Source organism: Streptomyces sp. NPDC098781 (assembly GCF_044759995.1).
Taxonomy (GTDB): domain Bacteria; phylum Actinomycetota; class Actinomycetes; order Streptomycetales; family Streptomycetaceae; genus Streptomyces.
This window is the reverse complement of sequence record NZ_JBIWAK010000001.1, coordinates 485384-541663: the sequence shown is the minus strand read 5'-3', so window position 1 is coordinate 541663 and position 56280 is coordinate 485384. Positions and strand designations below refer to the sequence as shown.

Genomic DNA, 56280 nt, shown 5'->3' with positions numbered 1-56280 from the left:
TGATCGTCGCGATCATGAACGCGAACAGCGGTCCGCGGAAGCGGAATCGCAGCCGCGCGAAGGCGTATGCGGCGAGGGAACAGCTGATCACGTTGCCGAGGACCGCGCCGCCCGCGATCAGCAGCGAGTTGGTCAGCAGCCGCCAGATCGAGACGTCGTTGACGCCGTCCAGGGCCGTGGAGTAGTTCGACCACTCAAGGTGCCGCGGCAGCAGGTCGAGGCTCGCGATGACCTCGTCGGCCGGCTTGAGCGAGGTGGCCAGCAGCCAGGCCAGGGGGTAGAGCATCACGAGCAGCGCGGCCAGACAGCCGAGGTGCAGGGCGATCCTGCCCCAACGAACCGGCCTACGGGTCTCGGTGGTGGATACGGCGGTCATCGGTCCCCCTCGGAGGCGTAGAAGACCCAGGAGCGAGAGGTGCGGAACAGCACCGCCGTGACGGCGCCGATCACGATCAGCAACACCCAGGCCATGGCGGAGGCGTAGCCCATGTGGGAGGCGACGAAGCCGCGGTCGTACAGGTAGAGGGTGTAGACGAGGGTCGAGTCGGCGGGGCCGCCCTTGCCCGCGCTCAGCGCGAAGGCGGGGGTGAAGACCTGGAAGGCCTGGATGGTCTGGAGCACGAGGTTGAAGAACAGCACCGGGGACAGCATGGGCACGGTGACGGACCGGAACTGCCGCCACTTCCCTGCCCCGTCGACCGCCGCAGCCTCGTACAACTCCCCCGGGATCTGCTGGAGGCCGGCGAGGAAGATGACCATCGGTGCCCCGAACTGCCACACCGTCAGCAGCGCCACGGCGAGCAGCGACCAGCCGGGGCGGTTGACCCAGCCGCCGGTGCCGAGGAGGTTGTCCACCGTGCCGCCGTCGTTGAAGATCGCCCGCCAGACGAGGGCGATGGACATCGACGCGCCGAGCAACGAGGGGGCGTAGAAGGCCGAACGGTAGAAGCTCTTGCCGCGTTTCATGGACTTCAGGGCGAGCGCCACGCCCAGGGCGAGGGCCAGTTGCAGGGGTACGGCGATGACGACGTACGTCAGGGTGGTCATCACCGAGCGCCAGTAGCGCGGGTCCTCGGTGAACATCTGCACGTAGTTGCGCAGGCCCACCCAGCGCGGCGGGTTGAACAGGTCGTAGTCGGTGAAGGACAGGTACAGCGACACGGCCATCGGCAGCAGGGTGAGGACGATCGCGCCGAGCACCCATGGGGAGAGGAACACCCAGGCGGGGCCCTGGCGTTCGCGCCTCGGGCGGCGTTTTGAGGTCGCGGCGGCCGCGGGCTTCGCCCGGGTGGGGATCGTGGTGGTGGTCATGACCGCAGCTCCGCCTTCGCCTCGGTGACGTAGTTCTCGGCCGCCGCACGGGGCGACATGCGCTCGTACGACACCTGGTCGTAGTCGCGCTGGAAGGTGGTCTGGAGGGCGTTGTCACCCGAGGGCGGGGCCTGCGGCGGGTCCTCCAAGGTGCCCTCCAGGGAGGCCTGGTAGGCGGCGATCGTCTTGTCGAAGTCCTCGAGCTGCGGCTCGATCTCCGCACGGACGGAGTCGTTGACGGGGATGCCGCGGGTGGCGCCGAGGACCTTCGCCGCCCCGGGGTCGTTGATGAGGAAGTCGACGAGCTGGGCGGCCTCCTCGGGGTGACCGGTGTTGGCCCCGACTCCGAGGAACATCGACGGCTTGAAGTACTGGCCGGGCGTGCCGTCCTCTCCGGAGGGCATCGGCGCGAGCGCGACACCGCTGGGTATGAGGGCGAGGAACCCGCTGGCCGGTGCGTCCCAATTGGAGTCGCTCACGGCCTCGCCGCGCCCCAGCGGGGTGTTCTCGACGGAGCCGTCCAGCTGGGTGGTCTGCTCGGCCGGCGAGACGACGCCCTCGCGCCGCAACTCGTCGGTGAAGGTCCACCAGCGGGTCAGATCGCCGGCGGTGAAGCCGAGCCCGCCGTCCTCGGTGTAGAGGGACTTGCCCTGGCCGCGCAGCCAGACCTCGAAGCAGTCCTCGCTCTGGCCGGGGTCGGTGGCGCCGGGCTTGCCGGTCTTCTTCGCCAGGGCGCGCAGGGTGTCGGCCCATTCGCTCCAGGTCCAGCTCTTTCCCGGGAGCGGCACGCCGGACGCCTTCCACGCCTCGACGTCGTAGGCGACCGTCTCGGTGCCCCGGCCCTGGGGGATCGCGTACTGCGTGCCGTCCAGCCGGCCGGTGGCGAGCAGCCCTCTGTCGATCTCGTCGGTGCGCAGTACGGTCTTCTGCTCGCCGAGGTCGAGCAGGACCCCACCGGAGGCGTACTGGTCGATCTGCCGGTAGTCGAGCTGCATCACATCGGGGGTGTCGCCGCCCGAGGCCTGGACGGCGAGCTTCTGCTTGTAGGCGTCGTAGGCCGAGAACGACGTCTGCACCTGGATGTCCGGGTGCTCTTTCTCGAACAGGGCGAGGGCCTGCTCGGTGCGCTCCGCGCGGTCGGGGTTGCCCCACCACGTGTAGCGCAGCACGACCTTGCCGCCGCCGACCGACTCCCCGGATCCTCCGCAGCCGGCCAGCATCGCGCAGAGCGCGAGTGCGGCGGCCGAAGCGCAGAACCCCTTTGTCCTGTGTCCGGGCATGCCGAGGTCACCTCTCCTCTCCTCGGTGTTCTGTGTTGGCCCCCCTGTGAACGCCCCCCGGCGAAAAGGCGGTTACTCGCCGCCGTACGGCAGCGTCGTCCCCGGCAGGTTGTACTCGTCCCGGCGACCGCACATCCCGAACCCGCCGAGCCGGGTGGCCCCGGCCTCGTACGCGGTCGCCTCGTCGAGATACGCGGGTTCGCCCGCCTCCAGCGCGTCGAGCTGGGCGCCGGTGCGTTCGGCGGCGGCGAGCGCACCGGCCCGCCACAGCTCCCGCCAGTTCGGCACCTTGGCGCGTACGAGCCGGGCGGCGGCGCGCTGGAACTCCAGGTACGGGCCCTTGTCCCCGGCGACGAGCGACTCGCGCAGGGCTAGGTAGCCCTCGACCGCGAGGTCCCTGCGGCGCCGCGCGGCGGCCTCCGTCTCCGGGCCGGTGCCGGACGGCAGCGTGGCCGCCGCCGCGTACCGCTCCGGGTCGGCGAGCACCTCGGGCGGGAACGTGAAGACGGCGTCACCGGCTTCGGGCAGGCCGCTGTTCTGCATCAGCACGGTGATGCGCAGACCGCCGCCCTGGACCATACGGTGCACGGTGCCCGGCGTGAACCAGGCGACGGAGCCCGGCTCCAGCGGGATGTCCCGGTATCCGTCGGGGCTCAGCGTCTGTACGGCGCCCCGGCCGCCGGTGACGACGTACGCCTCGGTGCACACCAGGTGCAGATGCGGGCTGCCGCCGCACACCCCGTCGGCGGCCTCCCAGTCGTAGGCGCTGAGGTGGGACAGGCCGACGGCGCCCGGCAGCGGGTGCGGAAGGGCCGGCTTCACCACGGAATTCCCTCCAGGTGGGACGCGACCTGTTCCCGGTCCCAGGCCCCGTCGGCGAACACGACCCGGTAGCGGTAGGCGAAGGCCTCGCCCGGCGGCAGCTCGAACTCCTCGAAGAAGGCCCAGGAGAACGCCACCGTCGGGATCGGCTCGGCGCGCACGAACCAGTGGGACTCGTGGCGGGCGTTCAGGTTCTCGGGCGCGTGCGCGAAGACCAGGGTGGAGTGTCCGTCGATGGCGTCGTGCTCGGTGGTGTAGGCGAGCCACGGTCCCTGACTGCCCATCAGTTTCTCGGCGTCCGCGTCGGATTCCGGCGCGAAGGCGGTTCCGCCGGTGAAGTCGCGCGGGCCGCGCCACTGGAGTCCGGTGTACCCGGCCATCTCCCGGCCCTCGGTCGTCGGGGACCCGAACCGCAGCGGCTCGGCACGGAGGTTGGTCAGCCGGATCGACCAGTCCAGGGCCCAGGCGCCGGCGGCCTCGTCCACCGAGTGCACGGCCAGTCCGCGCGTTTCACGCGCCCATTCCTCGCCGCCGTTCTCGACCCAGGTCAGCTCCTCGGTGAAGGCGAGCCGGTCGTCGTCGACCGTGAACTCGGTGAAGCCGTCGTGCCGCATGGAGCCGACCCGGTCGGGCAGGGCGAGGTAACCCTGGCCGTGCACATAGCAGTTGCCGCCCCAGAAGTTCTGCCCGGACAGATGGCTCGCCGTCATCTGTAGACCCTTGTGCCAGCGGTGGTCACTGGGCCGGTAGCCGGTCACGGTGTGCCCGGCGAGGGTGCGCACCGGATGGGCGTAGGGCTTGCGGGACTCGAAGGCGTCCGGGTCGGGGCGGTACACGTAGCGAAGGATCTCGGTGCCGTTCGCCGCCGTCACCGCGATGTGGTCGCCGTGCGCGTGGGTGACGCGGATGCTCATGCGCGCTCCTTGGGGGCCCAGTGGGGGTGGTCTCCGTGCATGGCCCGGTAGTAGGGGTCGCCGGGCCCGATCTCACCCGCGTGCACCGGGTGCCCGGTGAAGGCGGACTTGTACAGGGCGGCTGCGAAGTCGAGGGTGGCGCGTGCGTCGGGGCCGCTGCCGGGCGGCCGGACACCGTTGTCGTAGGCGTCGAGGAGGGCGCCGAGCTGCGCCGTGTGCGAGCTGGGCACGTCGGTGGCGGGGGTGCGCCAGGCGGTCGCGCGCTCGGAGGGGACGTGGGGGGCGGGGGTGTAGACCCAGTCGTCGTTGCGGTGGCCGTACAGGTGGGTCAGTTCGACCGTGGCGTCCGCGCAGTCGACGCGGATACGGCTCACCTCGTGCGGCGACAGCACGCTGTTGACGACGGTGGCGAGGGCGCCGTTGTCGAACCGGACGAGCGCCGTGGAGACGTCCTCGCTCTCGGTGTCGTGGACCAGGCGCGCGGCCATGGCGCGGATCTCCGTCCACGAGCCGAGCAGGTTGAGCAGCAGGTCGAACTGGTGGATGCCGTGCCCCATGGTCGGCCCGCCGCCCTCGCTGGCCCACTTCCCACGCCACGGCACCGCGTAGTACGCGGCGTCGCGGTGCCAGGTCGTCTGGCAGTGCGCGACCAGCGGGGCGCCCAGCTCACCGCTCGCGATCAGCTCACGGGCGTGCACGGCGCCGGAGCCGTACCGGTGCTGGAAGACCACCGACGCGTACGCCCCCGACGCCTCCTCGGCGGCCGCGATGTCGTCGTACTCGGCGAGGGACAGACACAGCGGCTTCTCGCACAGCACCCAGGCGCCCGCCTTGAGCGCGGCGACGGTCTGCTCCCGGTGCAGGGACGGCGGCGTGCCGATGAGGACCAGATCGGGGCGTACGGCGTCCAGCATGTCGCCCGTCGAGGTGTACCCGGCGACCTCCTCACCGGCGAGCTGCCGGAAGGCGTCCAGCCGAGCCCGGTCCACATCGACGGCGGCGACCAGCTCCACCCGGTCGGCATGGGATCTCAGGGCGGGGAGATGACTGCCGCTGACGATGGCACCGGTGCCGATCACGGCGACGCGGCGACGGGCGGGGCTTGGGGGCATCTGTTCTCCTCGGACGGCCGGCGGACAGCCCGCTTTTCAGAAAGCGCTTGCACTTCGAGGGCGACCCTAGGCGGGTACGGAATGTAAGGACAACCCCTGTGCGGTGAGATCCACAAAGCCCGACCCGTTCGGCTCGCCCCACCTCCCGCACGGTCCCCTCCCCGGCGCCCCCTCAAACGGGCGAAGATCGAAAGTGCTTTCCGAACCGTCCCGGCGCCTTGGCCGCGCCTCAACTCTGGCTCGATCAGAGGGCGTTGACAGCTCCCGGGATCCACGTCACGGTGATGACTCGTCGTGCTCGGGAGGTCACCGATGGCAGCAGCCGGCACCGATGCCGAGTTGGTAGCGCGCGTACGGGCCCTGCGACCACTCATACGCGAGCACGCGCCGCGCACCGAACAGCGGCGGCGGGTGTCGCCCGAGGTGGCCGCGGCGCTGACCGACGCCGGGATCCACCGGATGAACGTCCCCCGGCGCTACGGCGGCTACCAGAGCGGGCTGCGCACACAGGTCGACGCGGTGGCCGAGATCGCCGCGGCGTGCGGCTCGACCGCGTTCAAGACGGTGATCCAGGCCGGGTGCTCCTACATCGCGGCGCTCCTCCCCGACGAGGCGCAGGACGAGATCTTCACCGGCCCCGACGTCAAGGTCGGCGGCACCCTGGTGCCCGACGCGACGGCGGTCCGGGCCGACGGCGGCTACCTCGTCAACGGCACTTCGGGCTTCGCCACGGGCTGCCACGACGCCGACTGGCATCTGCTGACCGTGCGGGTGGAGTCGGAGTCCGGGGACGGCCCGCCCGAGCTGCTGTGGACGGCCGTGCCGATGGCCGAGCTGGAGATCCTCGACGACTGGTACGTCTCCGGCCTCGCGGGCACCGGCAGCGACAGCGTCGTCGCACGGGACGTGTTCGTGCCCGCGCACCGCGCGCTCCCCGTCGGCCCGTTGCTGGCGGGCGAGTTCCCGTCGAAGTCGAGCGCGGACGACCCGTTCTACCGGATGCCCGTGCTGCTGATGTTCTGTGCGTGGACGGCGCCCAACGCCCTCGGCCTCGCCCGGTCCGCCCTGGCCGAGTTCACCGAGCGCAGCCACCGGCGGGGCATCACCTACACCTTCCACGCACGGCAGAGCGAGGCGGCGGTCACCCATCTGCAACTGGCCGAGGCCGCGATGAAGCTCTCCTGCGCCGAACTGCTGACCGCCGACTTCCTCTCCGCCATCGCGTCACGGGCCGAGTCCGGTGAGCCGTATCCGCCCGAGGAACGGGCCAGGATCCGCGCGCAGAACGGCCATGTGGCCCGGCTCTGCAAGGAGGCCGTCGACCTGCTCGGCTCCGCCTCCGGGGCGTCGTCCCTCCAGCTGGACGTGCCGATCCAGCGGGCGGTGCGCGACCTCAACGCCCTGTGTCTGCATTCGTTCGTGAACCCGGCCACCAACCTGGAGATCTACGGCCGGGTCCTGTCCGGCGTCGACCCGGGCACGCCGTTCCTGTAGGTCACCGCGTCACCCCTTGTCCAGGAAGCGCCGCAGCCGGGTCAGCGGCCAGGTGTTGATCACGTCGTCCTTGGTGAGCCAGCCGCGTTGTGCCGTGCCCACGCCGTAGCGCAGGTTGGCCAGGTGGATCACGGCGTGGGCGTCGCTGTCCACGGCGAACTTCACGCCGTGCCGCCTGGCCCGCAGGATGTCCTCGTCGCGCAGGTCCAGCCGGTCCGGGTGGGAGTTGATCTCCAGGGCGGTGCCGGTGCGGGCGCAGGCGGCGAAGACCGCGTCGAGGTCGACGTCGATGCCGGGGCGCTTGCCGATGAGGCGGGTGGTGGGGTGGCCGATGATGTGGACGTGCGGGTTCTCGCAGGCCCGGACGAAGCGCCGGGTCAGCGCCTCGCGCCCCTGGTTGAAGTGCGAGTGCACCGAGGCCACGCACAGGTCGAAGCCGGCGAGGAACTCCGCCGGCCAGTCCACCTCGCCGTCGGGGCCGATGTTCAGCTCCGCGCCGTGCAGCACCCGCATACCGCCGCGCTTCCCGCGCTTGCCGTACTCCCGGTCGAGCTCACGGACCCGTTCGCGCTGGGCCAGGATCCGTTCGTCGGTCATGCGCTGCATGGCCATGTCCGGGCCGTGGTCAGTGACCGCGTAGTAGGCATGGCCGCGCTCCGCCGCGGCGGCGACCATCTCCTCCAGCGGGGCGAGTCCGTCGGTGAGGTCGGTGTGGGTGTGCAGATCACCCCGGATGTCGCTCTCCTGGACGAGATCGGGCAGCTCGCCCCGCAGCCCGGCCTCGATCTCACCCCGGTCCTCCCGCAGGGTGGGCGGGATCCAGGGCAGGCCGAGACGGGCGTACACCTCCTCCTCGGTCTCGGAGACGATCTTCTTGCCGCTCTCCGTGTCGAACAGGCCGTACTCGGAGAGCTTGAGCTTCTGGTGGACGGCCATCTCGCGGGTGCGGATGTTGTGCGCCTTGGACCCGGTGAAGTACTGCATCGCCGCGCCCCAGGAATCCGGGGGCACCACCCGCAGGTCGACCTGGAGGCCCTTGCCGGTACGGACCGACGTCTTCTTCTCGCCGCGCGCGATGACCTCCGAGACGTCCGGCAGTTCGGTGAAGGCCCGCATGACCGGCTCCGCCTTGCTCGCCGCGACCAGGATGTCGATGTCGCCGATCGTCTCGCGCCCGCGGCGCAGCGATCCGGCGTAGGCGCAGCGCTTGACGCCGGCCACCTGGGACATCTCGGCGACGATGTCCTCGGCGAGGCTCATCGCGACGTCGATGAGGACCCGGTCGCCGGAGGACTGGAGCAGGCCGATGCCGTGCAGGATGTTCTCCTCGGTCTTCGGCCCGAAGCCCTTCAGGTCGCGCAGCCGCTCCTCCTGGATGGCGTCGGCGAGTTCCTCGGTCGTGGAGATGCCGAGCTCCTCGTAGAGGACCATCGCCTTCTTCGGCCCGAGCGTGGGAATGGCCGTGAGCTGCCGGACCCCGGCGGGGATCTTCGCGCGCAGTTCCTCCACGGCGGAGATGCTGCCGTCGGCGAAGTACTCGACGACCTTCTCGGCGATCGACTTGCCGACGTTCGGGATCTCCTTCAGACCCTTGACGTCGAGCGTGGACACATCGGCATGGTGGCCGCCGATCGCCCGGGCGGCCTTCTCATAGGTGCGCGTCCTGAACGCGTCTCCTCCGGTGATCGAGATCAGATCCGCGTACTCCTGGAGCAACGCGGCGACCTCGTCGTTCGACCGAGCCACGCCTCCAGAGTGGCACGGCAGGGCCTGCCGGACGACCCTGAGGGCTCCGCCCGGGCGAGAACCGACCGGTGCTGCCCTGCGCCTGATCCGTGGCTCACGGACGAGGAACGCAACTCGGTGGCGTCCACGGCGGGGGTCGGGAAGGCTTGCGCGCATGGTTTCTGTGGTGCAGAACGTGGCGATCGACTGTGCGGATGCTTACGAGCTGGCGCGCTTCTGGAGCAGGGTGACCGGGCGGCCCCAGGATCCCGAGGACAGACCGGGAGACCGGGAGACTCAGGTGCTGCTCGCGGAGGGCCCGGTGCTGTACTTCAACCAGGTGCCCGAGCCCAAGAAGATCAAGAACCGCATCCATCTGTGTCTGCGCCCCGAGACCTCGCGCGAGCAGGAGGTGGAACGGCTGCTCGGACTCGGCGCCACCTTCGTCACCGACCGCCGCGAACCCGACGGCTCCGGCTGGGCGGTCCTCGCCGACCCCGAGGGCAACGAATTCTGCGTGCTGCGCAGCGAGTCGGATCGCGCCGCGACGAATTCCTGAAGCCCTGAGGGCCGGCGGACGGCGGCAGGCAGGTCGGCCATCGTCCGCCGGTTCGATACCCGTCCTAGGGCCCCAGAGGCGCCGGCGGACTCGTCGTCGGGTCGGGTTCCGGTATCTGCGTGCGCAGGGGTGGGTGTGCCGGGGTCGCCCGTTCCTTGGTCAGGGCGCTCGCGATGCGACGTGCCGTCAGGGGGTCGGCCGGCAGGGTGTGGGAGGCGAACCAGCGGGCCGCGGCGGGGGCGGGCGACGGCTCCACGAACTCGGCGCCCGCGTAGTCGTCGAGCGGCGGGTCGTAGATGTAACCCGCGACCACGCCATGGCTGACGAGCCGCTCCACCAGGGCGTCGCGGTCGTGGACCAGGAGGGGGACGCGGAAGAGGGCGGGCGGGCCCTCGTGTGCGGTGCTCTCGCGCAGGGCCGGGGTGGCCCAGGTGGTGCCCGACAGCAGGGAGACGCCGGCCCGGCGCCGGGCGAGGTCGCCGTCGAGGAGCGCCATCCGCAGCTCCAGTTGCCCGCGTACCAGCGCCCCGTGGCGGGAGCGGAAGCCGTGCAGGTCGACCCGGACCCAGGGCTCGTACGCGGCCAGGCTGGGCGCGTGACGGGCGCTGCCGGCGAGGCGCGGGGCGTGCAGGGCCATGCGGAAGTCGTCGCGTTCGAGGAGGCCGAGGCGCTGCATCGTGCGCCATACGGGGCGTACCAGGTGGAGGGTGCGTACGGCGGACCGGGCCAGCGGGCGCAGCGTGGTGGAGAGGTCGGCGCGCAGCCGGCGCGGGGTGAGCAGGTCGTCGCGCAGCAGCTCCAGCTCGCGCCGGGTGCGCGCGTCGTCGACGGCGAGGAAGCCGCCGGCCATCGCGGCGACGTGCTTGGACAGGCTGAACGCCGCGGCCGTCCCGAAGGTGCCGACCGGCTGCCCGTCGACGTGCGTGCCGATGGCGTGGGCCACGTCCTCGATCAGCGGGATCCCCAACTGCTCGCAGCGACGGCGCAGTTCGGTCACCCGGTCCGGCAGGCCGTACAGGTTGGTGGTGAGGACGGCGTCCACGTTGCGCCAGGTGGACTCCGGCACGGCGGCGGGGTCGATGTTGCCGTCCCATTGGGACACCGGAGCTTGCACGGGGCGCAGTCCGGCGGCGAGGACGACGAAGAGGATCACGTCGTCGTTCACCGGGGACATCAGCACCCGGGCGCCCGGCCGGCACCAGCGGCGCAGCGCCAGATAGAGGGCCAGTCGGGCCGAGGGCGTGTAGACGCATTCGCGTCCGATGCGCCGTGTCATCATCGCGGCGAGCCGCGATCCGTACGGCATGGTCACCTCTTCCGTGGAAGGGTCCGGCGAAGGGTTGCCCGAGGCGGGCGGTGCGCGCTCGCGGACGTCGTTCGGGACCGCGGCGCCGCGGACTGCGGGACCGCGACGGGGTAGGGATGCGACGCCGGCGCGGGCGTACGACGAGAGCGGGTGCCCGCTCAGCGGGCGCGGGCTCCCACGTCCGGGGCCTGGGCCGGGTTCGAGGTGCGCAGATTGCCGACGGTCTTCAGCAGCCGGTCGGCGGGCTCACGCAGCCGGGGGTGGGCCAGGACCGTGTTGCGCAGGCCACGCACGGGTCTGCGCCACATCCGGTGGGCCGCCGCCACCGGGTGCGGACGCACCGCGAACCCCTCGGCCACCCGTAGCTCACGGGTCTTGAGCCAGTCCTTGTACTCCTTCTCGCCGCGCCCGAAGTCCATGAGTGTCACACCGTCCCGGCCCGCGGCGTCCGCGAGCCGCAGATGCATCATCAGACCGGGCGAGTAGTAGCCGAACTCCGGGTCGTAGGCGGTGAACCAGGCCGCGAACACCGTGCGCGACCGAGGCCCGAAGTGCGCGGCGACCGGCCGGTCACCGGCGTACACGACGGACAGGATTCCGGTGAAGTGCTCTTCGCGGACCTGGAAGAGGTGCTCGACGAGGTCGACGATCCAGGGTCTGGAGAAGCGGTCCATCCGGCCGGTTCTGCGGTACTGGGCGGACTTCCACCGCATCAGGGTGCGCAGCATGCGGGGGTCGCGCTCGTCGTACACGAACCGCAACTCGCCCGCGTCGCGGCCCAGGCGGCGCTCCTTCTTCAGCGTCGTCTTGGCCAGCCCCGGGTACGTGGCGCGCAGCCACTCCGGGTAACTGCCCTCGCCGGGCTTCAGATCCAGCACGGGCGAGGCGAACGTGCCCGTGACGTACGGTCCGAACGGCTGCTGTTCCTCGACGAGGTGATCGAACTCGAAGACGGACAGCCCGCAGGCCCTGAGCAGTTCGCGGGTGTCCCAGCTGACTCCCGGGCGGTGCACCAGGGCCTGGCAGTCGGACAGGCCCAGGCCGATGGCCCGGCCGACGCCGTACGCGTTGCGTTCGTACGGGAAGAAGCCGACCGGCTGTCCGCCCTGGTGCAGGACCGCGACCTGCGCCCCTTTGCGGTACCGGCCGACCCCGAGCGTGAACTCCGGTGCCAGGAAAGGGTTGGCGTAGTCAGGCGACTCGTCCATGGCCCGGTGCCAGGCCCGGCGCAGCGACTCGCTCAGTTCCTCGGGTCTGTGAATCGTGATGGCGCTCGTGGACCGCATGGCGATCGTTCCCCCCAAAATTCCCCCCAAGAGGCGCCTTTCGGCGCCTCGCCACCGTGTCCCCCATTGTCGAACTTTGTGGCGAGGCTCAAACGTCGCGAAACAGTACGCACACTGTCAAGGCGCCGGAAGGATCCTTTAGCTGCGCTTGGTCCGGGGAGGTGCGCCGGCGAAGTCGCCGGGCGGGATCAGCGGATGGCGACCACGACATGGCTGTCGCCGTACTGCCAGACGACGCCGACATGCCCGAACCCCGCCCGGCGCAGCAGTCGTTCGTGCGCGGGGACGGTGAGTCGGGCCGCGCTGTCGGTCCCGGTGGCGGACCGCCCGTGCCGGCGTCGGCGCTCGGCCAGCAGGTCGGTCAGCTCGGGGTCCCGTGCCACGGCAGTCCACCAGGAGTCCCAGTCCTCGTCCGCGAAGGCGTGTCCGCGTTCGGCGTGGCGGCGGCCGACGCACCCGGCGAGGTCGGCGAGCGCGGCGTCCTCGGGCGGGAAGTGGTCGCCGTTGACGAGGAGGCCGCCGGGCCGCAGCAGCCCGGCGAGTTGCCGGTAGGTGCGGTACAGCGTGTCCGGGGCCAGGTAGTGCAGTGCCGTCGTCGACACGGCCGCGTCCAGGGGTCGGCCGAGACTCAGGGCGTCGGTCCAGCCGTCCTCACCGATCACCGCGTCCACATAGCGTGCCGCGTCGGCGTGGTGGGTGCGGGCCAGCTCCAGCAGCACCGGGTCCATGTCCACGCCCACGATGTCGGCGCCCGGCAGCCGCCGGGCCAGCCGGGCCGCCAGGGAGCCGGGGCCGCAGCCGAGGTCGACGACGAGCGGCCTGCCCGGTCGGCCCGTCACGGCCTGCTCGACCACATCCGCGATCACCGTGAAACGCTCCTCGCGGTCCACGGCGTACCGCTGTTGCTGGCGCTCCCAGCGCTCCACCCACCGCTCCGCCGTCGCCAGGCTCAGCCCCATCCGGTCGTGCCACCTCGCCGTCCCGCACCTGTCTCACACCGCCGTCATCGACCCTACAGGTGGAAACGGTTCCCATTAGCTCTGATGGCGGTACGTCACCCGAGCGTGGTGAGCACCGCCAGGAGCCGGTCCACCTCCTCGACGGTGTTGTGGACGTGCAGGCTCACCCGCACCGACCCGGCGCTCTCCCCCGCACTGCCCTGGCAGTGCTGGTCGGAGCGGACCATGAAGCCGTGGCTGAAGAGGATGAAGCCGAGGTCCCCGGATTCGACGGCGTGGTGGCGGAAGGTGACGATGCCCTGGCGTCGCTGGACGTCCGAGTCGGCTGCCAGGCTGGTCTGGCAGCCGAGGATCTCGTAGGCGTCGAGGTGGCGCAGGCCCTCGGTGAGCCGGGCGGCGAGGGCCACCGTCCACCGTTCGATCCGGTCGGTGCCGGCCGCCTCCAGCCAGTCCAGGGCGGTGGTGAGGGAGGCGATGCCCACGGTGTTGGGGGTGCCCGCCCAACCACCCGGCGCGAACGTGGGTCCGCGTGCCTGGCGCGCCCAGACGGCTCCCGTGCCGGGCAGTGCCATGGCCTTGTGGCCGGAGAAGACGACGAAGTCGACGTCCAGGTCGGCCACCGAGACCGGGAGATGGCCGACGCTCTGGGCGGCGTCCAGGCAGATGACCGCGTCCGGGCCGACGGCGCGGCGGATGCGGTGGAGGTTCATGTCGCCGCCGTAGACGTGGTGGACGTGGCAGGCGGCGACGAACCGGGTGCGCGGCCCGGCGAGTTCGGTGAGCGCGCTGTGGTCGTAGTCGCCGGAGGCTTGTTGGTACGGCATGGGCCGGACGCGGATGTGGACGCCCTGCCGGGCCAGTTGGTCCTGGGTCTCCAGCCAGGGCGCGATGTTGGCCTCGTGGTCCGCGACGGGGACGACGATCTCGTCCCCGTCGGTGAGGAACCGGGGCAGCCAGTCCCGGGCGACGGTGCGCAGTCCCTCGGTGGTCCCACTGGTGAAGTGCACGGCCGAGCCTTCCGGCGCGGGGTCGCCCAGGAACCGCTTCACCCGGTCGCGGGCCTGCTCGACCAGGGCCGTGGTCCGGTTGGCCCAGGGGTAGGTGCCGCGTCCGGCGTTGGCGTTGGTCGTGGTGAGGTAGGCGTGCGCGGCGTCGAGGACGGCCTGCGGTTTCTGGGCGGTGGCCGCGCTGTCCAGGTAGGCCAGGTCCGGGTGCGCGGTGATGATCGGGAACTGGGCGCGCAAGCGGCGCTGCCACTCCCCCAACTCCTCGATCACGTTCTGGCCTTGGGTGTCGGTCCTGGGTACGGTCATGGGCTCAGTCCCGTACCAGGGGTGCGCCGGCGTCCCGCCAGGCGATGATGCCCCCGGTCAGGCTGCGTACGTCCGGATGCCCCATCCGGGTCAGCAGGGCGGCGTAGCGGGCGGACTTCTCACCGACGGGGCAGGCCAGCAGGACCGGGCGGCTGTGGCTGAACGGCAGTCCGTCGCGCAGGAGTTCCTCGAAGAGCTCGTCGACGATGTTGACCGAGCCGTCGATGTGCAGGGCCGCGTAGGCGTGGGGGCCGCGCAGGTCGACGACGAGTGGCTGCCCGGTGGCGATCCAGGCCTGGGCCTCGCTCACGCCGACGGCGGGTGCCGTGCGTATCTCGACGTCCGTCAGGTCGGCCGGGGAGTTGCCGCGGGGCGGGCGGCCGAAGAGGTCGGGGCGGCGCTGACGGACGTAGCCGAGATAGCTCTCGACTCGGTCGCAGACGATGAACACGGCTGACTGTCGCTCCGTCAGTTCCTCGTCGCGGGAGCGCAGTTGGCGGAGCGCGCCGAAGTACGCCGCTCCTCCGGTGGGTCCGGCCAGGATGCCGCATCGGCGGTTCAGGGTCAGCATCCCCTCGATCGCCTGGTCGGCGCTCACCGAGTCGATGACGTCGTAGGTGCCGGGATCGAACAGGCCCACCTCGTGCGCCTCGTCGATGGTGCGGATGCCGGGGACGAAGTCGGACTTGGCGGCGACCAGGCCGACGACCCTTACGGCCGGGTCGTGTTCGCGCAGGGCGCGGGCGACGCCGGTGGACGAGCCGGCGGTGCCCACACAGGCGATGAACCAGTCCGGGGCCCGGCCGTCCAGGTCCTTGACGATCTCGGGGCCGGTGCCGGTGAAGTGGGCCTCGGTGTTGCGCGGGTTGAAGTACTGGTCGGTGTGCAGAAAGGCGCTGCCCGGCTCGGAGAGCGTGCGGTGGAAGAGAGTGAGCGGGTCGTCGGTGGCCGACGGGTCCAGGCACTCGCTCTGGCCGGGCAGTTCCTCGATCTCCGCGCCGAGCAGCAGAAGCAGATCCTTGATCTCCGGGATCCGCATCCGGTTGGTGACGCTCTTGAAGGTCAGCCCGTGCATGCCCGCGAGGACGGCCAGGGCCTTGGCGGTGTTGCCGCTCGACAGCTCGACGACCTGGCCGGCCCCCTCACCCGACGCGGAGGCCGCGGCCTCGAGATACGGTCCGGCCATGTTCCAGGCGGCCCGGTCCTTCACCGAACCGAAGGGGTTGAGCAGCTCCAGCTTGGCGTACAGGTCGATGTGCCTCAGGCCGTGCACGGACGGGTCGATGCGCACCAGCGGTGTGTTGCCGATGGCCTCGGTGATGCTGTCGTACCTCACTGCGCTCCCCCCACGGGTGTGGTCGGCCAGTACTGGTCGTCCAGGCACCAGCGCCATCGCTCGCCTTCCTGCCAGGCGGCGACCTTGCGCGCGGCGGGCTGGTGCTGGGCACGGGTGGCGTGGAAGTCCATGCAGTAGCCGGCCGTGTTGGCGAAGGCCAACAGATCGCCGGGTGCGGGGCGGTGGGGCAGGAAGACCGTGCGCCGGGTGATCAGGTCGGACTCCAGGCACAGGCTGCCGAAGAGATGCGCGGCGACCGGTCCGGCGCCGTCGGTGGTCTCCTGCTCGCGTGGCACGGCGACGGGATCCATCAGCACCCCGTGGTCCTCGAGCGCCACGTCGTCGGCCTTCGCCGCCAGCCTGATGTGAAGGGGACCGCCGTCCTCCGGCTCACGCACCTCCAGCACCTTCGTCAGGGTCACTCCGCACTGGTCGAGCAGCGCCCGACCGGGTTCGGTGTGCAGGTCGTAGAGGTGCTCCAGGAGAAGCGCGGCCAGGGGGCGGCCGCCGAGGGACGCGGCCGGGTGCGCGAGCAGTTCGTCGAGGTAGCGGGCGCCGGCGACCGGCCGGTGGGCGGGGTACAGACCGAGGGTGCCGCGCAGGGTGCCGGCCTCGTTGCGCAGTCCGTAGCCGTGGCCGCCGTAGGTCAGGGGCGGGCGCATGCCCAGGACGGCTTCGGTGAGTCCGGTGGTGTACCGCTCCCATTGGCCGCCGTCGGCGAGGTAGTCGACACCGAAGCCGCCGCCGACGTCCAGGGCCCGGGGCCTGAGCCCGCGGCTCCGGCACTCCTCCAGTACCCGCAGACAGCCCTCCAGCGCGATGGCCTTCTCGGTCAGGCTCGTCGTGTCCAAGTGGTACGCCACGCCGATCAGGTCGAGCACGTCGGCGTGCCGTTCGACGGCGTCCAGCAGCGGGGCCGACTCGCCCACGGCGGTGCCGAAGCGGCTCCGCCGGGTCAGCACGCGCACGCCGGACGCCTCGAACCCCGACAGCCGGAGCAGGACTCGGGACCGGGGCAGGTCGTGTTTGCGCACCAGGGTGGCGAGTTGCTCCAGCTCACCCCGCGTGTCGAGGCTGACGGTGACCGATGTGCGCGCCGCCAGCCAGAGGAAGTCCGGGTTCTTCGGCCCGGTCGCCGTGATCCGGTCCGGGGTGAGCCCCGCGCCCAGGGCGTGCTGGAGCTCCCCGAGCGAGGCCACGTCCACACCCGCGTCGGTGGCGGCGAGCCTGCGCAGCAGGGCGCTGGAACGGTTCGCCTTGTGGGCGAGGAAGACCTGCCCGGCGAGATGGTGGGTGTCGTAGACGGACCGGAACTGCCGCAGATTGTCGGCGAGTTGGTCGGGGACGACCACGTGCAGCGGTGAGCCGAGCGCGTCCGTGAGGGTGTGCAGCAGGTCCGGGGAGTGCAGCAAGGAGCGCAGCCGTGACTCCAGCCGCGGTGCGAGATACAAGGGCTGCCCGCCCATGCCCGGCCCTCCCCCGCCCTTCGGGCCCGACGCTCCGGGCGCTGTCGACCACTCCCCGCGGTTGCCGTATAGCTCCTTTCCCGGCTCCCCGCGGTTTACGCCCCGTACCTGCACTGCTGGGCGGTACGTCAACAGGTGGGCCGAAAATCACCGGTGCCCGCCGTCCGGACGACCGCTCGGCCCGGGCACCCTCATTGCGTGGTGGGAGCACACCGGTCCGTGGTAGGCACTGAAGATGACGCGATCCACGGATGGGGGCGCTGTGTTCGGCAGGTGGGTGACGGTGGTGGCCCTGACGGGGCTGCTGGGACTGGTCGGCTGCACTTCCGACGGGGGCGCGGCGGGGGCGGAGGCGTCGGAGGTGACGACCGGCACCTCGACCGTCGCGTCCCCCTCGGCAACCCCGTCCTCGGCGGCCCCGCCGTCATCCCCCTCGTCGGCGCCTTCGGCGTCCGGCACGCCGACCCCGGTCCCCGTCACCGGACCGGATCAGCGACTGGTCACGATGGTGGTCACGGGCGGCTTCGCCGGGGTGAACAAGGAGGTGGCCCTGCGGGGCGACGGCACCGTGCACACCAGCGACAAGGGGGAACGCGCCGTCCACCGCACCAGTGCGGCGGAGTTCACCGAACTGCGCACCCTGCTCGGCGATCCGGCGCTGGACGAGGTCTCCGACCTCACGCGGAACATGGAGGCCGCGGACCTGTTCCAGTACACGCTGCGCTTCGACGGCCGTACGGTCATGACCGACCGCTCCGTCGAGGAGCCGGCCCTCGACCGGCTCATCGACGCCCTGAGCGCCTGGCTTCCGGGACGCTGACCCGGCCGCCCGCGCTCAGCCCTCCTGCATGACGACATCGACCATCCAGGTGATGCCGAAGCGGTCGGTGCACATCCCGAAGACGTCGCCCCACATCTGCTTCTCGAACGGCACGCTCACCTGGCCGCCGGCGGACAGCTTCTCCCAGTAGCCGCGCAGCTCGGCGTCGTCGTCGCCGCTCAGGCTCACCGAGATGTTGTTGCCGGGGTTGTGGTCGTCCGACGGGGTGTCGGCGGCCATCAGCGTGAAGCCGTTCGGGGCCTCCAGCATGCCGTGCATGATCTTGTCGGCCATGGGGGAGTCCTGCTGCCCGAACTCGGCGTAGGTGTTGACCTTCAGGGTGCCGCCGAAGACCTCCTTGTAGAACTCAAGTGCCTGGCGGGCATCGCCGGCGAAGCTGATGTAGGGGTTGAGACGCGAGGCCATGATTCCTCCAGAGACGGGGCCGGAAGCCGACAGCAAGGAAGGTAGCGCGGGCCACTGACAATGGCCCGCGCACACGGCCACATGGCGCACAGCACCGCTACAGGGTGCGCTCCAGACGGTCCGCCACCAGCTTCACGAACCTCGCCGGGTCCTTGGGCTGGCCGCCCTCGGCGAGCACCGCCAGCGTGTGCAGCAGTTCGGCGGACTCGACGAGCCCCGAGCGGTCCTCGCGCTCCTTGAACGCCTGGTTCAGGCCCTTCACCAGCAGATGATCGGGGTTGAGCTCCAGGATGCGCTTGGTGCGCGGCACCTCCTGGCCCATCGCCCGGTACATGTTCTCCAGGGCCGGCGTCAGATCGTGCGCGTCCGAGACGACACAGGCCGGGGAGACGGTGAGCCGCGTCGACAGGCGCACCTCCTTGATGTCCTCGTCCAGCCGCTCCCCCATCCAGCCGAGCAGCCCGGCGTACTCCTCGGCCTGCTTGGCCCGCTCCCCGTCGGCGTTGTCGTCGCCCTCGGCGTCGAGGTCGATCTCGCCCTTGGCGACGGACCGCAGCTTCTTGCCCTCGTACTCGCCGACGGTGTCGACCCACACCTCGTCGACGGCGTCGGTGAGCAGCAGGACCTCGATGCCCTTGTCGCGGAACGCCTCCATGTGCGGGGAGTTCTCGATGCTCTGCCGGTTCTCGCCGGTGATGTAGTAGATGTCGTCCTGGCCGTCCTTCATCCGCTCCACGTACCGCGCGAGCGTGGTCGGCTCGTCGTCGGAGTGGGTGGTCGCGAAGGAGGCGACGGCGAGGATGGCCTCGCTGTTCTCGGAGTCGGTGACCAGGCCCTCCTTGACGGCGGTGCCGAACTCCCGCCAGAACGTGGCATAGCGCTCGGCGTCCCTGGCCATCATGTCCTTGACCGTGGACAGCACCTTCTTGGTCAGCCGGCGCTGCATCATCCGGATGTGCCGGTCCTGCTGGAGGATCTCGCGCGAGACGTTGAGCGAGAGGTCGGCCGCGTCGACGACGCCCTTGACGAAGCGCAGGTACGGCGGCAGCAGCGCCTCGCAGTCGTCCATGATGAAGACGCGCTTCACATAGAGCTGGACGCCGCGCCTGAACTCGCGGGTGAACAGGTCGTGCGGGGCGTGCGAGGGGATGAACAGCAGGGACTGGTACTCGAAGGTGCCCTCGGCCTGGAGCCGGATCGTCTCCAGCGGCTCGCGCCAGTCGTGGCTGATGTGCTTGTACAGCTCGTGGTACTCGTCGTCGGACACCTCGTCACGCGACCGCGCCCACAGGGCCTTCATCGAGTTCAGCGTCTCGGGCTCGGGCGCGCTGTCGCCGCCCTCGTCCGAGGAGGCCGCCTCCGGGACCATCCGGATCGGCCAGGTGATGAAGTCCGAGTACCGCTTGACGATCTCCCTGATCTTCCAGGGCGAGGTGTAGTCGTGGAGCTGGTTCTCGGGGTCGGCGGGCTTGAGGTGGAGCGTGACCGAGGTGCCCTGCGGCGCGTCCTCGACCGTCTCCAGCGTGTACGTGGCCTCGCCGCGCGAGGTCCAGCGGGTGCCCTGGGTCTCACCGGCCCGCCTGGTCACCAGCGTCATCTCGTCCGCCGCCATGAAGCCGGAGTAGAAGCCGACGCCGAACTGTCCGATGAGCCCCTCGGCCCCGGCCTCGTCCTGGGCCTCGCGCAGCTCCTTCAGGAAGGTCGCCGTACCGGAGTTGGCGATGGTGCCGATGAGCTTGCCGACCTCCTCGTACGACATCCCGATGCCGTTGTCCCGGACCGTGAGGGTACGGGCCTCCTTGTCGATGTCGATCTCGATGTGCAGGTCGGACACATCGGCGTCGAGCGAGTCGTCCCGCAGCTTCTCCAGACGCAGCTTGTCGAGCGCGTCGGAGGCGTTGGAGACGAGCTCGCGCAGGAAGACATCCTTGTTCGAGTAGACCGAGTGGATCATCAGCTGGAGCAACTGACGGGCCTCTACCTGAAACTCAAACGTCTCGGTCGGCATGGTTAGCGACTACCTCACAGGTTCATCACCGGAATGGTCGCAGTCACTCTAAGACACGAGGTCAGCGCGGAGGGCACCGATCCGGATCCGCGGCACCCTGAGACATCACAGGCTGTCCCGCTCCCCGTTCGATGCCATGGTCGAAGGGCATCGAGGCTCCCGACGCGATCGAACGGAGGGGCCGATGCCCACAGCACGCCCTCTCACCTCGCGGCGCAGGGCGGCGGCCGTCACGGGGGCGGCCGCCGCCCTGCTCACCGGGGCCGGGCTGCTCTCCGCGCCGGCGGCCGAGGCCGCGCCGCGCCCGTACCCCGGCGCCGGACCGGGCGACCCGGCGCGCTGCGCCCAGGTCATCGGCATCGACCCGGGCTCGGCCCTGGTGATGCGCACCGAACCCCGCTACGGCGCCTCGGAGGTGGCCCGCCACGGCAACGGGCAGTGGCTGGAGCTCTCCTGCTGGACGACGGGCGACCCGGACGCCCACGGGCACGGCTACGGGGTACTGGATGCTCGTGTCCACGCCCAGGTCCTGGGGTTACGTCAACGACTGGTACCTGGACACCGGCGGCCCGAACACCTGGCAGTCCCAGCTCCCACAGTGCCGCTGACGACGACGAACAGGCGAACCCGACCGCACGGATCCGGCCCTGCGGCTGCGCCCGCTCACGCTCACCGGTGCCGTGCTCACCGTCGCCGCGTCGGCCGTGCTGACCGGAGCGGGTCCCGACTTCGGGGCGCTGTACCGCGGGGCAGTGCATACCGCCAGATGGGGACCGGCGTCGATGCCGGTGACGTAGGCGCACTGGGCGGGTCGACAACGGCATCGGCCACGGGTACGTCAACGACCGGTACCTGGACACCGGCGGCCCGAACACCTGGAAGTCCCAGCTCCCGCAATGCTGAGGCGGCGTCGGCGGCTCAGTCCAGGTGGGCGAAGACCACCAGGTTGGCGGTGTAGTCCCTGACCTGGCGGTCGTAGTCGCCCGCGCAGGTGATGAGCCGGACCTGGGCGCGGGGGGTGTCGGCGTACACGCGCTCGCTGGGGAAGGTGTCCTTGTCGAAGGTCTCCACGCTGTCGACCACGAAGGACGCCTTGCGCCCGTCGGCACGCGCGACCTGGAACCGGTCCCCCTTCTGGAGCTCGCTGAGGTTCGCGAACACCGCGGGGGACGTGGCCGTGTCCACATGCCCGGCGATGATCGACGTACCGGGCTCACCGGGGGACGCGCCCTTGGCGTACCAGCCGACGAGGTTGGTGTCGCCGGCCGGTGGCGGCTGCAATCGGCCCGCGCCGCCGATGGCGAGATCGACGAAGGGCGCGTCGACCGAGATCTTGGGGATGTGCAGACGGAGCGGCCGGGACCGGGACAGATGCTTGCCCACGGGCCGTCCGTCCGGCGAGGTGGACGTGTCCGACCCGTGCGGGTCGGCCCCGGATGAGGCGTGCGGCTCGACCACCGGCGGCAGGTACGGCGCGCGGCCCGCTTCGGAGGACCGGTCCTCGCCGCCCAGGGTGACCGCCAGCACCACGACGGTCACCGCGCTCCAGAACAGCGCCACGGCCACGCGCCTTATCCGCCGCGAGGTGTGGGAACGGGTGTCGGAGGGGGCCGGGTCGGTTTCGGGGGACGGGGGACAGCCGGCGGCCATCGGACACCACCTCACTGGGGCGCGGCAGGGGACACAAGGCGTGGGAGGAGGGGCGGCGGGGCCGCCGCGACGCGCGGTGCACGCGCGGCGGCCACCGCGGCTATGTCGTCGGGCATGGTCAGGCCACGGATCCGGAGGCCTTCTTGCGACGCAGCGCGTAGATGCCGGTGCCGGCGACCGCCAGCGCGGCCAGTCCACCGGCGGTCACGCCGGAGGAGGCGAGGCCGCCGCCACCCGTGTGCATACCGCCGTGCGGCTTGTCGTGCCCGGAGCGCCAGGACTCCTCGTCGTCACCGCCGTGGTCACCGCCCCACGACTCCTCGTTGTCGCCCTTCCACGAGTCCTTGCCGTGGTCCTCCTTCCAGGGCTCCTCGTCGCCGTCCTTGCTCCGGTAGCTGTCCGGGTCGTGCTTCGGGTCCTTGGCACCGCCCCAGTCGTCGTCGTTGGTCACGGCGGCCAGCGCTCCGCCACCCGTGTGTACCCCGCCACGAGGCCCGTCGTGCTTGCCCTCCTCCTCGTGCTCCTTGCTGTAGGACTGGTCGTGGTCCTCGGACTTTCCGTGCTCCTCGGACTTGCCGTGGTCCTCCGACTTACCGTGCTCCTCGGACTTGCCGTGCTCTTCGGACTTGCCGTGGTCCTCCGACTTGCCGTGCTCCTCGGACTTGCCGTGGCCCTCGGGCTCGTCGTGCTCCTTGCTGTGGGAGCTGTCTCCCTGGTCCCAGTCACCCATGGTGACGGCGTAGGCGGCGGGCGAGATCGCCAGCGCGGCCGTGGCTGTCGCGGTGGCGAGCAGCATGCGGACAGAGCGCATAGGTAAATCCTTCCGTCACGGCCTGGGCGGCTGACGCTTCGTCACCACTGGGGCCAGACCTTGACGTGATCCACCGTCAGTCATGTCTTTCGCACGCACCATTCGAAGCGATCACACGGGTTACGACCACACCCTGACGGCCCTATGTCGAGCCGCCCCGCCGTTCGGGCAGCCGGATTCACCCGGAGAGGTTTGGGTCGCTCTCAGGCGGTGAGACGCGTGGGATGTCCCACCCGACCGTCACCACCCCCGCCCGCAGACCCGCCGCACCGCCGTCACCTGCGCCTTCCCCGCAGCGGGACGCGTTTTTCGACAACGCCAAGTACGCGGCGATCGTGCTGGTGGCCATGGGCCATGCGTGGGAGCCGCTGCGGGACGGCAGCCGGGCCGTGAGCGCCGTGTACATGCTCGTGTACGCCTTCCACATGCCGGCGTTCATCATCGTCTCCGGCTATTTCTCCCGCAGCTTCGACGGCCGGCCGGAGCGGCTGAAAAGGCTGGTCAGCGGCCTGGTCGTGCCCTATGTCGTCTTCGAGACGGCGTACACCCTCTTCACCCGCTGGACGGACCAGGAGCCGGACCGGCCGATCAGCCTGCTGGACCCGCTGTATCTGACGTGGTTCCTCGCGGCGCTGTTCCTGTGGCGGCTGACCGCCCCGCTGTGGCAGCGGGTGCGCCTGCCGGTGCCGCTCGCGCTCGGCGTGGCGATGCTGGCGACTCTCTCGCCGTCCATCGGCAACGACCTCGACCTCCAGCGGGCCCTTCAGTTCCTGCCGTACTTCGTGCTGGGTCTGTCGCTGCGGCCGGAGCACTTCCGGCTGGTCCGGCGTCGGGCGGCGCGGATCGCGGCGGTGCCCGTGTTCGCGGGCGCCTTCGCGGTGGCGTACTGGGCCGTGCCCCGGATGACCGGCGCCTGGTTCTACCACCGGGACAGCGCGGACGAGCTGGGGGCGCCCGAGTGGTACGGGGTGCTGATGACGCCGGTCCTGTTCGGCTGCTCGCTGCTGCTGGTGGCCTGCTTCCTGGCCTGGGTGCCGGGGCGGCGGATGTGGTGCACGGTGCTCGGCGCGGGCACGCTGTACGGCTATCTGCTGCACGGGTTCCTCGCGCAGGGCGCCAAGTACGGCGGCTGGTACGAGCCCGCCTGGGTGCGGGGGCCGCTCGGCGCGGTCGTCGTCACCCTGGTGGCGGCCACGGCAGTGACGCTGCTGTGCACCCCGCCCGTCCGGCGCGCCCTGCGCTTCGTGGTGGAGCCCGACCTGGGGTGGCTGTTCCGGCGGGAGACACCGGAACCGGCCCGGGACCGGGACCGGGTCGCCGCGAAGTGACCGGCCCGGCTAGGGCTCGCCCACCAGCCCGGCGATGTGCGCGATGACGGTGTCGAGGATGTCGTTCCAGGCGGCCTCGTCGCCGAGCACGAGGTAGTTGAGGGTGAGGCCGTCGGTCATGGCGGCCAGATAGCGGGCCAGGACGGGCGCGGGTACGCGCAGCTTGAGCCCCATGGTCCGCCCGAGCTGGTCGATGAGGTCGGCGTAGGTCTCGGCGTACAGCTGGTACTGCCGTCGCGCCAGATGCTCGAACCCCGGCTGGCGCAGGGCGTACTGCGCCAGCTCATAGGTGAGCATGTGCTCGTCGGGGTGGGCGCGGACGTGGTCCCAGTACGCCTGGAAGCCGGCCCGTACGGTCTCCTCCAGGGTGTCCCTGGGAAGCAGGGCCTCCTTCACCAGCGTCACGTAGTGCCCGGTGATGGTGGTGATGACGGACTCGATCAGCTCCTGCTTGGAGTCGAAGCAGTAGTGGAAGACGCTGAGCGAGACGCCCGCCTCGGCGGCGATGGACCGGGTGGTCGTCCTGGGGACGCCGTCCCGGGCCATCGCCCTGATCGCCGCTTCGGTGAGCTGTCGCCGTCGCTCGGCGGACGGCAACCGTGCCATGGAGCCCCTCTCGTGGGTGTCAGCTGCTGTGGACGCCGACCTCGTAGAGGGAGTAGCCCCAGTCCGTGCCGCGCTCCAGCCCCTGGATCCGCACATACCGGGCCGGCGTGGCGGCGAATCCGGCCGTGTCCAGGCCGCCGTCGCCCGCGGTCGTGGACCAGGCGGTCCGCCAGTTCACTCCGTCGGCGGAGAGCTCGACGCGGTACGCCTTGCCGTACGCGCGCTCCCAGTCGAGGGTGACCCGTTTGACCAGCTTCGTGGATCCGAGGTCGACCTTGAACCACTGGTTGTCGTTCCAGTCGCTGGCCCAGCGGGTGCCGCCGTCGCCGTCGACGGCCCGGCCCGGCTGGTAGCTGGTGAACAGGCTCCACTCCGAGGAGCTGGCGGAGGTGGCCGCGCCACCGGCGAGGTTCACTCCGGCCTGGTGGTTCTCCGAGGCCGACCAGGTGTCGAGGTAGGACTCGGCGCCCCGGAAGAGGTCGTCGACCACGTCCTGGCCGCCGACGCGGCGGATGTCCTCGATCCAGTCCGGGACGAGGCCGTAGTGGGCCGCGCCGTCGGTGTTGAGGTCCCAGGTGCGCTGTCCGGTGGTCTGCCGGTCGATGACCGAGCCGCCGTCGACGCTCTTGAAGGGGTACGTCACCTTGTTCGGGGCGTCCGCGCCGCGCGGTCCGGGCCAGCCGCCGACGCCGTTCATGTCGGTGCCGTAGCCGTAGCCCACGCCGTACTTGTCGCGCAGGGCCTCGGTGCGCTTCGCCTCCGAGATGAAGCCCTCGGAGCCGTGCATGTACTGGGCGATGAAGCCGCCGAGGCCGTAGACCCGCTCGGTCCAGTCCATGTCCATCCAGCTGTGCGAGGACAGGACGCCGGGGTAGGACGCGGACTCGAAGATGTCGAGCGCCCGGCCGGCGGCCTTGACGCTCATGTGGTCGATCTCCAGCATCATCCCGCGGTTCATCATGCCCCGTACGGCGTACTCGCCGAGCCCGGTGAGCCCTCGGACGTTGCACTGCGCGTCCGCGTTGTACGAGGGGACCTCGACGCCCGCCGGGAGCTTCTTCTCGGCCGCGGCCGCGGTGGCGTTGCCGATCGGGTTGTCGTGCTGCGGGCCCTTGCAGGTCTCGGTCTTCCAGAAGGTGCCGGTGGACAGGAACTGGCCGACGTTGATGGCCGTTCCGAGCCCGCCCGAGTCGAAGCGGACGCCGCACAGCGCGTTGTCGAACTTGTGGCACAGGAACATGCTGCGCACGCCCAGCGAGTACAGCTCGTCCAGGCCCTTGTCGATGTCCTCCTTGCTGCACTGCGCGATGTCGAGGATCTGCTTGCAGCCGAAGGGCTCGGAGGTCTCCACGCCGAGGATGACCGCCAGCTTGCCCTGCTCGATGACCTGGCGGGCCTGCGCGCTGTCGGTGACGACCCGGAACCAGCCCTTGCCGGTGCCGCCGTACATCTTGTCGACGAAGGCCTGCATGTCGTACGTCAGCTTGGCCTGGAGCCGGATCGAGGTCATCTCGTCGCAGCTGCGGTCCTTGAAGAAGTACACGGAGCAGATCACGCCGTTGGTGACGAGGTCGTTGACCAGGACCCGCTGGCCGCCGCGCCAGGCGCGCTCCACCCAGGCGTAGTAGTTCTGCTGGTGGGTGAGCGAGTCGTGGGCGGGCCAGTCCTTGAAGGTGGGCCAGCCGTTCGGGTCGTGCTTGCCGTCACCGCCGTTGGTGATGAAGTCGAAGATCGCGAGCGAGCCGTCGGGGTAGTGCTCGGGGCAGTCCTTGAGGGCGTCGGCGACACCCTGGTCGGAGAACGGCTTTCCGCAGATCAGACGGCCACCGAAGGCCTCATTGGAGAAGATGTGGTCGTGCGCGTCGACGAAGCCGCGCACCTCGCCGGCGGCGTTGGTGCCCTTGAAGGGCTCGCCCGTGACGTTGACCTGCGAGTCCGGGGCGGGCCGTGCGCTCGGGTCCCACCAGTCGGGGCCGGCCGCCGAACTCGGGGTCGGTCCGAGAGCGATGGACAGCACTAGCAGCAGGAGCGAGACAACGGTGATGTTCTTGCGTCTGCGGTACGGGCGTCCGGCACTGGTCACAGCCCTCGTCCCTCGGTCGGCGGGATGGCGAGGCCGGATTGTCATGACCTCGCTATATGTGCGACAGAGGATCGCCACTACTGCTTTACGAGTCAAGAGTCCGGGACGGATGACCTGATGACGGGGTGTCGGTTCAACCGGCGTGGGTGACGCGGATCTTGGACTGGCCGTGCGGGAGTTCCTCCCAGTCCGTCATGAAGCGTGCCCGCAGGCCGTGTTCCTCGGCCAGCGCGACGAGGGTCTCGGTGCGGTAGTAGAAGTCCTCCCGCAGGACCTGGTGTTCCTCGCCCTCGGTGCGGTCGAAGGTGAAGTCGAACCAGCCGCCGGGCGCCATGACCCGGCCGACGTTGGCCAGGCACTCCTCGATGACCGTCAGCGGTGAGTGCGAGAAGACGCTGTGGGCGTGCACCACGTCGAAGTGCGCCTCGGGCAGGAAGCGCAGGGTGAGGTCGCGCACCGGGGTCAGTGCGGGGAGCCGTCCTTGGAGGCCCATCTCCGTGACGGTGTCCTGCGCGGCGAAGAGGATGTCGGGCGAGATGTCGATGCCGTAGTAGTGGCCGGGCTCCAGGTGACGGATGAACCGCCAGCCCCCGCGCAGGTTGCCGCAGCCGATCTCCAGCATCCGGTGCTCGGGGCGCAGGCCGTGGCCGAGCAGGTAGTCGAACTGCATCGCGCCGAGCGCCAGCCAGCGCTCCCGGTTGTGACTGCCGACCGCCGCGTCCGGGTCGGCCCGGGCGTCGGAGCGCATCACGGCACGGTAGTAGGCGATGTGGTCGGGGTGGCGGCGGCGCAGCCACAGGTCACGAGCGGACCGGGCCAGGTGACGGGGTACGCGGTCGGGGTGGCGCAGGGCGTAGGCGAGGCGGTGGCCGAATGCCGTGCGGTTCACGGTGGGGTTCTTGGCCGGCATGGGGATCGTGCCTCCCTCGGGACGCGACGCGCTACCACCGAGCATGCTCAGTGGGGTGCCGGGGCGCCACAGGGGCGGGTCTCCCGCGTGCTCGCCGTGGGCGACCGGGGTATCTTCCGGGCGCGCAGTCTGGACCAATGGCGGGCCCGTCCTCCATGATGACGGCGCCATGACAACAGAGCCCTCGGGATGGTCACCGTGCTCGGATCCATGGCGAGAGCCGCTCTCGCCGCCGTACTCCTGCTGGTCCCGCTGACGTCCCTCCCCGAGGTCGAGGCCGCGGCCGAGCCGGGTGCCGCTTCCCCGTCGATCGAGATGCCCGCGGCCGAGGACTGGACGCCGCCCCTGAGCACCCGCGGCCGCTGGATCGTCGACGCCGACGGTGACCGCTTCCGGCTGCGTTCCGGCAACTGGCACGGCGCCAGCGGCACTTGGAACGGCTCGGGCAGCACGGAGGACGACGCCAACCACCACGCCGGCGAGAACTCCGGCCGGATTCCGCTCGGCCTCGACCGCGCCCCCATGGCCGAGATCATCGCCGGTTTCCGGGAGATCGGGATCAACAGCATCCGTCTGCCCTTCTCCAACGAGATGATCCACGACAGCGTTCCCGTCACGGACGACGCCGTCGCGGCCAACCCGGCTCTGCGCGGTAGGACCCCGCTCCAGGTCTACGACGTGGTCGTACGCGAACTCACCGCCGCAGGACTCGCCGTGATCCTCAACAACCACACCAACACCACCCGTTGGTGCTGCGGAGTCGACGGCAATGAGCGCTGGAACACCGGCCAGTCCGCCGGGACCTGGGAGAACGACTGGCTGTTCATGGCCCGCCGGTACCGGGACAACAAGCGGGTCGTCGGCGCCGACCTCTACAACGAGGTCCGCCGCAACATCTGGGACGACCCCAACTGGGGCCTGGGCGACGACCACGACTGGTTCGCCGCCTCGCAGCGCGTCGGCGACCGCATCCAGACGGAGGCCAACCCCGATCTGCTGATCATCGTCGAGGGCATCAACTGGACCGGAATCCCCGTCGACGGCTTCGCCCACGAACGCCCCACCCTGGAGCCCGTACGCCGTCTCTCGCACACCCTCGTCGACTCCGGGAAGCTCGTGTACTCCGCCCACTTCTACGACTACACGGGCCCGAACCACAGTGGGGCGACCGGAACGGGCGAGACCACCGACCCCCGCTACCGCGACCTGAGCCCCACCGAACTGATCGACGTCCTGAACCGCCAGGCCTTCTACGTCACCGCCGAACAGGACCAGCACTTCACCGCCCCCGTGTGGATCAGCGAGTTCGGCGTCGGGGGCCGCGACGAGACCGGCCAGAAGCAGCGGGCCTGGTTCGAGAACTTCGTGGCCCAACTGATCCGCACCGACGCCGACTTCGCCTACTGGCCGCTCGTCGGCTGGCACGAGGACCGCAAGGGCAACGGCTGGGCGCTGCTGCACTGGGACTCCCAGGGCCGGCGCATGGGTCTCTACGACGGTGACGACTGGCGGGCCGCCGCCTGGACGCGGCTCATCGACGCCGCCGGCCGCACCGGGCCGGTGGCGCCGGTCGCCGAGTGGTCCATGCTCAGCCCCGATCACGGCGACTTCGTCCAGTCGCGGCGGATGCGCGCCCTGCCCGACTGGAACTCCGGCGCCCGCAAGGCCGTCTGCCCCGACGGACAGCGGCTGCTCGGCCTCGCCCACACCGGCAACCGGGGACTGTGCTCCGACGTCACGGCCCGTGCCCTGTGGGACCCGGCCGGCGGACACGAGGTGGTCGTGGACGAGCGGCATGTCCGTCCGGGCGGCGACTGGGCGTCCGGGTACAGCAAACTCCAGTGCGCCGACGGACAGTTCCTCATCGGCTACAGCGTCCGCGGCTCGGCCGTCTCCGCCGCCCTGTGCGCCACCGCCCCCGCCGGGCGGCTCGGCGCGAGCGGCCGTACGGTCTGGTTCGACCGGGGCGACAACCGGGGGACGGCCGCGAAGGGCGGTGACTTCGCGCAGGGGCACTACAAGGGTCAGTGCGCGGACGACGAGTACGCGGCCGGGATCGCGTACACCGGCCGGGTGGGCTCGTCCCGCACCCCTGACGCGCTGTACTGCCGAAAGCTGGGCTGAGCCGCCCCGGAGGCCCGACACGACCACGGACGGACCCGAGCAGGCCGCGGCACGATCGCATCGGGGATGCTGGAACCCGGATGCCGATCATTTGTGCTGTCGCCGTACTCGCCGCCGCGAACCTGCTGAACAACTGGCTCGCGCGCGGCCCCGTCCTGTACGTGGTCGTCTGCGTCACGGCAACGGCCGTCCTGCTGCTGATCGCCCGCTGGGACGGGCTCACCCTGACCGAACTGGGGCTCGACGCGGTGGCGGTGCGGCGGGGGCTGCGGTGGGCTCCCGTGCTGGTCGGAATCGTCCTGGTGGTCCTGCTGGCCCTCCTCGCGGTGCCGGCCGGGCGGGAGCTGCTCCGGGACTCCAGGGCGGCCGACCTGACGCCGGCGGGGATGCTGTGGGGGGCGTTGGTGCGCGTGCCGTTCGGGACCGTGCTGCTGGAGGAGACCGCTTTCCGCGGGGTGTTGTGGGCCATGGTCCGGCGGCGGTGCGGCACAGCGTGGGCCACCGGCGTGTCGTCGGTGCTGTTCGGGCTGTGGCACGTCACCGCCTCGCGCGGGATCAACCGCTCCAACGCCGCGCTCGGCTCCGTCTTCGGCGACGGACCGGGCGGCGTGGCCCCGACCGTGGCCGCGGCCGTCGTGGCCACGGCCCTGGCCGGGGTCGTCCTGTGCGAGCTGCGCCGCCGCTCCGGCAGCCTACTGGCGCCGATGGCCCTGCACTGGGCGGTCAACGGCCTCAGCTACGTGCTGGCCTGGGCGGCGGCCCGCTGGTGGCTCGACGGCTGAACGAGGGCCGCGCGGTCAGAAGTTGATCATGTGACCGGCGAGGCCGTGCAGGGCCTCCTTGACCGCCTCGCCGAGCGTGGGGTGCGCGTGGACATTGCGGGCGGCCTCGTGCACGGTCAGGTCCCACTGCTGGGCCAGGGTCAGCTCGGGCAGCAGTTCGGTGACCTCCGGACCGATCAGGTGGCCGCCGAGGAGTTCGCCGTACTTGGCGTCGCTGATCAGCTTCACGAAGCCGGTCGCGTCGCCCAGGCCGTGCGACTTGCCGTTCGCGGTGAAGGGGAACTTCGCGACCTGCACGTCGAAGCCCCGCTCCCGGGCCTGTGCCTCGGTCCAGCCGAAGCTGGCGATCTGCGGCTGGCAGAAGGTGGCGCGCGGGATCATCACGTAGTCCAGCTCCATCGTCTCCGCGTCCGCGATGGTCTCGGCGGCGACGATGCCCATCGCCTCCGCGGCGTGCGCGAGCATCAGCTTCGCCGTCACGTCGCCGATGGCGAAGATGTGCGGGACGGAGGTGCGGCCACGGCCGTCGATGTCGATCGCGCCGCGCTCGGTGACGGCCACACCGGTCTTGTCCAGGCCGTAGCCCTCGATGTTCGGCTGGAAGCCGATGGCCTGGAGCACCTTCTCGGCCTCCAGCACCTGCTGGGCGCCGTCCTTGCCGGTGACCGTGACCCGCACCTGCTCACCGGACTCGTCGACGGCGTCGACCCGGGTGGACGTCATGACGTCGATGCCCAGCCGGCGGTACTGCTTGGCGAGTTCGGCGGAGACCTCCTCGTCCTCCAGCGGGGCCATCCGGTCCAGGAACTCGACGATCGTGACCTTCACGCCGTAGTTGTGCAGCACGTAGGCGAACTCGACGCCGATCGCGCCGGCGCCCGCGATGATGATCGAGCGCGGCAGCTCCTCGGCCAGGATCTGCTCCTCGAAGGTCACCACGCGCGCACTGCGCCGGGTGCCGGGGAGCAGCTTGGGCGTGGCGCCGGTGGCGATGATGCAGTGGTCGAAGCCGATGGTGCGGGTGTCCCCGTCGTAGCCGGCCACCTGGAGGGTGTGCGGGTCGAGGAAGGTGCCGCGGCCGTCGATCTCGGTGATCTTGTTCTTCTTCATCAGGTAGTGGACGCCCTTGACCCGGCCGTCGGCGACCTTGCGGCTGCGGCGGAACGCCTCGCCGTAGTCGAAGGAGACCTGACCGTCCACCTTGATGCCGAAGGTCTTCGCCTCGCGGGTGAAGATGTGCGCCAGTTCGGCGTTGCGCAGCAGTGCCTTGCTGGGGATGCAGCCCACGTTCAGACAGACACCGCCCCAGTACTTCTCCTCCACGACCGCCACGCGCTTGCCCAGCTGGGCCGCCCGGATGGCGGCGACGTAGCCGCCGGGGCCCGCGCCGAGGACAACGACGTCGAAGCGCTCGTCCTGCTCGACCATGGAGAGTTCCTTCCTGAGTACGACGTCCTGCTCTGCCGGTGCCGGACCCCGTGGTGGACGCGGTCCGGCTTCTTCCAGCATGACCGCATCCACGAAGTTGTGTGGCGATGCGGGAGAGTGACGACGATCTCAGGTGGCGCCTGCCGCGGCCGTCCGGCCGGTTTCCGGCGTTGTCAGCCGAGGCAGAGGAGGTTGAGCACGCACAGGTGCGCCGGCGAGGTCCCTTCCGGGGCCGGGCTCGTCGGCGCCGGGGACGTCGGGGACTGCGAGCCGTCCGTCGGCTCCGGGGCCGGGGTCTGCTGCTCGGCCCCCTCGCCGCCGGAGTTCTGACCGCCGGGCGCCGGGGTGACGGTCTGTGTCTGCGGGACCTTGGTCGCCGTGGGAGCCGGTGTGGAGGCGACGTCCGGTCGGGTGAACTGCCGGGTGGTGCGGGGGGTGCCGACGGGCTCGCGGGCGGCGTTCGTCGGGGCCGGGTGCGAGGTGGGCGTGTCGGTGCGCGTGCTCCCCCGGGTGTCCGGCGGCGTGGACGCCGGGCGGGTCAGCTCGGTCTCCTGCTGTTCCGGGAGCGCGAGCCCCACGTTCGGCCGTTCCGGCGCGGTGGCCGCCTGGGCCTTGTCGCCGGACTGCTCGTTGAACGCCGAGACGGTCAGGCCGCCGCCGACCAGGGCCACGGCCGTGGCGACCACGGCACGGCGCTGGTTCTTCTTCCAGCGGGCGCGCTGCCGGCGCCGGGCCGCCCGGCCCTCCGGGGCGGCGGCCACACCGTCCACGTCCTCGGAGGGAGCGAGGTCCTCGGCCCCGTCCGGCTCGGCCTGCGGCGCGGGCTCGGCACGGAAGTAGTCGTCGTACCAGGTGTCGACAGCGGGTGTCCGTGCCGCCGGACCGGGCGTGGCCGAGACGGTGCGTCCTCCCATCGCGGAGGGAGCGATGTCCGGGGCGTAGGCGCCGCACCCGGGGCACACGAGGGCCCCGTTGAGATGCCGACGGCACGAGGAGCAATAGTCCATCTGCGGTCTTTCCTGGGTTGACTGCGCCATCGGCCCTGTTCGGGCGCGGCCTGGTCACGTTCGTATGCGGGGTCGAACGGCCAGAACGCTAACGATCCTTTCGACGGGCTGTGTGCAGCCTGAGTGATACTCCTGCGCAGATGTGCCAGGAAGTGTGTGTGCCCCGTGACCCGCTCAGAGCTCGCAGCACCCCTCGCGACGCATGGAACGACTCACCTCCAGCCACCCCTCGTCGACATGCCGCTCGCCGGCGGTTTCGAAGGCGTCGACCAGGTCCTCCTGCTCGAAGAGCACCCCGCCCCGCAGGACCGCCACCGTGCGGATCAGCGTGTCGAAGTCCGTGAACGGATCCCCGTCCACAACGGTGAGATCGCCGAGCTTGCCCTCCTCCACGGTGCCCAGATCGGCGTCGGCACCGAAGACGCGCGCGGGCAGCAGGGTCGCGGTGCGCAGCACCTCGGCCGGTGACAGGCAGGCGCGATGCAGGGCGCGCAGGGCCAGGTGCAGATGCAGACCGACCGGGACGATCGGCTGGTCGGTGCCGAGCGCCACCAGGCCGCCGCCCGCGAGGATCCGCCGGTAGACGTCCATCTCCCGGTTCAGTGTGGCCAGTTGGGCGTCGGAGGGCGGCTTTCCGGCCCCCTCCCGGACGAGTGCGGTGTCCCACGGCGGCATGAGCACCGTGACCCGCGGGTCGTCCGCGAGCGCGGGGTCGGCGCCGAGGAGGGCGATGGCCGTGAACGGGGTCGCGACCAGGTGGAAGTCGGTGCCCGTGTAGATCTCCTCGACGTCCTGGTAGGAGCGGCCGGTCGCGGAGGTCGCGTGCCCGAACTCCAGTCGCTGGGTGGCCTGGAGATGGGTGGTGAGGTCCTGGCCGAGCTGGACACCCGGGCTGCACAGATGGCCGCCGCTGCGCACGCCGAGCCTGCGGTGCCCGAAGTCGGCGGCCTCCTTCATCACCCAGCCCGGGGCGCGTACGTACGTCTTCACGAAGTCCCAGTCCAGCGCCTCGGCGCGGGCCAGCGAGCGGCGCAGTCCCTCGCGGGTGCGGTGGGCGCGGCCCATGCTGTAGGCGACGCGGGCTCCGTCGAGCAGTTCTCCGGTGGCCAGCAGCCGGGGCCCGGCGAGGACGCCGGCGGCGACCGCCTCCCGGATGCGGGCCTGCTCGTAGGCGAAGCCGCCCAGCGAGACGGCGGTCGTGATGCCGTAGGAGAGCTGGAGGGCGGTCTGCCGGCCGCCGTACGTGCTCTGCCAGGGGTGGGTGTGCGCGTCCCACAGGCCCGGGACGACGGTGCGGTCGCCGGCGTCGACACGACGTGCGGCGGGGCGGCCACCGCGATGCGGGGCGATCTCGGCGATCCGGCCGTCGCGGATGACGACATCGATGTCCTCGCGGACCTCCGAACCGGTGCCGTCCCACAGCCGGCCGGCGTGTACGACCGTGTCGTCCCGGTGCGGTCTGCGGTAGTCCAGCGGGACGCGGACGGTACGGACCCTGCCGCTGCCGATGTCGATCAGGCGCAGGGTGCCCGCGGAGAGGTACAGCAGGGTGTGGGCGTCGGCGGACCAGGAGGGGTGGTCGGCGGGCTCGCCGGTCAGCCGGCGTGGCTCGCCGTCCGGAGTGCCGTCGGCGCGGACCGGCAGCAGCCACAGAGCCGACTCGCTGACCACCGCCATCCAGCGGCCGTCCGGAGACCAGACGGGGCCGGAGTCGTAGCGGTCGGAGAGCGAGGTGTGCGGGGCGAGGGCGTGCAGGGCGGCGGTCCCGGTGGCCGTGTCGAGGACGCGGATGAGGTTGTAGCCCTCCCGGAAGCGCTGGTTGAGGCGGTTGCGGTCGCACAGGGCCACATACCGGCCGTCGGGCGACCAGCTGGGGCGGCCGGGCAGCCCGCCCGAGCCCAGCGGCGCGGCGAGGACCCGTTCGGTACCGTCGGGCAGGTCCCGCACCACGAGGTTGCCGGACATGTCCAGGCAGGCCAGGCGCGTCCCGTCCCGCGAGAGCGCGGGGAACACCCGTCCGCCGTCCGCCAGCACTCTCTCCTCGCCGGAGGCCAGGTCGCGGCGCCGTACGGCGAACAGTCCGTCGCGGTCGTCCGCGTACACCAGCGCCGTGCCGTCAGGGGTCCAGGTGGGTGCCAGTACATAGCGGGTGGCGGGCACTTGCAGCACCTTGCGCGGCGGGCGGCCACCGGTCGTCCGCGCGGTCCACAGGGCGTTGAGCGCGGCGAACGCGACGCTGCGGCCGTCCGGGGACAGGGCGGGCAGGTGCAGCGCGCGGACGGGACGGGTGCCGGAGCCCTCGAAGTCGTACGTCTTGCCGCGGTACCGGGGCCGGTCCACGGGCAGCGTGGCGGTGAACGGGATGTCCTCGCCGTCGCCGGGCGCGTCCGGGTCGACCAGGCGGAAGTGCCCGTCGACGGTGAGCAGCAGGCGCCCGGCGGCCGTCCAGCGGGGCGGCGCGGGCAGCAGGTCGCCCCGCACGGCGACCGGCCGGCCGTCCACAACGAGGATGCAGGAGGCCTCGGGTGCGGCGGTGGTACGCAGATGGGCCAGGCGCCCGGCGGGCGAGACGGCGGGGGTCATGACCTGGGCGCCGGAGTCGTCGGTGTACTCGGTGCTGACCGGGCCGGAGCCGTCGGCGGCCACCGACGCGACGGTGGTCGCGCGCAGGGTGCCGGTGGCGGTGACGCCGGCCCGCACGAACAGCACGCGCTCGCCGTCGGGCGACCAGGCCGGGTCGAAGTCCTCCCAGCGGGCGTCCTGCTCGGGGCCGTGCTGACCGGGACGTCCGGTGAGCCGGGTGAGCGCGCCGGTGCGCACGTCCACGACCCAGACGCGGTACGGGGCACCGGTCACCGTGTCGCCGCCCCGCTCGGAGGCGAACGCGATCCGGGTGCCGTCCGGCGACCAGGCGGGGCCCCGGTCGTCCCAGGGGCCGTCGGTGAGCTGCCGCAGGTCGGAGCCGTCGGGCCGCAGCGTCCAGAGGTGGAAGCCGCCGCCGCGGTAGGCGCAGACCACGAGCCGGGCGCCGTCGGGCGAGAACTGCGGTCGGGTGGGTTCGAGACCGGGCGGGGTGAGCGGGACGGCGGTGCCGCCCCGGCGCGGGACGGACCAGAGCACGTTCTGCACCTCGGCGACCAGCCGGTCCCCGGTCGGCGCGAGGGTCGCGGAGCCGCCCGTGGCGGCGGTGAAGGAGAGGGTGGTGGCCGTGTCGGAGGCGGCGGACGCGACGGGCGTGCCGACGGTGGGAAGCGCGGTGGCCGTGACCGTGGCGGTCGCCGTGGCCTGGAGGAATCTACGGCGGGAGAGAGGGCCGGAGGAAGGTGCGTCAGAGGTGTCTTCAGTGTCCAAGGGAGCTCCCAGTGCGCGGAGTTGGCGGATCGGACGGGAGAGACCACTGGTGGCAACGTAAGGGGCGGTGGCCGGTTACGGGTCCCGCCCCGACGCATCTCGGCCGTTCTTGGGGCCGACCGGGCCGGAAGCGAGGTCGGCCTGACCGGCAGTCATTCGCATCTGCCGGTTTCCTCGACCCCTGCGCGTGGGCGCGGGCCACGCGGTCGCATCGGCTGGCTCGGACCGGACCCAGGGCCCGCGACATGCCGACCGGAGGTGGCCTTGTTCTCCGGCGAACAGATCGAACCCTTGGCCGAATCGGGATGGACCACGTGCGACTCGGTACGGGAGGGCTTCGAGCGGTCCGGGCTTCCGCTCCCGACGGCCGTATGTCTCGAACGTGCCGTCGTCGCCTCGTGCTGGGACCGTGGCGAAGCGTGCGGTGGAGGCGCTCCGGGAGCAGTTCCAGGCCGCCCGGTTCGCCGAAGAGGCCGTCTTCGGCGCCCTGCCGGTGCCGATCCGGACCGGCTCGACACGCGGGGTGCGGTCGATCCGGCGATACGGGCCGACCAGACGGGAAAGACCGGCAAGGGCGCCGTCGATGTGGTCGACCGCGCTCTGCCGGCGGGCCGGCTGGTGGTGCCGCCGGCACCGACAACGTCACCTCGGCGCCGGCCCGGCGGGCACCGCACGGCGAGGTCGGCCGTTGCGGGCGCCGAGTCCCCTGTCGAGGTCTCCTCGTACGGCCCGGCGCCGAAAGTTTCGCGTAGTCCCGCGACTCTTTCCCGGGGGCGAGCCCCTGGCACATAGTGAGGGCTGTGCCACGCCCCAGGAAGGGACGAGATGACACGGAAGAACGCACTGGTGGTCCGGGGCGGATGGGAGGGGCATCAGCCGGTCCGGGCCACGGAGCTGTTCCTGCCCTTCCTGCGCGACCACGGATACGCCGTCCGGATCGAGGAGTCCACCGACGTCTACGCCGACGCCGCCGTGATGGCCGGCGTCGATCTGGTGGTGCAGTGCGTCACGATGTCGCAGATCAGTGCCGAGCAGGTGGCGGGGCTGAGCGCGGCGGTCGTGACCGGTACCGGGTTCACCGGCTGGCACGGGGGCGTCGCGGACTCGTTCCGGGCCTCCTCGGAGTATCTCCACCTGGTGGGCGGGCAGTTCGCCACGCACCCGGGCAAGGAACCGTGCGAGCGCCGGGGTGACCAGGAGGACAACTACCTGCCGCACGCCGTCACGATCACGGACCTCGGCCGTGAACACCCCGTCACGGCGGGCGTCGAGGACTTCGAGCTGCACACCGAGCAGTACTGGGTGCTGCACGACGACCTGATCGACGTGCTGGCCACCACGACCCATCCCACCCGGCCGTGGCACCCCTGGCACCGGCCGGTGACCTCGCCGGCGGTCTGGACCCGGCGGTGGGGCGCCGGCCGGGTGGTGGTGACGACACCGGGCCACAGCCTCGACGTACTGGAACACCCCGCCGTACGCACCATCGTCGAGAGGGGCATGCTGTGGGCGACCCGCACCGCGTCGGCGTCGTAGGGCTGGGCGTCATCTCCCGCGCGTACCTGGACACCCTCGTCGGGCATCCCGCCGTAAGCGTCACCGCGGTCGCCGACCTCGACGCCGCCCGGTCCGCGGCGGTCGCCGCCGAGGTGCCCGGTGTCGAGGCGCTGTCCGTCGGCGAGTTGCTGAGCAGCCCGGACGTGGACACGGTGCTGAACCTCACCGTGCCCGCGGCCCACGCCGAGATCGCGCTCGGCGCCATCCGTCACGGCAAGCACGTGTACGGGGAGAAGCCGCTGGCCGCCGAACTCGCCGACGCCCAGGCCGTGCTGGAGGCCGCGGCGAAGGCCGGCGTCGAGGTGGGGTGCGCGCCGGACACGGTCCTGGGCACTGGCGTCCAGACGGCCCGTGCGGCCGTGGCGGCGGGGAGCATCGGGCGCCCTCAGTTCGCGTCGGCGGTGATGGTCACCCCGGGGCACGAACGCTGGCATCCCCAGCCCGACTTCTACTACACCGCCGGCGGTGGCCCGCTGCTGGACATGGGGCCGTACTATCTCGCGTCCCTGGTCCATCTGCTGGGTCCGGTACGTGCCGTGACCGGGGCGGCCGGGCGGCCGCGTGCCGAGCGCGTCATCGGTTCCGGGCCGCGCGTGGGCGAGCGGATCCCGGTCGAGGTGGACACACACGTCACCGGTGTCCTGGAGCACGTCGACGGCGCCTTGACGACGCTCACGACGAGCTTCGACGGGGTGGCCACGACCGCCGCGCCGATCGAGGTGCACGGAGAGCGTGGGACGCTCTCGGTTCCGGACCCGAACGGCTTCGACGGCGAGGTACGGCTCTTCGAACTCGGCGGCACCGGGTGGCGCCCGCTCCCGGTGTCGGCGGGCTACGCCGACGGCGCCCGGGGCGTCGGCCTGCTGGACTTCGTCACCGCGGACGGTCGACGGGCACCCCGCGCGAGCGGCGAACTCGCCCTGCACGTACTGGAGACGATGACCGCCCTGCTCCGCTCGGCGGCCGAGGGACGCCGCATCGAGCTCACGACGTCGACGCGGCCGCCCCTTCCCGTGCCGCTGACGGCGGCCGAGACCTGGCGGGGACGCGGCGCCTGACCGGAGATCAGTCCACGGGCCAGGTGTGCGCGGCGGCGTTGAGATGCATGTAGTCCATGTACGTCCGCGTCATCCGCCGCAGCGCCTCGCGTCGGTCGGCGGCACCGGACTTCTCCAGCTGGTGGACCGTCTCCACCTGCCACAGGGCGCCGTTGCGGGCGGTGACACAGCGCTGCTCGATGATGCCGAGCAGGGGTTCGCGCCAGGCCGCGTCCATGCCGGCCAGTTCGAGGCCCCGGTGGGCCAGGGGCAGCAGGCGCCGCAACACGAGTTCCGTGACCGGCACTTCGCCCATGCCGGGCCAGTACAGGCGGGCGTCGATGCCGTCGCGGGCGGCGGTGTGGAGGTTCTCCTCGGCGACCGAGAAGGACATCCGCGTCCACACCGGCCGGTCCTCGTCGACGAGGGCGCGCGTGAGGCCGTAGTAGAAGGCGCCGTTGGCGATGGTGTCGGACACCGTCGGGCCGGCGGGCAGGACCCGGTTCTCGATGCGCAGGTGCGGACCGCTGTCGGTGACGGCGTAGATGGGGCGGTTCCAACGGTAGATCGTGCCGTTGTGCAGGGTCAGTTCGCCCAGTTCCGGCACTCCGCCACGGTCGTGCGTCTTCTGCGGGTCCTCGTCGTCGCACAGCGGCAGGAGAGCCGGGAAGTAGCGGACGTTCTCCTCGAAGAGATCGAAGACGCTGGTGATCCAGCGCTCTCCGAACCACACCCGCGGCCGTACGCCCTGGGCCTTGATCTCGACCGGACGGGTGTCGGTGGCCTGCTCGAACAACGGGATGCGGGTCTCGCGCCAGAGCTCCCGGCCGAAGAGGTACGGCGAGTTCGCCGCCAGGGCGATCTGCACGCCGGTGACCGCCTGAGCCGCGTTCCAGTAGGCGGCGAAGTCCCTCGGCGCGACCTGGAGGTGGTACTGGGTGCTGGTGCACGCGGCTTCGGGAGTGATCGTGTCGGCGTACGTCGACAGGCGCTCCACGCCGTCCACGGTGATCCGCAGGTCCTCGCCCCGCGCAGCGAAGATCTGCTCGTTGAGCAACTGGTAGCGGGGATCGCCGGAGAGGGCGGCCTCCCCCACGTCGGCCTCGCCCAGGGTCGGCAGGATGCCGATCATGATCAGGTGCGCTCCCACCGCGGAGGCACGGTCCTCGGCGTGGTTGAGCGCGTCGCGGATGGCCTGCTCCCACGCTCCGGGACCGCCGGTCGTCAGTTCCCGCGGCGGGATGTTGATCTCCAGGTTGAAACGGCCCAGCTCGCTCGACCAGGCGGGGTCGGCGATGGCCTGGAGGACCTCGGTGTTCCGCATCGCCGGGAGCCCGTCGTCGTCCACCAGGTTGAGCTCGATCTCCAGCCCCACCTTGGGCCGCTCGCTCTCGAAGGTGGCCTCACGCAGCATCTGCGCGAGCACGTCGAGGCAGGTGTGCATCTTCTCCCGGTACCGGCGGCGATCCTCGCGCGTGAACACGAGAGCCGGCACGTCTCGTCCCATCGTGGCCCTCCCGAGTTCCCTCGGCGGATACCTCTCGTCCCAGGGTGGCACCTCGCGCGGGACCCGAACAGTCAGAGCACGGCGGCGGTCCCGAGGCGGGCGGCGTTCCGGCCGCCGACGGTCGGCGGACGCGGCGCCCGCCCGACCACCATCGGCCATGGCGCGCCGGCCCGCCACCCGCCCCCCTTGTCGTCGGCCGCCGACCCGCCTAGCCTGAGTTTGTGCCGCTAATAAACAAAACCCGTTCGCACAACGTCGTGCCGGGTACCAGTACCGACCTCACCCCTCTCCGCGTCGCCCTCACGGCCTTCTTCGCCCTGGACGGCTTCCTCTTCGCCGGCTGGGTCGTCCGGATCCCCGCCATCAAGGACCAGACCGGCGCGTCGGCCAGCGCGCTCGGGCTGGCCCTCCTCGGGGTCTCCTCCGGCGCCGTCCTCACCATGACGCTGACCGGCCGCCTCTGCCGCCGCTACGGCACCCACCAGGTCACGGTCGTCTGCGCCGTCCTGCTGTCCCTGAGCGTGGCCCTGCCCCCGCTCACCCACTCGGTACTGGCGCTCGGTACCGTCCTGCTGGTCTTCGGAGCGGCCTACGGCGGTATCAACGTCGCCTTCAACAGCGCGGCCGTCGTTCTGGTCACCGCCCTGCGCCGGCCCATCATGCCGAGCTTCCACGCCGCCTTCAGCTTGGGCGGCATGGTCGGCGCGGGCCTCGGCGGACTGGTCGCGGGGGCCCTGTCCCCCGCCCGGCATCTGGCGGGTCTGGCCGTGATCGGGCTGCTGGTGACCGCGGTCGCCGGCCGCACCCTGCTGCGCCACGAACCACCGGCGGCCGCGAGCCCCGCGCAGAGCGCCGACGGGTCCCCGCGCCGACCGGCCGGCAGAACACGCCTGCTGGTGTTCGTCTTCGGCCTGATCGCCCTGTGCACGGCATACGGCGAGGGCGCCATGGCCGACTGGGGCGCACTCCACCTCGAAGAGGACCTCGACGCCTCGGCCGGCGTGGCCGCCGTCGGGTACTCCTGCTTCGCGCTGGCCATGACCATCGGCCGGCTCAGCGGGACGGTCCTGCTCGAACGGCTCGGCCACGGCCGTACCGTCGTGGCGGGCGGCACCACCGCGGCGGCCGGGATGCTGCTCGGCTCCTTCGCGCCCTCGCTGTGGGCGGCGCTGCTCGGCTTCGCGGTGACCGGGCTCGGCCTCGCCAACCTCTTCCCGGTGGCGGTCGAGCGGGCCGGCATGCTCGCCGGCCCGAGCGGCGTAGCCACGGCCTCCACCTTCGGCTACGGCGGCATGCTCCTGGGCCCGCCCGCCATCGGCTTCATGGCCGACTGGTTCTCCCTGCCCGTCGCGCTCACCAGCGTCGCCCTGCTCGCCGCGATCGCCACGCTCATCGGGGTCGCGACGCGGCACACGATCAGGACCGACTGACTCGGGCGCGTGCGTCGTCGCAGCACGACGACGCCGAGCCGGCCCGGCTGTGGGCGCGGGGCATCGAGGCCCTCGCGCCCACCCGGTCACGCCCGCGCGAGCTCCGCCGCCCCGAAGGACACGTCGAAGCGGTCGCACCAGATGCTGACGCTGCTGTAGCGGGAGAGATCGACGTCCTGGGGCACGACATAGTTCTGGCTGCCCTTGTTGCCCTTGAGCTTGCCGAGGCTGACGTACCGGCCGTCGTCGAAGACGCGCCAGCCGCCGACCCCTTCCTTCACCGGGGCGTCCGTCAGCCACACCCGCAGGTCCGGCCCGTTGCTGGTGTCGAGCTTCTCCAGTCGTACGACATGGGAGCCGTCGGCCAGCCGCACGAGCTTCACCGTGCCCGACGTAGCGTGCTCATGGCTGATCAGCTCGCCGGCGGCCAGCGTCTTGGGTCCGGGCGCCGGGGAGGGCGTACCGGAGGCCCCCTCGGCCCCCTCAGTGCCCTTCGCCGTTTCGGCGCCCGGCGACGGGGTCCCCGCCGCGACGGGCAGCGCCTCCTCCACGGTCCGGTCCTGCCAGAGCTTCCACGGCTGGAACCAGTACAGCCCGAAGCCGCCCGCCGCGACGATCAGCACCAGCACCCCGATGCCCAGCGGCCTGCCCAGCGCCTTCCGCACGCGCCCCATGTCCGTCCCGCCTCCTGAGAGTTGTCCTTCGGCACACCATTCAACTGAACGCGGGGCCGGTCGCGTACACCGAGCGTGATGACGAAACCCTTACGTCCGGACCCGTGCGGCCGGGGCTCCCCTCGACCGCGCCCCATCGGGCACACTCAGCCCCATGGAGACAGCCGACTTCGTTCGAACCCTGGACCGCGAGGGTCCGCTGCTGGCCGCGGCCGCCGAGGAGGCCGGGGCCGACGCCAAGGTGCCGACCTGCCCGGACTGGCAGGTGCGGGATCTGGTGCGGCACACGGGGATGGTGCACCGGTGGGCGGCGGCGTTCGTGGCCGAGGGGCACACCGCCTACCACCCGGACGGCGGTCTGCCCGACCTCGACGGGGCACAACTGCTCGCCTGGTTCCGGGAGGGGCATCGCCACCTGGTCGACACTCTCACCGATGCCCCCGCCGACGTCCGGTGCTGGAGCTTCCTGCCCGCCCCGTCGCCCCTGGCGTTCTGGGCTCGCCGGCAGGCGCACGAGACGACCGTGCACCGCTTCGACGCCGAGTCCGCGCGCGGCGGCACCCCGAGCGTGATCGAACCCGGCTTTGCGGCGGACGGCGTCGACGAGTTGCTGTGCGCCTTCCACGCCCGGAACAGGAGCCGGGTCCGCAGCGCCGAGCCCCGGGTGCTGCGGGTGCGGGCCACGGACACGGACGACGCGGTGTGGACCGTACGGCTGTCGCAGGAGCCGCCCGCGACCGAGCGAGGCGAGTCGGGCCGCGCGGACTGTGAGATCGCCGGACCGGCCGCGCAGCTCTATCTCGCGCTCTGGAACCGGCTGCCCTTCCCGCACGTCAGCGGCGACGCGTCGACGGCCACATTGTGGCGGGAGAACTCCGCCGTCACCTGGAGCTGAACTCCGGCCGTACGCCGGTCAGTTCGCCAGCATCCTGGTCAGTACCGCGCGCTGCTCGGGCAGCACCTCGCCGTGCAGTGCCCGCCCTTTGGGGGTGAGGGCGACGACGACGCCACGCCGGTCCTGTTCGCACATGCAGCGCTCGACGAGGCCGTCCTTCTCCAGCCGGGCGATCAGCCGGGACAGCGCGCTCTGACTGAGATGCACCCGCTCGGAGATCTCCTGCACGCGGAGCGACGAACCACGCCGAGGACCGGTCGAGCCACGCCGGGCCGAGCCCTCCGCCAGGACGTCCAGCACCTCGAAGTCGCTGGCGCACAGGCCGTGTCGGTGCAGTGCGCGGTCCAGTTCGCACTGGGTGCGCGCATGCAACGCCAGGATGTCCCGCCACTGGGTCACAAGCGCCTGTTCGGCCTTCGTCGCCGCCATGCGCGCACTGTAGCGCGCGGCCGCTTGCTCCATCCGACGCACCCCTGTTTGACTCAACATATGGAGAACCATGGGGGACGCCGCGGTCAGGCCGAACGGGACGCGATCACCGTCGAGATCGGTTACGCGCTGTTCAGCGCGGCGTTCGCGGCGGCTCTGCTGTTCGGAGCGGTCGCCGGGCCCGCCTTCGTCTTCGACCTGTCGGACGGGGTGCGCGGTGTTCTCGTCGGCGTGGGTGCCACCGTCGCGGTCGTGCTGTTCTTCGCCCGGGTCGTCAGCGTGCTGATGCGGTTCCGGCAGAACCCTCAGCCCAGCCACCCCGGCCGCACCAACCCCGACTCATAGGCCAGCACGACGAGTTGGGCCCGGTCCCGGGCACCGAGCTTCACCATCGTCCGGCTGACGTGGGTCTTCGCGGTGAGGGGGCTGACCACCAGGCGGCGGGCGATCTCCTCGTTGGACAGGCCGATGCCGACCAGCGCCATCACCTCCCGCTCGCGCTCGGTGAGTTCGGTGAGGGCGTCGGCCGCCGCCGGTTCCTTGGAGCGCGCGGCGAACTCGGCGATCAGCCGCCTCGTGACGCCCGGCGACAACAGTGCGTCCCCCTCGACCACCGCTCTCACGGCACGCAGGAGTTCCTCCGGCTCGGTGTCCTTGACCAGAAAGCCCGAGGCGCCCGAGCGGATGGCCTCGAAGACGTACTCGTCGAGTTCGAAGGTGGTGAGCATGACCACCTTCACCCCGTGCAGAGCCTCGTCCTCGGTGATCTCGCGGGTGGCGGCGAGGCCGTCGAGGAGCGGCATGCGGATGTCCATCAGGACGATGTCGGGGCGCAGTTCGCGCACCTTGCGCAGCGCTTCCTCACCGTCGGACGCCTCCCCGGCGACCTCGATGTCGGGCTGCGCGTCGAGCAGGGCCCGGAAGCCCGCCCGCACCAGCGACTGGTCGTCGGCGAGCAGTACGCGGATCACCGGTCCTCCTCGGTCTCGGCGGGGGCCTTCAACGGCAGTACGGCGAGCACCCGGAAGCCGCCGTCCGCGCGCGGACCCGCCTCGATCGTGCCACCCAGCGCGGCGGCCCGCTCCCGCATTCCGGCCAACCCGTTGCCGCTGCCGCCCGCGTCGGCGCCGGTGGCGGGGCCGTCGTCGTCGATCCTCAGCCGTAGCGTCGCGCCGTCCGCGTGATCGAGCTGCACGCGCGCGTGCCGCGATCCGGAGTGGCGTACGACGTTGGTGAGGGCCTCCTGGACGATCCGGAAGGCGGCCAGGTCGGTGCCGGGCGCGAGGCGCGGCGGCTCGCCCTCGATGTCGACGGTGAGGCCGGCGCTCGCCGCCTGGCTCACCAGTTCGGGGAGCCGGTCGAGGCCCGGCGCCGGGCTGCGCGGGGCGTCGCCGGGGGTGCGCAGCGTGTCCAGGACCTGACGGACCTCGCCCAGGGCCTCCTTGCTCTGGGCCTTGATGGTGGTGAGCGCGGTCCGCGCCTGCTCGGGGTCGGTGTCGAGGAGCGCGAGGCCCACGCCCGCCTGGACATTGATCACGGAGATGCTGTGGGCGAGGACGTCGTGCAGCTCGCGGGCGATCCGCAGCCGCTCCTCGTCGGCCCGCCGCCGCGCCGCCTGCGCGCGCTCGGCCCGTTCTTTCGCCCACTGTTCACGGCGGGTCTTGGCCAGTTCCGACACCGCCACGATCGCCGCGACCCAGGCGGCGATCACGCCCTCCTGCGACCAGGGCGCGGCCGAGTCACCGGACGGCGGCAGCCACTGGTAGAGCCAGTGGGCGACGAGCGCGTGCCCGACCCAGAAGACGCCCACCGCCGCCCAGGCGGCTTTGCGGTGTCCGGTGAGGATGGCGTTGAAGCAGGCCACGGCCAGGGCGAGGAAGATCGGCCCGTAGGGGTAGCCGGCGCCCAGGTAGAGGGTGGCGGCCACCGAGGTGCCGAAGACGACGGCCACCGGATACCGCTTGCGCCACAGCAGCAGTCCCGACGCCACGAACAGCAGCACCCGCGCGAAGGGGTCGAGTTGTTCCCGGTGGTCCCCCTGGCCCTCGGCCGCGAACTGGGAGCCGGCCAGCACGAAGACGGTGATCAGCACGGTGGAGCGCCAGGGCCAGCGGGGGGTGTGCTCCTCGCCGTCCCAGCGGTTCCACCACGGCGGGCCGTGCCGCCACCACATCGGCGGGCCGCCGCCCCGGCGTACCTGCTGCTCGTCCATGTCCGCCACGCTAGACGCGATGGCTGCCGGGCGGCGTCAGCCGCACGTGGTGATCACGCGTACTCCCCGTGAAGTACGCCCCGCCGACCGGCTCACTTCAGGCCCACGCCCCGCGCCAGCCGGGCCGCCGCGTGCCGGAAGAACGCCGCCCTGTCCTCCACGACCCGGTTGAACTGCCCGAACAGCTCGAACCCGACGAGCCCGAAGAGCTCGGCCCAGGTGGCGATCAGAGCCGCGACCGTCGCCGGGGGGAGGTCGGGCGCCAGGTCCGCGGCCATGCGCTCGGCCTCGGGGCGCAGGTCGTCCGGCAGCGACGGGGGTTCGGTGAGGCCCGGGTCGCGGTGGGCGTCGCGGACGATGCCGATGAAGAGGAGGCCGACACGGGAGGCGGGCGGGACCGTGGTGTCGGGCGCGGTGTATCCGGGCACGGGCGAGCCGTAGATCAGGGCGTACTCGTGCGGGTGCCCGAGCGCCCAGTCCCGTACGGCCTCCGCGACCGCCGTCCAGCGCCCGACGGGCCCGGCGTCGGCGGCCTCGGCGTGCGCCGCTTCGGCACGCTCGCCGATGGAGTTGTAGGCGTCGATGATGAGAGCGGTCAGCAGGTCGTCCCGGCTGGGGAAGTAGCGGTAGAGCGCGGAGGAGACCATGCCGAGTTCGCGGGCCACGGCACGCAGCGACAGCTTCGCGGCGCCCTCGGCCGCGAGCTGTCTGCGGGCCTCGTCCTTGATGGCCGCGGTGACTTCCATCCTGGCGCGGGCACGGGCGCCCTGTGCGGTGCGACTGCTCATGTGAGCCAGTCTCCCATGAGAATCGGAGCAGTGCACACAATCGAGAGCACTGCTCTTGCTCTGGACCACCGATCTCGTGCACACTGCTCTCAAGCGAGAGCAGTGCTCTCTCAAACGTCTGAAACGTCCACTGGGGGTCCCCATGTCATCGCCGTACTACCTCAAGGGCAGCCCGCTCAACGTCCGCTTCAACAGCGTCGTCGGCTGGCTCGCCCGGCACGGATTCAGCATCGCGGGCACGGCGGAGATGTCCGTGCGCGGACGCAACAGCGGCAGGATGCAGCGCATCCCGGTGAACCCGCACATCCACGAGGGGACGCAGTACATCGTCTCGGCCCGCGGTCACTCCCAGTGGGTGCGCAACATGCGCGCCGCGGGCGGTGGGGAGCTGCGGGTCGGGCGCCGGGTCCGGGCGTTCTCCGCGGTGGAGCTTCCCGACGAGGAGAAGCTCCCGATCCTGCGGACCTATCTGGAGAAGTGGGGCTGGGAGGTCAACCAGTACTTCAACGGGGTCACCGCGAAGTCCTCCGACGAGGAGATCGTCGCGGCGGCCCAGGACCACCCCGTCTTCCGGATCACCGTCAGGAAGTGACCTCGTCGCCCGCCGATACCGCGGCCTGGCGTTGGTCCAGCGCGGTCAGGGCACGCTGGGCCATGGGGTGACCGCGGACGATCTCACCCAGTGACGTGGAGCCACGGGTGATGTCCATGAAGGCCTTCCAGGCCGGCCGGAATCCGGTCAGTGCCGCGTGGAAGAGTCCCGGGCGGCGCTCGAACACCGTCAGCAGCCGCCTGCCGACGCTCATCTCGACGCCGAGGCCCGCCTTGACCGCGAAGGCGTAGTTCAGAGCCTGTCGCCGGGCGTCCACCGCGTCGTGCGCCTCCGCGATCCTGACCGCCCACTCCCCCGCCAGCCGCCCCGAGCGCAGCGCGAACGAGATGCCCTCGCGGGTCCACGGCTCCAGCAGCCCCGCCGCGTCACCGCACACCAGCACGCGCCCGCGGGACAGCGGCGAGTCGTCGGCGCGGCAGCGTGTCAGGTGCCCGGAGGAGATGCTCGGTTCGAACCCGGCGAGCCCGAGCCGCCCGATGAACTCCTCCAAGTACCGCTTGGTCGCGGCGCCTTCACCGCGTGCCGAGATGACCCCGACCGTCAGGGTGTCGCCCTTGGGGAACACCCAGCCGTAACTGCCGGGGATCGGCCCCCAGTCGATGAGGACCCGGCCCTTCCAGTCCTCGGCGACGGTCTCGGGCACCGGGATCTCCGCCTCCAGGCCGAGATCCACCTGGTCGAGCTTCACCCCGACATGCGCCCCTATCCGGCTCGCGCTGCCGTCCGCCCCGACCACGGCCCGCGCGAGCAGCGTCTCGCCGCCCTGGAGGACGACGGCGACGCTGCGCCGGTCCGGCACCGCCGAGCCGTGCTGCTCGACGCGCTGGACGGTGACGCCCGTACGCAGCTCGGCGCCCGCCTTCTGCGCGTGCTCGACCAGCTGCTGATCGAACTCCGGCCGGTTGATCAGCCCGAACAGCATCTGCTTGGAGCGGCGGGTGCGGGTGAAGCGGCCGTTGTTCGAGAACGTCACCGCGTGCACCCGGTCCCGGAAGGGCAGCTCGAAGCCGGGCGGGAGCGAGTCGCGGGAGGGGCCGATGATGCCGCCGCCGCACGTCTTGTAGCGGGGCAGCTCCGCCTTCTCCAGCATCAGCACGCGCCGCCCGGCGACCGCCGCCGCGTACGCGGCCGAGGCCCCCGCCGGTCCCGCACCCACCACGACGACGTCCCACACCTGCCGCACGTCGTCCGCCGAAGAGTTCTCGCTGCTCACGATGGTCTACTGCTCCCGATCAAGCCGCCGCCTGCTGCTGTCCCCCGCATCCTACGGCGGACGTCGTCGCAGGCCGCTGTGGGAGGATCACAGCACTCACACGTACAACGTCGCACCCACAAGGAGCGTGCCCATGTCGTCGAATCCGGTTGCCGAGACCGTCGCCTCACTGATGCCCAGGGCGAAGGCGGAGCTCACCGAACTGGTGGCCTTCAAGTCGGTGGCGGACTTCGACCAGTTCCCGAAGGCCGAGAGCGAGGGAGCGGCCCGCTGGGTCGCCGACGCGCTGCGCGCCGAGGGCTTCGAGGACGTGGCCCTGCTCGACACACCCGACGGCACGCAGTCGGTGTACGGCTACCTGCCGGGCCCCGCGGGCGCGAAGACGGTCCTGCTGTACGCCCACTACGACGTGCAGCCCCCGCTGGACGAGGCCGCCTGGAGCACCCCGCCCTTCGAGCTGACCGAGCGCGACGGCCGCTGGTACGGGCGCGGTGCCGCCGACTGCAAGGGCGGCGTGATCATGCACCTGCTGGCGCTGCGCGCGCTCAAGGCCAACGGCGGCGTCCCGGTGCATGTGAAGGTGATCGCCGAGGGTTCGGAGGAGATGGGCACCGGCGGTCTGGAGCGGTACGCCGAGCAGCACCCGGACCTGCTGGAGGCCGACACCGTCGTGATCGGCGACGCGGGCAACTTCCGCGTCGGCCTGCCGACGGTCACCTCGACCTTGCGCGGTATGACGCTCGTCCGCGTGCAGATCGACACGCTCGAAGGCAACCTGCACTCCGGCCAGTTCGGCGGCGCCGCGCCGGACGCGCTCGGCGCGCTGATCCGCGTACTGGACTCGCTGCGCGCGGCGGACGGCTCCACCACGGTCGACGGGCTGACCGGCGAGTCGGCCTGGCAGGGGCTCCAGTACGAGGAGCAGCAGTTCCGCGCGGACGCCAAGGTGCTCGACGGCGTCGGTCTGATCGGCTCCGGCACCGTCGCCGACCGCATCTGGGCGCGCCCCGCCGTCACCGTTCTCGGCATCGACTGCCCGCCGGTCGTCGGCGCCACCCCGTCGGTGCAGGCGAGTGCGCGGGCGCTGATCAGCCTCCGGGTGCCGCCGGGCGTGGACGCGGTCGAGGCGACCAAGCTGCTCGAGGCCCACCTGGAGACGCACACACCGTGGGGCGCCCGGGTGCGCACCGAGCAGATCGGGCAGGGCCAGGCGTTCCGCGCCGACACCAGCAGCCCGGCGTACCAGTCGATGGCGGACGCGATGGCGGTGGCGTACCCGGGTCAGGAGATGCAGTACGCCGGCCAGGGCGGCTCGATCCCGCTGTGCAACACCCTCGCCGCGCTGTACCCGCAGGCGGAGATCCTTCTGATCGGCCTGAGCGAGCCGGAGGCGCAGATCCACGCCGTGAACGAGAGCGTGTCGCCGCAGGAGCTGGAGCGGCTGTCGGTCACGGAGGCGCTGTTCCTCCGTAATTACGCGGCGAGTTGAGCCGCCCGCAGCAGATCATGGGGTGATGATCCGCACCGAGCGCCTCGCCGCCCACACCGATATCGCCACGTCTCTCGCGTTGCTCAGCGACCTTGAACTCGCGGCCCTGGTGGAGTCGGGCGAGCCGCTCGGTGCCGGGATCGGCGGGCGTTCGACGCTGATCGAGGTGGACGGTCGGCGCGTCTTCGTGAAGCGGGTCCGGCTCACCGACGTCGAGTTGCGGCCGGAGAACGTGCGCTCCACGGCGAACCTGCTCGGACTGCCGCCCTATTTCCACTACGGCATCGGCAGTCCGGGCGTGGGAGCCTGGCGGGAGCTGGCCGTGCACACGATGACCACGAACTGGGTCCTCGCCGACCGGTTCGCGGGCTTCCCGCTGACACACCATTGGCGGGTGCTGCCCGACGAACCGCAGCCGCTGCCGGAGCTGCTCTCCGACGTGGAGCGGGCCGTCGCCTACTGGGGCGGCGGCCCGCCGGTGCGCGAACGCGTCGAGGGGCTGCGGACGGCGTCCGCGAGCCTGGCGCTGTTCCTGGAGTACGTGCCGTACACGCTGAACGAATGGCTGAGCGCCCGGCTGCGCACGGAGGAGGCCGACGCCGCGTGCGCGTTCGTGGAACGGGAGCTGGCGGCCGCCACCGGCTTCCTCCGCGAGAGCGGACTGCTGCACTTCGACGCGCACTTCCTGAACATCCTCACGGACGGGCACCGGCTCTACTTCGCCGACTACGGCCTCGCTCTCTCGGACCGCTTCTCGCTCACCCCGCAGGAGCGCGTCTTCCACGAGCGGCACCGGCACTACGACCGCGACTACACGGCCTTCCACTTCGTGGACTGGCTCGCGAGCGCCCTGTACGGCTACGGCAAGGACGCTCGCGAGGCCTTCGTGCGTGAGTGCGCCGACGGGGCGCGCCCCCGGGACATCCCGCGGGCCGCCGCCGGCATCATCGAGCGGTACGCGCCACTGGCCGTGGTGATGGGTGACTTCACCGAGCGGCTGCTGCACGAGAGCAGGCTGACCCCGTATCCGTACGAGGAGCTGCGACGCGCTCAGGAAGGCGCCGGAACGCCCGCCTCCAGATAGTGCGCCGCCCCGCGCTCCCGCGCCCGCAGCGCCCAGCGCAGCCGCTCGTAGCGCACCGGCGGCAACAGATCGGCGGCCTCCTCCTCGGTCACGAAGCGCCAGTCACGCAGCTCGGGGCCGGGCAGCAGCAGCCGTTCGGCCTTCTCCGACTCCAGCCGGCCGCCGTCGAAGAGCAGACGCAGACCGCCGTAGCCGGGCGGTGAGGGCCGCTCCCAGTCGACGACCAGGAGCCGGGGCACGTCCTCCAGCCGGATCCCCGTCTCCTCGGCGACCTCGCGCATGCCCGCGCGCGCGGGAGCCTCGCCGCGTTCGACGACACCGCCGGGAAACTCCCAGCCGGCCTTGTACGTGGGGTCGACCAGCAGCACGCGGTCCTGCTCGTCGAAGAGGAGCACACCCGAGGCGAGGGTCTCGGCGGTGGGCTCGGGCGTCTGAACGATGTCGCAGACGGGGACCGAACCGTCGCCGACCGCCTCGGCGATCCGCACGGCGGTCTCGTACGGCGTCAGGCCGCTGTTGTCGACCGGGTGGGCGTCGGCGGTGAGCCAGGCGGCGAGCGCGGCGCGGAACGGCTCGATGTGGTCGTACGACCACTGCCGGACCCGTATCTCGCCGTCGGGCAGGTCCGACGGGATCTCGCGCCCCGCTATTCGCTCACGCAGGATCGTTTCCGCCGGGGTGAGCAGGACGTGCTGGACGGTGATCCGGCGGGCGGCGAGGCCGCCGAAGATCTCGTCGCGGTACTCCTGACGCAGCAAGGTCATCGGGACCACGAGGGTCCCGCCGAGCTCGGCGTGCAGCGCGGCCGCCGTGTCGATCACGAGACGTCTCCAGATCGGCAGGTCCTGGAAGTCACCGACCTCGGTGAGGTGTTTGGGCGGAAGCAGGTGGGTGAGTGCTCCGCCGATGACCTCGGGGTCGAAGAGCGTGCTGTTCGGGATCAGCTCGATCAGTTCCCGTGCGGTGGTGGTCTTCCCCGCACCGAACGCGCCGTTGATCCAAACGATCACGTTTCCCCCTCTTCTGTTGGCCCCCTGTGGCTTGCCCGCTCCACACTGCCATGGAAACCAGCTTGCGTAGAGAGCGCATGACAACGGCGCCGGAGCCCCCGGGGATGCGGGGGTGCGGCGCCGTGCGGTCGGGTCGGCGGGCTCGTCAGCCCTTCTTGCCCTGCTTGCCCTGCTTGCCGTGCGGGGCGTCGTTCACGGCCCGGTCCGTCTCACGGTTGATCGCGCTGCCGAAGGTGTCCAGGGTCTGGTCCACGTTGATCCCCGCGAGCTTGGTGGGAGCGGTGGTGCCGATTCCGCCGAGCTTGTTCTTGCCGCTCATGTCCAGGCCGGCGGCCTTGAGCTGACCACCGGTGGTGCCGGGCAGCCCGGCCGCAGGGGACCCGTTGCCGGAGGTGCCGGAGGCCTCGGCCGAGTGGGACGGAGTGACCGCGGCGACGACGAATCCGGTGGCCAGTGAGGCGATGGCGAGCATGCTGCGCTTCTTCATGGCCGGTTCAACTGTGAAACGGCCGCGGGGTCACGCCCCGCCTGCGGACGAACCGGACGAAGCCCGTATCCCGGCCCCGCCCCGCCGCCGCTCACGCCGGTGCCGCCGGACGAGATCGTCGGCCGCCTCCGGCCAGGTCGGGTGGGTGAAGTCGAAGCCCTCGGCGAGGAGCCGGCCGGGGACGACGCGTCGGCTCTTGAGCAGCAGCTCGGTGTCCGAGCGCAGCGCGAACGCGCCGAGCTCGGCCATCCACCTCGTCGCGGGAAGCCCCACGGGCACGCGCGAGGCGGAGCGCAGGGCGCGCATGAACGCGCGCTGCGGCAGCGGCTCGGGAGCGGCGAGGTTCACCGGCCCGACGAGATCGTCGCGCTCGATCAGGAACTCGACCGCGCGCACGAAGTCCCGGTCGTGGATCCAGGAGACGTACTGTCCGCCGCCCGCCACCGGACCGCCGAGGCCCAGCCGCGCGAGGCCCAGCAGGACGTCGAACACACCGCCGCGATCGGGACTCATGACCATCGCCGAGCGCAGGGCGACCTTGCGGGTGTGCGGCGTGCGGGCTTCCTCCTGCGCCCGCTCCCAGGCCCTGGCGATCTCGACGCTGTAGGACCAGTAGTCCGGCACATCGGGCTCACTGCCGCCGATGCGGCCGGTCGCCTCGTCGTTGGGGGCGTCGAAGCGGTGGGCGTAGACGGTGGCCGTGCTCATCTGGAGCCAGACCCGGGGCGGCCGGGCGGCGTTGGCGATCGCCTCGCCCACGATCTCGGTGGAGTGCACCCGCGAATCCATCATCGCCTGCAAATTGGCCGGGGTGTAGCGGCAGCTGACGCTGCGCCCGGCGAGGTTGATCACGACATCGCTGCCGTCGATCTCCCCGGCCCACGGGCCCCATGTCTCGCCGTCCCACCGGACCTCGCCGTCGCGGGTGGGGCGCCTGGTCAGCACGACGACCTCATGGCCCGCACCGCTCAGCGCACGCTTCAGGACGGCGCCCACCTGCCCGGTTCCCCCGGGAATCACTATCTTCATCGAGTCCCCCTCTTGTCCGGGGACCAGCCTAGCGCAGCTTCTTGAACACGTTCAAAAGTGGATTCAGAAGCGGGTCACGACACCCTTCTCGGTACAGACCACTTTCCAACACACTCCGACAGGTTCTACCGTGAGCGAACTATGACGCGTACATGCCGTCATCTCGCCTCGCAGGTACGGAGGAACGTAAGGATGCGTCACCTTCACACCCGCACAACCCGAAGAAGGCTGGTCGGCGCACTCACGGCGGGCCTGCTGTGCGCGGCCGGACTCGCCGTCCCCGCGGCCACCGCGGCGCCCGCCCCCACCGCGGACGACAGCCTCGCGCTCACCCCGCCCATGGGGTTCAACAACTGGAACTCCACCCACTGCCGTGCCGAGTTCAACGAGTCCATGGTCAAGGGAATCGCGGACATCTTCGTCGAGAAAGGTCTCAAGGACGCCGGATACGAGTACGTCAACCTCGACGACTGCTGGGCGCTGCCCAGCCGGGACGCGAACGGCAAGCTCGTACCCGACCCGGTCCGCTTCCCGAACGGGATCAAGGCGGTCGCGGACTATGTCCACGCCAAGGGCCTGAAGCTCGGCATCTACACCAGCGCGGGCACGAAGACCTGCAACACCGCCGGCTTCCCGGGCGCGCTCGGCCATGAGTACAGCGACGCCCGGCAGTTCGCGGACTGGGGAGTCGACTACCTCAAGTACGACAACTGCAACAACCAGGGTGTGGACGCCAAGCTGCGCTACACGACCATGCGGGACGCGCTGAAGGCCACCGGCCGCCCGATCGTCTACAGCATCTGCGAATGGGGCGAGAACAAGCCCTGGGAATGGGCGGCCGACGTCGGCCAACTGTGGCGCACGACCGGCGACATCAGCGACAACTGGGGCTCGATGCTGTCGATCCTCAAGCAGAACCTGCCGCTCGCACCCCACGCCGGCCCCGGCCACTGGAACGACCCCGACATGCTGGAGGTCGGCAACGGCGGTATGACGGACACCGAGTACCGCTCGCACTTCTCGATGTGGGCGATCATGGCCGCGCCGCTGCTCATCGGCTCCGACCTGCGGTCCGCCTCCGCGGAGACACTCGAGATCCTCGGCAACCGCGACGTCATCGCGGTCGACCAGGACCCGCTGGGCAAGCAGGGCAGCGTCGTCTCGTCCAGCGGCGGGCGCTGGGTGGTCGCCAAGGAGATGCGGGACGGCAGCCGCGCGGTGGCGCTCTTCAACGAGTCCGGCACCGCACAGCGCATCACCACGAGCGCGGAGGCGGTCGGTCTGCCCGACGCCGACGCGTACACGCTGCGCGACCTGTGGCAGCACCGCAGCTACAACACCGCGGGCACGATCTCGGCGACCGTGCCCGCGCACGGCACGGTCCTCCTGCGGGTCTCCGCCGACGGCAGCTGGGCCCAGCACCCGCCCGCCGTCGAACTCGGCCTGGACGGCAGCCCGTTGGTCGAGGCCGGTCGGGCGGCGGCCCTCACGTCGACGGTGACCGACCTCGGCCGTACCCCCGCCCGGCGCGTGTCCGTCACGCTGACCGGACCCGAGGGATGGTCCGTGAAGGCCACGTCCCCGACGACGACGCCGACGCTCCCGACGGGCCGCTCCCTGCGCACCAAGTGGGCGGTCACGGCACCGAAGGGGACGCCCACCGGGGCGTACGCCCTCACCCTGAAGGCCAGTTACCGCTCGCCGACCGGCGTCCGCGTGGACAGCGCGCTGCCGCTGACCGCGACCGTGGTGACACCACCGCCCTCGGGCACGTCCGGGCTCGGTGGCCTTCCCTGGCTGTCGGCCACCAACGGCTGGGGCCCGGTCGAGCGCGACACCAGCAACGGCGAGAGCGCCGCGGGCGACGGCAACCCGATCACCATCGGATCGGTGGTGTACGGCACCGGGCTCGGCGTCCACGCCGAGAGCTCGGTCGAGTACTACGCCGGCGGCGCGTGCGAGACGGTCACCGCGCAGGTCGGGGTGGACGACGAGGAGGGCGCGGACGGCACCGTCGCCTTCGAGATCTGGGCGGACGGCACCAAGGCCGCCTCGACCGGAGTCCTCACCAACGCGATGCCGGCCCAGCCGATCACGGCCGACGTGACCGGCGCCCAGGTGGTCCGGCTGGTCGTCACCGACGGCGGCGACGGCGTCACTTCGGACCACGGGGACTGGGCGGAGGCACGGATGAGCTGCTGAGGCGGGAAGCGGGGTGAGCGCGCCTCTCGCGGGCCGCTCACCCCTGGTTCCGGCGGCTGAACGTTCCTGCCCGAGCCGCCGCCTCAGACCCCCGCGGCAGTCGCCCCCGCCTTGCCCGAGAGCGCGAGCGCGGCCGCCGCGGCGCCGACATGCCGGCCCAGCCGATCACGGCCTACGCGACCGGCGCCCAGGTGATCCGGCTGGTCGTCACCGACGGCGGCGACGGCGTCACTTCGGACCACGGGGACTGGGCGGAGGCACGGATGAGCTGCTGACGCGGGAAGCGGGGTGAGCGCGCCTCTCGCGGGCCACTCACCCCTGGTTCCGGCGGCTGAACGTTCCTGCCCGAGCCGCCGCCTCAGACCCCCGCGGCAGTCGCCCCCGCCTTGCCCGAGAGCGCGAGCGCG

48 protein-coding genes and 1 pseudogene (1 of these 49 running past the window's edge) are annotated in these 56280 nt (G+C 71.4%); 16 read left to right on the top strand and 33 right to left on the bottom strand.

Annotated elements, in window-relative coordinates; translation table 11 throughout:
* The 6 genes from ACIQWG_RS02415 to ACIQWG_RS02390 all read right to left on the bottom strand — a co-directional run.
* Positions 1 to 376, bottom strand: partial view of a carbohydrate ABC transporter permease gene (locus ACIQWG_RS02415; protein ID WP_404089350.1) — the 5' end (the start) only. 491 nt of this gene lie to the left of the window's left edge; only the first 376 of its 867 coding nucleotides appear in the window; it begins with the start codon at positions 374 to 376; its stop codon lies off the left edge, out of view.
* On the bottom strand, positions 373 to 1311 hold the full coding sequence (locus ACIQWG_RS02410; RefSeq protein WP_404089348.1) for a carbohydrate ABC transporter permease: 939 nt from the start codon (positions 1309 to 1311) through the stop codon (positions 373 to 375). Before ACIQWG_RS02410 ends, ACIQWG_RS02415 begins: the two co-directional genes overlap by 4 nt.
* Entirely contained in the window at positions 1308 to 2591 is a 1284-nt protein-coding gene (locus ACIQWG_RS02405) for an ABC transporter substrate-binding protein (protein ID WP_404089346.1), read from the bottom strand. The genes ACIQWG_RS02410 and ACIQWG_RS02405 overlap by 4 nt, the downstream gene beginning before the upstream one ends.
* 72 nt (positions 2592 to 2663) lie before the next feature.
* Complete coding sequence (locus ACIQWG_RS02400; RefSeq protein ID WP_404089344.1) at positions 2664 to 3416, bottom strand: cupin; 753 nt, start codon at positions 3414 to 3416, stop codon at positions 2664 to 2666.
* Positions 3410 to 4327 (bottom strand): PmoA family protein, encoded by a 918-nt coding sequence (locus tag ACIQWG_RS02395; protein ID WP_404089342.1) that lies wholly within the window; start codon positions 4325 to 4327, stop codon positions 3410 to 3412. The genes ACIQWG_RS02400 and ACIQWG_RS02395 overlap by 7 nt, the downstream gene beginning before the upstream one ends.
* Positions 4324 to 5439 (bottom strand): Gfo/Idh/MocA family protein, encoded by a 1116-nt coding sequence (locus ACIQWG_RS02390; protein ID WP_404089340.1) that lies wholly within the window; start codon positions 5437 to 5439, stop codon positions 4324 to 4326. The genes ACIQWG_RS02395 and ACIQWG_RS02390 overlap by 4 nt, the downstream gene beginning before the upstream one ends.
* A 312-nt stretch (positions 5440 to 5751) precedes the next feature.
* Between ACIQWG_RS02390 and ACIQWG_RS02385 the strand changes: the two genes are divergently transcribed.
* Entirely contained in the window at positions 5752 to 6933 is a 1182-nt protein-coding gene (locus ACIQWG_RS02385; RefSeq protein ID WP_404089338.1) for a flavin-dependent monooxygenase, read from the top strand.
* A 9-nt stretch (positions 6934 to 6942) separates the two neighbouring features.
* On the opposite strand, the gene polX is transcribed toward ACIQWG_RS02385, so the two are convergent.
* Positions 6943 to 8679 carry a DNA polymerase/3'-5' exonuclease PolX gene (gene polX / locus ACIQWG_RS02380; protein ID WP_404089336.1) on the bottom strand — a complete coding sequence of 579 codons (1737 nt, stop codon included), beginning with the start codon at positions 8677 to 8679 and terminating at the stop codon, positions 6943 to 6945.
* Between the two features lie 154 nt (positions 8680 to 8833).
* On the opposite strand from polX, the gene ACIQWG_RS02375 reads away from it, so the two are divergent.
* The gene (locus ACIQWG_RS02375) at positions 8834 to 9217 is read left to right on the top strand and encodes a VOC family protein (protein WP_404089334.1); all 384 of its coding nucleotides are present in this window, start codon (positions 8834 to 8836) and stop codon (positions 9215 to 9217) included.
* Positions 9218 to 9281: 64 nt separating this feature from the next.
* Here ACIQWG_RS02375 and ACIQWG_RS02370 read toward each other — a convergent pair whose 3' ends face one another.
* From ACIQWG_RS02370 to ACIQWG_RS02345, 6 genes are all read right to left on the bottom strand, one after another.
* Positions 9282 to 10523 (bottom strand): DegT/DnrJ/EryC1/StrS family aminotransferase, encoded by a 1242-nt coding sequence (locus ACIQWG_RS02370; RefSeq protein ID WP_404089332.1) that lies wholly within the window; start codon positions 10521 to 10523, stop codon positions 9282 to 9284.
* Positions 10524 to 10681: 158 nt separating this feature from the next.
* The gene (locus tag ACIQWG_RS02365) at positions 10682 to 11809 is read right to left on the bottom strand and encodes a GNAT family N-acetyltransferase (protein WP_404089331.1); all 1128 of its coding nucleotides are present in this window, start codon (positions 11807 to 11809) and stop codon (positions 10682 to 10684) included.
* Between the two features lie 188 nt (positions 11810 to 11997).
* Positions 11998 to 12768 (bottom strand): methyltransferase domain-containing protein, encoded by a 771-nt coding sequence (locus ACIQWG_RS02360; protein WP_404089329.1) that lies wholly within the window; start codon positions 12766 to 12768, stop codon positions 11998 to 12000.
* A gap of 95 nt (positions 12769 to 12863) precedes the next feature.
* Positions 12864 to 14081, bottom strand: coding sequence for an aminotransferase class V-fold PLP-dependent enzyme (locus tag ACIQWG_RS02355; RefSeq protein ID WP_404089327.1), 1218 nt, complete (start codon positions 14079 to 14081; stop codon positions 12864 to 12866).
* Positions 14082 to 14085: 4 nt separating this feature from the next.
* A complete protein-coding gene (locus tag ACIQWG_RS02350; protein WP_404089325.1) occupies positions 14086 to 15417 on the bottom strand; it encodes a pyridoxal-phosphate dependent enzyme in 1332 nt (443 codons plus the stop codon).
* On the bottom strand, positions 15414 to 16883 hold the full coding sequence (locus ACIQWG_RS02345; RefSeq protein ID WP_404089324.1) for a Y4yA family PLP-dependent enzyme: 1470 nt from the start codon (positions 16881 to 16883) through the stop codon (positions 15414 to 15416). Before ACIQWG_RS02345 ends, ACIQWG_RS02350 begins: the two co-directional genes overlap by 4 nt.
* Positions 16884 to 17118: 235 nt before the next feature.
* Here ACIQWG_RS02345 and ACIQWG_RS02340 point away from each other — a divergent pair, with 235 nt between their 5' ends.
* On the top strand, positions 17119 to 17703 hold the full coding sequence (locus ACIQWG_RS02340; protein ID WP_404089322.1) for a hypothetical protein: 585 nt from the start codon (positions 17119 to 17121) through the stop codon (positions 17701 to 17703).
* A gap of 15 nt (positions 17704 to 17718) precedes the next feature.
* On the opposite strand, the gene ACIQWG_RS02335 is transcribed toward ACIQWG_RS02340, so the two are convergent.
* The 4 genes from ACIQWG_RS02335 to ACIQWG_RS02320 form a co-directional block, all read right to left on the bottom strand.
* Positions 17719 to 18129, bottom strand: coding sequence for a VOC family protein (locus ACIQWG_RS02335; protein WP_404089320.1), 411 nt, complete (start codon positions 18127 to 18129; stop codon positions 17719 to 17721).
* A 97-nt stretch (positions 18130 to 18226) separates the two neighbouring features.
* Entirely contained in the window at positions 18227 to 20137 is a 1911-nt protein-coding gene (htpG, locus tag ACIQWG_RS02330) for a molecular chaperone HtpG (protein ID WP_404089319.1), read from the bottom strand.
* A gap of 918 nt (positions 20138 to 21055) precedes the next feature.
* Positions 21056 to 21697 carry a class F sortase gene (locus ACIQWG_RS02325; protein WP_404089317.1) on the bottom strand — a complete coding sequence of 214 codons (642 nt, stop codon included), beginning with the start codon at positions 21695 to 21697 and terminating at the stop codon, positions 21056 to 21058.
* Positions 21698 to 21905: 208 nt separating this feature from the next.
* Positions 21906 to 22598 carry a hypothetical protein gene (locus tag ACIQWG_RS02320; RefSeq protein WP_404089315.1) on the bottom strand — a complete coding sequence of 231 codons (693 nt, stop codon included), beginning with the start codon at positions 22596 to 22598 and terminating at the stop codon, positions 21906 to 21908.
* Between the two features lie 224 nt (positions 22599 to 22822).
* On the opposite strand from ACIQWG_RS02320, the gene ACIQWG_RS02315 reads away from it, so the two are divergent.
* Positions 22823 to 23926 (top strand): acyltransferase family protein, encoded by a 1104-nt coding sequence (locus tag ACIQWG_RS02315; RefSeq protein WP_404089313.1) that lies wholly within the window; start codon positions 22823 to 22825, stop codon positions 23924 to 23926.
* 9 nt (positions 23927 to 23935) lie between these two features.
* Here the strand turns inward: ACIQWG_RS02315 and ACIQWG_RS02310 are convergent, their stop codons facing one another.
* The 3 genes from ACIQWG_RS02310 to ACIQWG_RS02300 all read right to left on the bottom strand — a co-directional run bounded on the left by ACIQWG_RS02310 (position 23936) and on the right by ACIQWG_RS02300 (position 27525).
* A complete protein-coding gene (locus tag ACIQWG_RS02310) occupies positions 23936 to 24532 on the bottom strand; it encodes a TetR/AcrR family transcriptional regulator (RefSeq protein WP_404089311.1) in 597 nt (198 codons plus the stop codon).
* A 19-nt stretch (positions 24533 to 24551) separates the two neighbouring features.
* A complete protein-coding gene (locus ACIQWG_RS02305) occupies positions 24552 to 26615 on the bottom strand; it encodes a discoidin domain-containing protein (protein WP_404089309.1) in 2064 nt (687 codons plus the stop codon).
* A 133-nt stretch (positions 26616 to 26748) separates the two neighbouring features.
* On the bottom strand, positions 26749 to 27525 hold the full coding sequence (locus ACIQWG_RS02300) for a class I SAM-dependent methyltransferase (RefSeq protein WP_404089307.1): 777 nt from the start codon (positions 27523 to 27525) through the stop codon (positions 26749 to 26751).
* A gap of 189 nt (positions 27526 to 27714) precedes the next feature.
* Between ACIQWG_RS02300 and ACIQWG_RS02295 the strand changes: the two genes are divergently transcribed.
* Together ACIQWG_RS02295 and ACIQWG_RS02290 are read left to right on the top strand one after the other, a co-directional pair.
* Complete coding sequence (locus tag ACIQWG_RS02295; RefSeq protein WP_404089305.1) at positions 27715 to 29649, top strand: glycoside hydrolase family 5 protein; 1935 nt, start codon at positions 27715 to 27717, stop codon at positions 29647 to 29649.
* A gap of 80 nt (positions 29650 to 29729) precedes the next feature.
* Positions 29730 to 30431, top strand: coding sequence for a lysostaphin resistance A-like protein (locus ACIQWG_RS02290; protein WP_404089304.1), 702 nt, complete (start codon positions 29730 to 29732; stop codon positions 30429 to 30431).
* 15 nt (positions 30432 to 30446) lie between these two features.
* Here the strand turns inward: ACIQWG_RS02290 and lpdA are convergent, their stop codons facing one another.
* The 3 genes from lpdA to ACIQWG_RS02275 form a co-directional block, all read right to left on the bottom strand.
* Positions 30447 to 31859 (bottom strand): dihydrolipoyl dehydrogenase, encoded by a 1413-nt coding sequence (gene lpdA / locus ACIQWG_RS02285; protein ID WP_404089303.1) that lies wholly within the window; start codon positions 31857 to 31859, stop codon positions 30447 to 30449.
* A gap of 173 nt (positions 31860 to 32032) precedes the next feature.
* A complete protein-coding gene (locus ACIQWG_RS02280) occupies positions 32033 to 32773 on the bottom strand; it encodes a hypothetical protein (protein ID WP_404089301.1) in 741 nt (246 codons plus the stop codon).
* A 267-nt stretch (positions 32774 to 33040) separates the two neighbouring features.
* Positions 33041 to 36217, bottom strand: coding sequence for an amidohydrolase family protein (locus ACIQWG_RS02275; RefSeq protein ID WP_404089299.1), 3177 nt, complete (start codon positions 36215 to 36217; stop codon positions 33041 to 33043).
* Between the two features lie 825 nt (positions 36218 to 37042).
* Here ACIQWG_RS02275 and ACIQWG_RS02270 point away from each other — a divergent pair.
* Together ACIQWG_RS02270 and ACIQWG_RS02265 are read left to right on the top strand one after the other, a co-directional pair.
* Positions 37043 to 37753: a ThuA domain-containing protein gene (locus ACIQWG_RS02270; RefSeq protein WP_404089297.1), complete on the top strand. Its 711-nt coding sequence runs from the start codon at positions 37043 to 37045 to the stop codon at positions 37751 to 37753.
* Positions 37723 to 38832 (top strand): Gfo/Idh/MocA family protein, encoded by a 1110-nt coding sequence (locus ACIQWG_RS02265; protein WP_404089295.1) that lies wholly within the window; start codon positions 37723 to 37725, stop codon positions 38830 to 38832. The genes ACIQWG_RS02270 and ACIQWG_RS02265 overlap by 31 nt, the downstream gene beginning before the upstream one ends.
* A gap of 7 nt (positions 38833 to 38839) precedes the next feature.
* Here ACIQWG_RS02265 and ACIQWG_RS02260 read toward each other — a convergent pair whose 3' ends face one another.
* Positions 38840 to 40318, bottom strand: a complete 1479-nt coding sequence (locus tag ACIQWG_RS02260) for a glutamate-cysteine ligase family protein (protein WP_404089294.1) — start codon at positions 40316 to 40318, stop codon at positions 38840 to 38842.
* Positions 40319 to 40575: 257 nt separating this feature from the next.
* On the opposite strand from ACIQWG_RS02260, the gene ACIQWG_RS02255 reads away from it, so the two are divergent.
* Positions 40576 to 41748: an MFS transporter gene (locus ACIQWG_RS02255; RefSeq protein WP_404089292.1), complete on the top strand. Its 1173-nt coding sequence runs from the start codon at positions 40576 to 40578 to the stop codon at positions 41746 to 41748.
* Positions 41749 to 41834: 86 nt separating this feature from the next.
* Here ACIQWG_RS02255 and ACIQWG_RS02250 read toward each other — a convergent pair whose 3' ends face one another.
* Positions 41835 to 42422: a DM13 domain-containing protein gene (locus tag ACIQWG_RS02250; protein ID WP_404089290.1), complete on the bottom strand. Its 588-nt coding sequence runs from the start codon at positions 42420 to 42422 to the stop codon at positions 41835 to 41837.
* A 154-nt stretch (positions 42423 to 42576) separates the two neighbouring features.
* Between ACIQWG_RS02250 and ACIQWG_RS02245 the strand changes: the two genes are divergently transcribed.
* A complete protein-coding gene (locus tag ACIQWG_RS02245; protein ID WP_404089289.1) occupies positions 42577 to 43317 on the top strand; it encodes a maleylpyruvate isomerase family mycothiol-dependent enzyme in 741 nt (246 codons plus the stop codon).
* 18 nt (positions 43318 to 43335) lie between these two features.
* On the opposite strand, the gene ACIQWG_RS02240 is transcribed toward ACIQWG_RS02245, so the two are convergent.
* Positions 43336 to 43746, bottom strand: coding sequence for a MarR family winged helix-turn-helix transcriptional regulator (locus tag ACIQWG_RS02240; protein WP_404089287.1), 411 nt, complete (start codon positions 43744 to 43746; stop codon positions 43336 to 43338).
* Positions 43747 to 43806: 60 nt separating this feature from the next.
* Between ACIQWG_RS02240 and ACIQWG_RS02235 the strand changes: the two genes are divergently transcribed.
* Entirely contained in the window at positions 43807 to 44091 is a 285-nt protein-coding gene (locus ACIQWG_RS02235; protein ID WP_404089286.1) for a DUF6332 family protein, read from the top strand.
* Here the strand turns inward: ACIQWG_RS02235 and ACIQWG_RS02230 are convergent.
* From ACIQWG_RS02230 to ACIQWG_RS02220, 3 genes are all read right to left on the bottom strand, one after another.
* Positions 44052 to 44717: a response regulator gene (locus tag ACIQWG_RS02230; RefSeq protein ID WP_404089284.1), complete on the bottom strand. Its 666-nt coding sequence runs from the start codon at positions 44715 to 44717 to the stop codon at positions 44052 to 44054. The two genes, ACIQWG_RS02235 and ACIQWG_RS02230, sit on opposite strands and share 40 nt — an antisense overlap.
* Positions 44714 to 45958, bottom strand: a complete 1245-nt coding sequence (locus ACIQWG_RS02225; RefSeq protein WP_404089282.1) for a sensor histidine kinase — start codon at positions 45956 to 45958, stop codon at positions 44714 to 44716. The genes ACIQWG_RS02230 and ACIQWG_RS02225 overlap by 4 nt, the downstream gene beginning before the upstream one ends.
* A gap of 92 nt (positions 45959 to 46050) precedes the next feature.
* Positions 46051 to 46746 carry a TetR/AcrR family transcriptional regulator gene (locus ACIQWG_RS02220; RefSeq protein WP_404089280.1) on the bottom strand — a complete coding sequence of 232 codons (696 nt, stop codon included), beginning with the start codon at positions 46744 to 46746 and terminating at the stop codon, positions 46051 to 46053.
* A 142-nt stretch (positions 46747 to 46888) separates the two neighbouring features.
* On the opposite strand from ACIQWG_RS02220, the gene ACIQWG_RS02215 reads away from it, so the two are divergent.
* Positions 46889 to 47338, top strand: a complete 450-nt coding sequence (locus ACIQWG_RS02215) for a nitroreductase/quinone reductase family protein (RefSeq protein WP_404089278.1) — start codon at positions 46889 to 46891, stop codon at positions 47336 to 47338.
* Here the strand turns inward: ACIQWG_RS02215 and ACIQWG_RS02210 are convergent.
* A complete protein-coding gene (locus tag ACIQWG_RS02210; protein WP_404089276.1) occupies positions 47328 to 48572 on the bottom strand; it encodes a geranylgeranyl reductase family protein in 1245 nt (414 codons plus the stop codon). The genes ACIQWG_RS02215 and ACIQWG_RS02210 overlap by 11 nt on opposite strands.
* A gap of 133 nt (positions 48573 to 48705) precedes the next feature.
* On the opposite strand from ACIQWG_RS02210, the gene ACIQWG_RS02205 reads away from it, so the two are divergent.
* Both ACIQWG_RS02205 and ACIQWG_RS02200 read left to right on the top strand, forming a co-directional pair.
* A complete protein-coding gene (locus tag ACIQWG_RS02205) occupies positions 48706 to 50061 on the top strand; it encodes a dipeptidase (RefSeq protein WP_404089274.1) in 1356 nt (451 codons plus the stop codon).
* Positions 50062 to 50086: 25 nt separating this feature from the next.
* Positions 50087 to 51145 carry a protein kinase family protein gene (locus tag ACIQWG_RS02200; protein WP_404089272.1) on the top strand — a complete coding sequence of 353 codons (1059 nt, stop codon included), beginning with the start codon at positions 50087 to 50089 and terminating at the stop codon, positions 51143 to 51145.
* On the opposite strand, the gene ACIQWG_RS02195 is transcribed toward ACIQWG_RS02200, so the two are convergent.
* The 3 genes from ACIQWG_RS02195 to ACIQWG_RS02185 form a co-directional block, all read right to left on the bottom strand.
* Positions 51112 to 52155, bottom strand: a complete 1044-nt coding sequence (locus tag ACIQWG_RS02195; protein WP_404089270.1) for an NUDIX domain-containing protein — start codon at positions 52153 to 52155, stop codon at positions 51112 to 51114. The genes ACIQWG_RS02200 and ACIQWG_RS02195 overlap by 34 nt on opposite strands.
* Before the next feature lie 145 nt (positions 52156 to 52300).
* Positions 52301 to 52642, bottom strand: a complete 342-nt coding sequence (locus tag ACIQWG_RS02190) for a hypothetical protein (RefSeq protein WP_404090837.1) — start codon at positions 52640 to 52642, stop codon at positions 52301 to 52303.
* Positions 52643 to 52672: 30 nt separating this feature from the next.
* Positions 52673 to 53671 (bottom strand): TIGR01777 family oxidoreductase, encoded by a 999-nt coding sequence (locus ACIQWG_RS02185; protein WP_404089268.1) that lies wholly within the window; start codon positions 53669 to 53671, stop codon positions 52673 to 52675.
* A 192-nt stretch (positions 53672 to 53863) separates the two neighbouring features.
* Between ACIQWG_RS02185 and ACIQWG_RS02180 the strand changes: the two genes are divergently transcribed.
* Both ACIQWG_RS02180 and ACIQWG_RS02175 read left to right on the top strand, forming a co-directional pair.
* The gene (locus ACIQWG_RS02180) at positions 53864 to 55873 is read left to right on the top strand and encodes an NPCBM/NEW2 domain-containing protein (protein ID WP_404089267.1); all 2010 of its coding nucleotides are present in this window, start codon (positions 53864 to 53866) and stop codon (positions 55871 to 55873) included.
* A gap of 149 nt (positions 55874 to 56022) precedes the next feature.
* Positions 56023 to 56148: pseudogene (locus ACIQWG_RS02175) on the top strand (NPCBM/NEW2 domain-containing protein); the annotation flags it as partial.
* Positions 56149 to 56280: the final 132 nt, after the last annotated feature.

Coding starts and splice junctions, on each gene's coding strand:
- ACIQWG_RS02410 (WP_404089348.1), bottom strand. CDS start 1,311: ATGACCACCACCACGATCCCCACCCGGGCGAAGCCCGCGGCCGCCGCG.
- ACIQWG_RS02405 (WP_404089346.1), bottom strand. CDS start 2,591: ATGCCCGGACACAGGACAAAGGGGTTCTGCGCTTCGGCCGCCGCACTC.
- ACIQWG_RS02395 (WP_404089342.1), bottom strand. CDS start 4,327: ATGAGCATCCGCGTCACCCACGCGCACGGCGACCACATCGCGGTGACG.
- ACIQWG_RS02390 (WP_404089340.1), bottom strand. CDS start 5,439: ATGCCCCCAAGCCCCGCCCGTCGCCGCGTCGCCGTGATCGGCACCGGT.
- ACIQWG_RS02385 (WP_404089338.1), top strand. CDS start 5,752: ATGGCAGCAGCCGGCACCGATGCCGAGTTGGTAGCGCGCGTACGGGCC.
- ACIQWG_RS02375 (WP_404089334.1), top strand. CDS start 8,834: ATGGTTTCTGTGGTGCAGAACGTGGCGATCGACTGTGCGGATGCTTAC.
- ACIQWG_RS02370 (WP_404089332.1), bottom strand. CDS start 10,523: ATGCCGTACGGATCGCGGCTCGCCGCGATGATGACACGGCGCATCGGA.
- ACIQWG_RS02365 (WP_404089331.1), bottom strand. CDS start 11,809: ATGCGGTCCACGAGCGCCATCACGATTCACAGACCCGAGGAACTGAGC.
- ACIQWG_RS02360 (WP_404089329.1), bottom strand. CDS start 12,768: ATGGGGCTGAGCCTGGCGACGGCGGAGCGGTGGGTGGAGCGCTGGGAG.
- ACIQWG_RS02355 (WP_404089327.1), bottom strand. CDS start 14,081: ATGACCGTACCCAGGACCGACACCCAAGGCCAGAACGTGATCGAGGAG.
- ACIQWG_RS02345 (WP_404089324.1), bottom strand. CDS start 16,883: ATGGGCGGGCAGCCCTTGTATCTCGCACCGCGGCTGGAGTCACGGCTG.
- ACIQWG_RS02340 (WP_404089322.1), top strand. CDS start 17,119: ATGACGCGATCCACGGATGGGGGCGCTGTGTTCGGCAGGTGGGTGACG.
- ACIQWG_RS02335 (WP_404089320.1), bottom strand. CDS start 18,129: ATGGCCTCGCGTCTCAACCCCTACATCAGCTTCGCCGGCGATGCCCGC.
- htpG (WP_404089319.1), bottom strand. CDS start 20,137: ATGCCGACCGAGACGTTTGAGTTTCAGGTAGAGGCCCGTCAGTTGCTC.
- ACIQWG_RS02320 (WP_404089315.1), bottom strand. CDS start 22,598: ATGCGCTCTGTCCGCATGCTGCTCGCCACCGCGACAGCCACGGCCGCG.
- ACIQWG_RS02315 (WP_404089313.1), top strand. CDS start 22,823: ATGTCCCACCCGACCGTCACCACCCCCGCCCGCAGACCCGCCGCACCG.
- ACIQWG_RS02310 (WP_404089311.1), bottom strand. CDS start 24,532: ATGGCACGGTTGCCGTCCGCCGAGCGACGGCGACAGCTCACCGAAGCG.
- ACIQWG_RS02300 (WP_404089307.1), bottom strand. CDS start 27,525: ATGCCGGCCAAGAACCCCACCGTGAACCGCACGGCATTCGGCCACCGC.
- ACIQWG_RS02295 (WP_404089305.1), top strand. CDS start 27,715: ATGGTCACCGTGCTCGGATCCATGGCGAGAGCCGCTCTCGCCGCCGTA.
- ACIQWG_RS02290 (WP_404089304.1), top strand. CDS start 29,730: ATGCCGATCATTTGTGCTGTCGCCGTACTCGCCGCCGCGAACCTGCTG.
- lpdA (WP_404089303.1), bottom strand. CDS start 31,859: ATGGTCGAGCAGGACGAGCGCTTCGACGTCGTTGTCCTCGGCGCGGGC.
- ACIQWG_RS02280 (WP_404089301.1), bottom strand. CDS start 32,773: ATGGGAGGACGCACCGTCTCGGCCACGCCCGGTCCGGCGGCACGGACA.
- ACIQWG_RS02270 (WP_404089297.1), top strand. CDS start 37,043: ATGACACGGAAGAACGCACTGGTGGTCCGGGGCGGATGGGAGGGGCAT.
- ACIQWG_RS02260 (WP_404089294.1), bottom strand. CDS start 40,318: ATGGGACGAGACGTGCCGGCTCTCGTGTTCACGCGCGAGGATCGCCGC.
- ACIQWG_RS02250 (WP_404089290.1), bottom strand. CDS start 42,422: ATGGGGCGCGTGCGGAAGGCGCTGGGCAGGCCGCTGGGCATCGGGGTG.
- ACIQWG_RS02245 (WP_404089289.1), top strand. CDS start 42,577: ATGGAGACAGCCGACTTCGTTCGAACCCTGGACCGCGAGGGTCCGCTG.
- ACIQWG_RS02240 (WP_404089287.1), bottom strand. CDS start 43,746: ATGGCGGCGACGAAGGCCGAACAGGCGCTTGTGACCCAGTGGCGGGAC.
- ACIQWG_RS02235 (WP_404089286.1), top strand. CDS start 43,807: ATGGAGAACCATGGGGGACGCCGCGGTCAGGCCGAACGGGACGCGATC.
- ACIQWG_RS02225 (WP_404089282.1), bottom strand. CDS start 45,958: ATGGACGAGCAGCAGGTACGCCGGGGCGGCGGCCCGCCGATGTGGTGG.
- ACIQWG_RS02220 (WP_404089280.1), bottom strand. CDS start 46,746: ATGAGCAGTCGCACCGCACAGGGCGCCCGTGCCCGCGCCAGGATGGAA.
- ACIQWG_RS02215 (WP_404089278.1), top strand. CDS start 46,889: ATGTCATCGCCGTACTACCTCAAGGGCAGCCCGCTCAACGTCCGCTTC.
- ACIQWG_RS02205 (WP_404089274.1), top strand. CDS start 48,706: ATGTCGTCGAATCCGGTTGCCGAGACCGTCGCCTCACTGATGCCCAGG.
- ACIQWG_RS02200 (WP_404089272.1), top strand. CDS start 50,087: ATGATCCGCACCGAGCGCCTCGCCGCCCACACCGATATCGCCACGTCT.
- ACIQWG_RS02190 (WP_404090837.1), bottom strand. CDS start 52,642: ATGAAGAAGCGCAGCATGCTCGCCATCGCCTCACTGGCCACCGGATTC.
- ACIQWG_RS02185 (WP_404089268.1), bottom strand. CDS start 53,671: ATGAAGATAGTGATTCCCGGGGGAACCGGGCAGGTGGGCGCCGTCCTG.
- ACIQWG_RS02180 (WP_404089267.1), top strand. CDS start 53,864: ATGCGTCACCTTCACACCCGCACAACCCGAAGAAGGCTGGTCGGCGCA.